At 68.7% G+C, this 53092-nt stretch carries 47 protein-coding genes and 1 pseudogene; 24 read left to right on the forward strand and 24 right to left on the reverse strand.

Going from position 1 to position 53092, the window contains the following annotated elements; translation table 11 throughout:
- The first annotated feature begins 379 nt into the window (after positions 1-379).
- The 9 genes from DFR50_RS27470 (at position 380) to truB (ending at position 10734) form a co-directional block, all read left to right on the forward strand.
- On the forward strand, positions 380-1375 hold the full coding sequence (locus tag DFR50_RS27470; RefSeq protein WP_113892852.1) for an NADP-dependent oxidoreductase: 996 nt from the start codon (positions 380-382) through the stop codon (positions 1373-1375).
- Positions 1376-1526: 151 nt separating this feature from the next.
- Positions 1527-2816 carry a 3,4-dihydroxy-2-butanone-4-phosphate synthase gene (gene ribB, locus DFR50_RS27475; RefSeq protein WP_113892854.1) on the forward strand — a complete coding sequence of 430 codons (1290 nt, stop codon included), beginning with the start codon at positions 1527-1529 and terminating at the stop codon, positions 2814-2816.
- A gap of 162 nt (positions 2817-2978) precedes the next feature.
- The gene (rimP, locus tag DFR50_RS27480) at positions 2979-3692 is read left to right on the forward strand and encodes a ribosome maturation factor RimP (RefSeq protein ID WP_113892856.1); all 714 of its coding nucleotides are present in this window, start codon (positions 2979-2981) and stop codon (positions 3690-3692) included.
- On the forward strand, positions 3682-5265 hold the full coding sequence (gene nusA / locus DFR50_RS27485; protein WP_113892858.1) for a transcription termination factor NusA: 1584 nt from the start codon (positions 3682-3684) through the stop codon (positions 5263-5265). Before rimP ends, nusA begins: the two co-directional genes overlap by 11 nt.
- Before the next feature lie 7 nt (positions 5266-5272).
- Entirely contained in the window at positions 5273-5998 is a 726-nt protein-coding gene (locus tag DFR50_RS27490; protein ID WP_113892860.1) for an RNA-binding protein, read from the forward strand.
- Between the two features lie 8 nt (positions 5999-6006).
- The gene (gene infB / locus DFR50_RS27495; protein WP_113892924.1) at positions 6007-8694 is read left to right on the forward strand and encodes a translation initiation factor IF-2; all 2688 of its coding nucleotides are present in this window, start codon (positions 6007-6009) and stop codon (positions 8692-8694) included.
- Between the two features lie 28 nt (positions 8695-8722).
- Entirely contained in the window at positions 8723-9289 is a 567-nt protein-coding gene (locus tag DFR50_RS27500; RefSeq protein WP_113892862.1) for a Uma2 family endonuclease, read from the forward strand.
- A 63-nt stretch (positions 9290-9352) separates the two neighbouring features.
- Positions 9353-9772: a 30S ribosome-binding factor RbfA gene (rbfA, locus tag DFR50_RS27505; RefSeq protein WP_113892864.1), complete on the forward strand. Its 420-nt coding sequence runs from the start codon at positions 9353-9355 to the stop codon at positions 9770-9772.
- Positions 9773-9783: 11 nt separating this feature from the next.
- The gene (gene truB, locus DFR50_RS27510) at positions 9784-10734 is read left to right on the forward strand and encodes a tRNA pseudouridine(55) synthase TruB (protein ID WP_113892926.1); all 951 of its coding nucleotides are present in this window, start codon (positions 9784-9786) and stop codon (positions 10732-10734) included.
- Between the two features lie 101 nt (positions 10735-10835).
- On the opposite strand, the gene DFR50_RS27515 is transcribed toward truB, so the two are convergent.
- On the reverse strand, positions 10836-11732 hold the full coding sequence (locus tag DFR50_RS27515; RefSeq protein WP_113892866.1) for a LysR family transcriptional regulator: 897 nt from the start codon (positions 11730-11732) through the stop codon (positions 10836-10838).
- A 212-nt stretch (positions 11733-11944) separates the two neighbouring features.
- Here DFR50_RS27515 and DFR50_RS27520 point away from each other — a divergent pair, with 212 nt between their 5' ends.
- The 5 genes and pseudogenes from DFR50_RS27520 (at position 11945) to DFR50_RS27540 (ending at position 15367) form a co-directional block, all read left to right on the forward strand.
- A complete protein-coding gene (locus tag DFR50_RS27520) occupies positions 11945-12187 on the forward strand; it encodes a hypothetical protein (protein ID WP_147262952.1) in 243 nt (80 codons plus the stop codon).
- Complete coding sequence (locus DFR50_RS27525) at positions 12184-13008, forward strand: alpha/beta fold hydrolase (RefSeq protein ID WP_113892870.1); 825 nt, start codon at positions 12184-12186, stop codon at positions 13006-13008. Before DFR50_RS27520 ends, DFR50_RS27525 begins: the two co-directional genes overlap by 4 nt.
- Before the next feature lie 100 nt (positions 13009-13108).
- The gene (locus DFR50_RS27530; RefSeq protein WP_113892872.1) at positions 13109-14098 is read left to right on the forward strand and encodes an alpha/beta fold hydrolase; all 990 of its coding nucleotides are present in this window, start codon (positions 13109-13111) and stop codon (positions 14096-14098) included.
- 33 nt (positions 14099-14131) lie between these two features.
- Positions 14132-14362: pseudogene (locus DFR50_RS27535) on the forward strand (DUF6130 family protein); the annotation flags it as partial.
- Positions 14363-14395: 33 nt separating this feature from the next.
- Positions 14396-15367 carry an MBL fold metallo-hydrolase gene (locus tag DFR50_RS27540; RefSeq protein ID WP_113892874.1) on the forward strand — a complete coding sequence of 324 codons (972 nt, stop codon included), beginning with the start codon at positions 14396-14398 and terminating at the stop codon, positions 15365-15367.
- Positions 15368-15433: 66 nt separating this feature from the next.
- On the opposite strand, the gene DFR50_RS27545 is transcribed toward DFR50_RS27540, so the two are convergent.
- Positions 15434-16711: an NAD(P)-dependent oxidoreductase gene (locus DFR50_RS27545; RefSeq protein ID WP_170153422.1), complete on the reverse strand. Its 1278-nt coding sequence runs from the start codon at positions 16709-16711 to the stop codon at positions 15434-15436.
- Positions 16712-17052: 341 nt separating this feature from the next.
- Here DFR50_RS27545 and DFR50_RS27550 point away from each other — a divergent pair, with 341 nt between their 5' ends.
- The gene (locus DFR50_RS27550) at positions 17053-17619 is read left to right on the forward strand and encodes a MarR family winged helix-turn-helix transcriptional regulator (protein ID WP_113892878.1); all 567 of its coding nucleotides are present in this window, start codon (positions 17053-17055) and stop codon (positions 17617-17619) included.
- Positions 17620-17734: 115 nt separating this feature from the next.
- On the opposite strand, the gene DFR50_RS27555 is transcribed toward DFR50_RS27550, so the two are convergent.
- The gene (locus DFR50_RS27555) at positions 17735-19411 is read right to left on the reverse strand and encodes a hypothetical protein (protein WP_113892880.1); all 1677 of its coding nucleotides are present in this window, start codon (positions 19409-19411) and stop codon (positions 17735-17737) included.
- A gap of 30 nt (positions 19412-19441) precedes the next feature.
- Complete coding sequence (locus DFR50_RS27560) at positions 19442-20737, reverse strand: adenylosuccinate synthase (protein ID WP_113892882.1); 1296 nt, start codon at positions 20735-20737, stop codon at positions 19442-19444.
- A 244-nt stretch (positions 20738-20981) separates the two neighbouring features.
- Between DFR50_RS27560 and DFR50_RS27565 the strand changes: the two genes are divergently transcribed.
- Positions 20982-21746, forward strand: a complete 765-nt coding sequence (locus DFR50_RS27565; protein WP_113892928.1) for a DUF2076 domain-containing protein — start codon at positions 20982-20984, stop codon at positions 21744-21746.
- 180 nt (positions 21747-21926) lie between these two features.
- Here DFR50_RS27565 and DFR50_RS27570 read toward each other — a convergent pair whose 3' ends face one another.
- The 5 genes from DFR50_RS27570 to DFR50_RS27590 all read right to left on the reverse strand — a co-directional run bounded on the left by DFR50_RS27570 (position 21927) and on the right by DFR50_RS27590 (position 24679).
- Complete coding sequence (locus DFR50_RS27570; protein ID WP_113892884.1) at positions 21927-22691, reverse strand: SDR family NAD(P)-dependent oxidoreductase; 765 nt, start codon at positions 22689-22691, stop codon at positions 21927-21929.
- Positions 22692-22785: 94 nt separating this feature from the next.
- Positions 22786-23763 carry an aldo/keto reductase gene (locus DFR50_RS27575; RefSeq protein WP_113892886.1) on the reverse strand — a complete coding sequence of 326 codons (978 nt, stop codon included), beginning with the start codon at positions 23761-23763 and terminating at the stop codon, positions 22786-22788.
- Between the two features lie 32 nt (positions 23764-23795).
- Entirely contained in the window at positions 23796-23978 is a 183-nt protein-coding gene (locus tag DFR50_RS27580) for a carboxymuconolactone decarboxylase family protein (protein WP_113892930.1), read from the reverse strand.
- Between the two features lie 165 nt (positions 23979-24143).
- Complete coding sequence (locus tag DFR50_RS27585; RefSeq protein ID WP_113892932.1) at positions 24144-24242, reverse strand: carboxymuconolactone decarboxylase family protein; 99 nt, start codon at positions 24240-24242, stop codon at positions 24144-24146.
- A gap of 41 nt (positions 24243-24283) precedes the next feature.
- The gene (locus DFR50_RS27590) at positions 24284-24679 is read right to left on the reverse strand and encodes a (R)-mandelonitrile lyase (RefSeq protein ID WP_113892888.1); all 396 of its coding nucleotides are present in this window, start codon (positions 24677-24679) and stop codon (positions 24284-24286) included.
- Positions 24680-24770: 91 nt separating this feature from the next.
- Between DFR50_RS27590 and DFR50_RS27595 the strand changes: the two genes are divergently transcribed.
- Positions 24771-25673 (forward strand): LysR family transcriptional regulator, encoded by a 903-nt coding sequence (locus tag DFR50_RS27595; protein WP_113892890.1) that lies wholly within the window; start codon positions 24771-24773, stop codon positions 25671-25673.
- A gap of 30 nt (positions 25674-25703) precedes the next feature.
- On the opposite strand, the gene DFR50_RS27600 is transcribed toward DFR50_RS27595, so the two are convergent.
- The 4 genes from DFR50_RS27600 to DFR50_RS27615 all read right to left on the reverse strand — a co-directional run bounded on the left by DFR50_RS27600 (position 25704) and on the right by DFR50_RS27615 (position 29406).
- Positions 25704-26516 (reverse strand): HesA/MoeB/ThiF family protein, encoded by an 813-nt coding sequence (locus DFR50_RS27600; protein WP_113892892.1) that lies wholly within the window; start codon positions 26514-26516, stop codon positions 25704-25706.
- Positions 26517-26538: 22 nt separating this feature from the next.
- Positions 26539-26946 (reverse strand): phage holin family protein, encoded by a 408-nt coding sequence (locus DFR50_RS27605; protein WP_113892894.1) that lies wholly within the window; start codon positions 26944-26946, stop codon positions 26539-26541.
- Between the two features lie 79 nt (positions 26947-27025).
- Positions 27026-27709, reverse strand: coding sequence for a biosynthetic peptidoglycan transglycosylase (locus DFR50_RS27610; protein WP_113892934.1), 684 nt, complete (start codon positions 27707-27709; stop codon positions 27026-27028).
- A 68-nt stretch (positions 27710-27777) separates the two neighbouring features.
- A complete protein-coding gene (locus tag DFR50_RS27615; RefSeq protein ID WP_113892936.1) occupies positions 27778-29406 on the reverse strand; it encodes a long-chain-fatty-acid--CoA ligase in 1629 nt (542 codons plus the stop codon).
- A gap of 154 nt (positions 29407-29560) precedes the next feature.
- Here DFR50_RS27615 and DFR50_RS27620 point away from each other — a divergent pair, with 154 nt between their 5' ends.
- Positions 29561-30040, forward strand: a complete 480-nt coding sequence (locus DFR50_RS27620; protein ID WP_245428181.1) for a MarR family winged helix-turn-helix transcriptional regulator — start codon at positions 29561-29563, stop codon at positions 30038-30040.
- A 314-nt stretch (positions 30041-30354) separates the two neighbouring features.
- A complete protein-coding gene (locus tag DFR50_RS27625; RefSeq protein ID WP_113892896.1) occupies positions 30355-31554 on the forward strand; it encodes an AraC family transcriptional regulator in 1200 nt (399 codons plus the stop codon).
- Positions 31555-32027: 473 nt separating this feature from the next.
- On the opposite strand, the gene DFR50_RS27630 is transcribed toward DFR50_RS27625, so the two are convergent.
- From DFR50_RS27630 to ispG, 4 genes are all read right to left on the reverse strand, one after another.
- A complete protein-coding gene (locus DFR50_RS27630; protein WP_113892898.1) occupies positions 32028-33521 on the reverse strand; it encodes an HlyD family type I secretion periplasmic adaptor subunit in 1494 nt (497 codons plus the stop codon).
- Positions 33518-35686, reverse strand: coding sequence for a peptidase domain-containing ABC transporter (locus tag DFR50_RS27635; RefSeq protein WP_113892900.1), 2169 nt, complete (start codon positions 35684-35686; stop codon positions 33518-33520). The genes DFR50_RS27630 and DFR50_RS27635 overlap by 4 nt, the downstream gene beginning before the upstream one ends.
- 565 nt (positions 35687-36251) lie before the next feature.
- On the reverse strand, positions 36252-36887 hold the full coding sequence (locus DFR50_RS27640) for an FMN-binding negative transcriptional regulator (RefSeq protein ID WP_113892902.1): 636 nt from the start codon (positions 36885-36887) through the stop codon (positions 36252-36254).
- Between the two features lie 19 nt (positions 36888-36906).
- A complete protein-coding gene (gene ispG / locus DFR50_RS27645; RefSeq protein WP_113892904.1) occupies positions 36907-38181 on the reverse strand; it encodes a flavodoxin-dependent (E)-4-hydroxy-3-methylbut-2-enyl-diphosphate synthase in 1275 nt (424 codons plus the stop codon).
- Positions 38182-38374: 193 nt separating this feature from the next.
- On the opposite strand from ispG, the gene DFR50_RS27650 reads away from it, so the two are divergent.
- A complete protein-coding gene (locus tag DFR50_RS27650) occupies positions 38375-39160 on the forward strand; it encodes a 3-hydroxybutyrate dehydrogenase (protein WP_113892905.1) in 786 nt (261 codons plus the stop codon).
- Positions 39157-40266: a patatin-like phospholipase family protein gene (locus DFR50_RS27655; RefSeq protein ID WP_113892907.1), complete on the forward strand. Its 1110-nt coding sequence runs from the start codon at positions 39157-39159 to the stop codon at positions 40264-40266. The genes DFR50_RS27650 and DFR50_RS27655 overlap by 4 nt, the downstream gene beginning before the upstream one ends.
- A 51-nt stretch (positions 40267-40317) precedes the next feature.
- Here the strand turns inward: DFR50_RS27655 and DFR50_RS27660 are convergent, their stop codons facing one another.
- From DFR50_RS27660 to DFR50_RS27690, 7 genes are all read right to left on the reverse strand, one after another.
- Complete coding sequence (locus tag DFR50_RS27660; RefSeq protein WP_281017683.1) at positions 40318-40956, reverse strand: nicotinate-nucleotide adenylyltransferase; 639 nt, start codon at positions 40954-40956, stop codon at positions 40318-40320.
- Positions 40953-42029 (reverse strand): peptide chain release factor 1, encoded by a 1077-nt coding sequence (gene prfA / locus DFR50_RS27665; RefSeq protein WP_113892911.1) that lies wholly within the window; start codon positions 42027-42029, stop codon positions 40953-40955. The genes DFR50_RS27660 and prfA overlap by 4 nt, the downstream gene beginning before the upstream one ends.
- 39 nt (positions 42030-42068) lie before the next feature.
- A complete protein-coding gene (ptsP, locus tag DFR50_RS27670; RefSeq protein WP_425376096.1) occupies positions 42069-44282 on the reverse strand; it encodes a phosphoenolpyruvate--protein phosphotransferase in 2214 nt (737 codons plus the stop codon).
- A gap of 216 nt (positions 44283-44498) precedes the next feature.
- Positions 44499-46094, reverse strand: coding sequence for an ABC transporter ATP-binding protein (locus DFR50_RS27675; RefSeq protein ID WP_113892940.1), 1596 nt, complete (start codon positions 46092-46094; stop codon positions 44499-44501).
- Positions 46095-46135: 41 nt separating this feature from the next.
- A complete protein-coding gene (locus DFR50_RS27680; protein WP_113892915.1) occupies positions 46136-46963 on the reverse strand; it encodes an ABC transporter permease in 828 nt (275 codons plus the stop codon).
- An 8-nt stretch (positions 46964-46971) separates the two neighbouring features.
- Entirely contained in the window at positions 46972-47919 is a 948-nt protein-coding gene (locus DFR50_RS27685; protein WP_113892918.1) for an ABC transporter permease, read from the reverse strand.
- 85 nt (positions 47920-48004) lie between these two features.
- Positions 48005-49588 (reverse strand): ABC transporter substrate-binding protein, encoded by a 1584-nt coding sequence (locus DFR50_RS27690; protein WP_113892920.1) that lies wholly within the window; start codon positions 49586-49588, stop codon positions 48005-48007.
- Between the two features lie 260 nt (positions 49589-49848).
- Between DFR50_RS27690 and DFR50_RS27695 the strand changes: the two genes are divergently transcribed.
- The 3 genes from DFR50_RS27695 (at position 49849) to DFR50_RS27705 (ending at position 52536) form a co-directional block, all read left to right on the forward strand.
- Positions 49849-50598 carry an electron transfer flavoprotein subunit beta/FixA family protein gene (locus DFR50_RS27695; protein ID WP_113892942.1) on the forward strand — a complete coding sequence of 250 codons (750 nt, stop codon included), beginning with the start codon at positions 49849-49851 and terminating at the stop codon, positions 50596-50598.
- A 2-nt stretch (positions 50599-50600) separates the two neighbouring features.
- On the forward strand, positions 50601-51545 hold the full coding sequence (locus DFR50_RS27700) for an electron transfer flavoprotein subunit alpha/FixB family protein (protein WP_113892922.1): 945 nt from the start codon (positions 50601-50603) through the stop codon (positions 51543-51545).
- Between the two features lie 109 nt (positions 51546-51654).
- Positions 51655-52536, forward strand: a complete 882-nt coding sequence (locus DFR50_RS27705) for a 3-hydroxybutyryl-CoA dehydrogenase (protein WP_113892944.1) — start codon at positions 51655-51657, stop codon at positions 52534-52536.
- Positions 52537-53092 lie beyond the last annotated feature (556 nt).

Raw genomic sequence — 53092 nt, forward strand, 5'->3', positions numbered from 1 at the left:
AGCCGAGCTCGTCGACGATCAGGAGCTTGGGTTTGGCGAAGAAGCCGAGCCGCTCGTCGAGTCGACCCTCCGCATGGGCCTTGGCGAGACCCGCGGCCCGCGCGTATGCGGGGATATCGGACATGGGCGTTCTCCATGGGCGTTCTCGATGTCGCAGGATTGGAACAAACATAGAACATATTCGGCAGGCGGGCAAGGAATTCCCGAGCGGTGCGGGCCGCCGGGCGTTGATCGCGAGGCCGATGCCCCGCGCCCGCCTCGCCCTGAAGCCCGAGTCTTCCTTGTCCGGCGGCGGCTTCGGCGCGTTGCCGCTCGCCGTCCGCAGCCTTAGGGTCGCGCCTCCGCCCGGCGCCGACGCCGGCCGACGAGGAGACGCCCCATGCCCACCAACCTTCAGATCCTCCTGGACCATCGCCCCACCGACAAGGTCTCCCCCGCCAATTTCCGCTTCGTCGAGACGCCCGTCCCCGCGCCCGGACCCGGCCAGGTTCTGGTGCGGCAGACCTTTGTGTCGCTCGATCCCTACATGCGCGGACGGCTCAGCGACGCCAAATCCTACGCCAGGCCGCAGGAGGTCGGCGCGGTGATGCAAGGCGGGGCGGTCGGAGTGGTCGAGGCCTCGAACAACCCGCGCTTCCAGCCGGGCGAGGCGGTGGTCGGCATGGGCGGCTGGCAGCGCTACTGGCTCAGCGACGGCGGCGACCTCAGGGTCGTGGACGCGCGCGCGATCCCGATCCAGGCCTATCTCGGCCCGGTCGGCATGCCGGGCGTCACCGCCTGGTACGGCCTGAACACAATCATCGCGCCGAAGGCGGGCGAGACGGTGCTGGTCTCGGCCGCGACCGGCGCGGTCGGCTCGGTCGTCGGCCAGCTCGCCCGGGCGGGCGGCGCACGGGCGGTCGGAATCGCCGGCGGCGCCGAGAAATGCGCCTTCGCCGTCGACGAACTCGGCTACGATGCCTGCGTCGATCACAAGTCGCCGACCTTCGCCGCGGATCTGAAGGCCGCAGTTCCCGATGGCGTCGACGGCGTGTTCGAGAACGTGGGCGGCGAGCCGTTCCAGCAGGCGCTTCGACGGCTGAACGATTTCGCCCGGCTCGCGATCTGCGGCCTGATCGCTTCTTATGAGGGGGCGCCGACCGCGCTGCCCGACATGCGCGTCTTCCTCGTCCGGCGCATCAAGATCGAGGGCTTCATCGTGTCGGACCACATGTCGCTGTGGCCGCAGGCGCTGACCGAGCTCGCCGGCCACGCCGCCGCCGGGCGGCTGAAGTGGCGCGAGACCATTCGCGAGGGTCTCGAGGCGGCCCCGCAGGCGCTGGTCGACCTGCTGCATGGCGAGAATTTCGGCAAGATGCTGGTCCGCGTCGATTGAGCAAAACTCAATTCGTCCACGCGATTTGAGCGCTATTGAAATTCCGATCGACCGCGGCTAGGTGTCCGCCGCGGACGCGGGGCGCCGGACATGCAGTCCGGCGCCCTCGCGCCCCGTGTCGGAGGTCATCCCTGGCCGCAAGGTCGCCCGCATGAAACTCGCCGACTGGCTCCGCCAGAACGCCGTCACCCGCGTGGAATTCGCCCGGCGCATCGGGGTGTCCCCGGGCGCGGTGACGCTGATCTGCCGCGACGACGGCGCCTGGCTTTCGCGCGAGACCGCCGAGCGTATCGTCGCCGAGACCCGGGGCGCGGTGACCCCCAACGATTTTCTTCTCCATCCGCCGACAGGGCGAAAGGGACACGACATGAACCACCCCGTTACGAAAGCGATCGAAGCGTTCGCGCGCGGAGCGATCGTGGTCGTCACGGACGACGACGACCGCGAGAACGAGGGCGACATGATCGTCGCCGCTTCGCTCTGCACCACCGAGGCGATGGCGTTCATCATCCGCAACGGCTGCGGCATCGTGTGCGCGCCGCTGACGGCGGACAATGCCCGCAGGTTGAACCTTCCTCCGATGGTGGCCGCCAACGATGCGCCGCTCGGCACCGCCTTCACCGTCTCGGTCGATGTGAAGCACGGCATGACCACCGGCATTTCGGCCGAGCAGCGCTGCAATACGGTTCGCGCGCTCGCCAACGGCAACATGGGGGCGAGCGACTTCGTCCGACCCGGCCACGTGTTTCCGCTGATCGCGAAAGAGGGCGGCGTGCTCATGCGCTCCGGCCACACCGAGGCCGCCATCGACCTGTGCAGGCTCGCCAAACTCCCCATGGTCGCGGTCATCTGCGAGCTCGCCAACGACGACGGCACCGTCATGGTCGGGCCGCAGATCGCGGCGTTCGCCGAAAAGCACGGCCTCGAGCGCATCTCGGTCGCCGACCTCATCGCCTACCGCGAGGGCCGTGAGAAACTGGTCGAGCGCTTCGCGACCTTTCCGGTCGAGACGCCGTTCGGCGAGCTCAAGGGCTACGCCTATCGGACGCCCTTCGACACCGTCACGCATTTCGCCTTCGTGCACGGATCGATCGGCGACGGCCGCGACATGCCGGCCCGGCTCCATCGCTGCGACATCATCAACGACGTGTTCGGCGGCGGCTCGATCCCCAAGGTTCTGCAGCAGTTCAAGGACGAAGGCCGGGGGGTCCTCGTCTACCTGCGCGACGGCTCGGCGGGCGTGCCGGCGAATTTCGGCGCGGAGGCGGCCGGATCCGATGGCGCGCGCGCCCAGCAGTGGCGCGAGGTCGGCCTCGGCGCCCAGATCCTGCGCGATCTCGGCGTCTCTTCGATCCGGCTGCGGACGAACCATCCGCGCACCTATGTCGGCCTCTCCGGTTTCGGCATCGAGATTGCGGCGGTCGAACCGATCGAAGGGTGAGCCACGCCGCCCGCAAGGCCGCGCTTTATGCCTTGCGCCGGCGGGACGCTTGGACTATATCGCGCTCCAACAACATCTCATAACCTTTCATCGACCGGATGGAAGGAACGGTTGAGAGTGGGCCCCGTCCGGGACCCGCTCTTTTTTATTTCCGCGAGGGTCATGGCCGAGGAACCACTCCAAACCGTCGACGCCGAAGCGCTCGACGAGCCGCGTCTGATCGAGGACGCGGGCGCGGCCCAGCGCATCGGCCGGATCGCCGCGCCGGCGCTGCGCGATCTCGGCCTCAGACTGGTGCGGGTGAAGATCTCGGCAGCCAGCGGCGCGACCGTGCAGGTGATGGCGGAACGCTCCGACGGCACGATGACGATCGACGACTGCGAACGCGCGAGCGAAGCCCTTTCGCCGGTTTTCGACGCCGAGGACATCATGACGCAGGCGTATCGGCTTGAACTTTCGTCCCCCGGCATCGACCGGCCGCTCGTGCGCCGCTCGGATTTCGAGCGCGCCGTCGGCCACGAGGCGAAGATCGAGATGGCGACGCCGGTCGATGGCCGCAAGCGCTTCCGCGGCCGCATCGAGGCGGTCGCTCCCGATTCCGCCGGCGCGACGGTCCGGCTCGTCGTCGTGGCCGACGACAAGAGCGAGACCGCCTTCGATCTTCCGGTCGCGGCGATGGGCGACGCCCGGCTCGTCCTCACCGACGATCTGATCCGCGCCGCGCTCCGGCGCGAGAAGGCCGCGCTGAAGGAGGCGAAGCGCCGACCGGGCGCGGCGCCTCCGGCGAAGGCCAAGGCCGACCCGAAACGAAAAGCCGCGGCCCGCGGCGCGGCGAAGCCGCACGGGCCTGACGAAGGAGACACTCATGGCCGTTAGCGCCAACCGACTCGAACTCCTGCAGATCGTCGACGCCGTCGCGCGCGAGAAATCGATCGACCGTTCGATCGTGCTCGCCTCGATGGAGGACGCGATGCAGAAGGCCGCGCGTTCGCGCTACGGCCAGGAGACCGAGGTGCGCGCGGAGATCAACCCGAAGACCGGCGAGATCCGCTTCTCGCGATTGTTGCTGGTGGTCGACGAGGTCGAGAACGACGCGACCCAGATGACGCTCGCCGACGCCCAGAAGAAGAATCCGTCGGCGCAGATCGGCGACTGGATCTCCGAATCGCTGCCGCCGTTCGACTACGGCCGCATTCCCGCGCAGGCCTCGAAACAGGTGCTGGTGCAGAAGATCCGCGAGGCCGAGCGCGACAAGCAGTACGAGGTGTTCAAGGACCGGATCGGCGAAATCATCAACGGCGCGGTCAAGCGGGTCGAATACGGCAACGTCGTCGTCGACCTCGGCGGCGCGGGCGGCGAAGCGGTGGTGCGGCGCGACGAGCTCGTTCCGCGCGAGATGTTCCGCCCCGGCGACCGCATCCGCGCCTATGTCTACGACGTGCGTCGCGAGGCGCGCGGACCGCAGATCTTCCTCAGCCGCACCCATCCGCAGTTCACCGCGAAACTGTTCGCCCAGGAGGTGCCGGAGATTTACGACGGCATCGTCGAGGTGAGGGCGGTGGCGCGCGATCCGGGCTCGCGCGCCAAGATCGCCGTGACGTCGAACGATTCCTCCATCGACCCCGTCGGGGCCTGCGTCGGCATGCGCGGCTCGCGCGTGCAGGCGGTGGTCAACGAGCTGCAGGGCGAAAAGATCGACATCATCCCCTGGTCGCCGGACGCAGCGACCTTCATCGTCAACGCGCTCCAGCCGGCCGAGGTGATGAAGGTCGTGCTCGACGAGGACTCGACCCGGATCGAGGTCGTCGTGCCCGACGATCAGCTGTCGCTGGCGATCGGCCGGCGCGGCCAGAACGTCCGTCTCGCTTCGCAGCTCACCGGCTGGGACATCGACATTCTGACCGAGGCCGAGGAATCGGAGCGTCGCCAGAAGGAATTCGCCGAGCGCACCGCCCAGTTCATGGCCGCGCTCGACGTCGACGAGACGGTCGCCCAGCTGCTCGCCTCCGAGGGCTTCCGCACAGTCGAGGAAATCGCCTACGTCGAGCTGCACGAACTGGCGACGATCGAAGGCTTCGACGAGGAGACGGCGGGAGAAATTCAAATGCGCGCACAGAACCACCTGGCCGCGATCGAGGCTGCGCTGGACGAGAAGCGGGTGGCGCTGGGCGTCGCCGACGAGCTGAAGGAGATCGACGGCCTGACCACCGCGATGCTGGTCAGGCTCGGCGAGAGCGGCGTCAGGACGCTCGAGGATCTGGCCGATTGCGCGAGCGACGATCTCGTCGGCTGGTCCGAGGGCGACCAGGCGAAGTCCGGCCATCTGGCCGGCTTCGACGTCACCCGGGCGCAGGCCGACGCCATGATCCTGGACGCGCGCGTCCGCGCCGGCTGGATCGAGGCGCCGGCGCCGGAGAGCGAGGGCGGCGAGGAAGGGGAGGCGGCCTGACGGGCCCATGAGCGACGGATTGCGGACCAGCGCGCGCGACGAAGAGGGCGGGTCGGAGCGGACCTGCATCGTAACGGGGGCGAAGGGGCCTCCGGAGGCGATGCTGCGCTTCGCCCTCGCCCCGGACGGCTCGGTCGTGCCCGACATTCGCCGCAAGCTCCCGGGCCGCGGCGTCTGGACGAGCCTCAGCGCCGAAGCGGTCCGGCGCGCCGCCGCCAAGGGCGCGTTCGCGCGCGGCTTCCGCGCGCCGGCGGCGGCGCCGCCCGATCTCGCCGACGCCGTGGACGGCCTGCTCGAACGCGACGCGTTGCAGTCGCTGTCGATGGCGGTGAAGGCCGGGCTCGTCGTCTCGGGCGCTTTCAAAGTCGACGCGGCGATCGCGGCGGGAGGCCTGGCGGCCCTGATCCAGGCGGCGGACGCGGCGGCCGACGGCGCAGCGAAGCGGGAACAGGCGCTCAGGAGCAGACTCGGCGAGGCCGCGGCGGCGGTCGCGCGAATCAAACTTTTCTCTTCCCGTCAATTGGATTTGGCATTGGGGAAGGCAAATGTGGTACATGCTGCGCTCAAATCCGGCGCGGCGGCATCGGCCTTTCTGGCGAGGGCTGAGCGGCTGCGCCGTTTTCGCGCGGGCGCTGCGGAACAGGATCCGAACGAGGGCGGCGGCGACGCGCTGGCCGCAAGTCCGGCGGCCAGCGGCCGATCGGACGAATTGGCTGAAAAGCCAACGAATTAGGAATGGGCATGAGCGAAACCAGCAATAGCGACAAGCCGACCGGCGCCGCGCCGCCGAAAGCGACCCTGCACCTGAAGCGTCCGGTCGAACAGGGCACCGTGCGCCAGAGCTTTTCGCATGGGCGCAGCAAGGCTGTCGTGGTCGAGAAGGTCAAGCGTCGGGTCGCCGGCCCGGGCGAGGTCCTGCCCCCGGCCGCCCCGAGCGCGCCGCCGCCGCCCAAGCCCGCAGCGACGGTCGCGCCGACGAAGGGCGCGCCGTCGCGGCCCAACGCTCCTCCGCCGCCCAAGACCGGAGTCGTCCTGCCGACGCTGAGCGCCGAGCAACGGGAAGCGCGCGCCCGGGCGCTGCTCGAGGCCCGCGCCCGGGAAGAGGAAGATCGCCGCCGTCAGGAGGCCGACGCAGAGGCGCGCCGCGAACGCGAGGCGCGCGAGCGCGCCGAACGCGAAGCGGCCGAAGCGCGCAAGCGCGAGGAAGAAACCCGCCGCACCCAGGAGGCCGCGTTCAAGCGCCAGGCCGAGGAAGAGGCGCGTCGCCGCCTCGCGGGCGGCGAACCCGCTCCCGCGCCGACCGCGGCTCAGCCCCGGCCCGCCACGGTCAGGCCGCCGGCGCAGGCCGAGGCGAGGCCTGCGGCGCCCGCGCCCCGCCCCCCCGCCGCCCCTGTCCCCGCCGCGGCCAAGCCCGCTCCCGCCGCCGCCAGGCCCGCGGGCGAGGAGACCCGTCCGGTCAAGCGCCCGACCCTCACCCCGATCCTGCCGCAGAAGGTCGCCGTGCCGACGCCGCGTCCGACGCGCGGCGGCGCGGAGCGAAACCGCGGCCGTCTGACGGTCGCGACCGCCACCTCGGCCGAGGAGGAGCGCACCCGTTCGGTCGCCTCCTTCCGCCGCCGCACCCAGCGCCTCAAGGGCGGCGGGATGCAGGACCACAAGGAGAAGATCGCGCGCGAGATCGTGCTTCCCGAAGCGATCACCATTCAGGAGCTCGCCGCCCGCATGTCGGAGCGGGCGGTCGACGTGATCAAGCTTCTCATGCGCCAGGGGCGCATGGTCACGCTCACCGACGTGCTCGACGCCGACACGGCCGAGCTGATCGCCGAGGAGATGGGACACACGGTCAAGCGCGTCGCCGATTCCGACGTCGAGGAAGGCCTGTTCGACAGTCCCGACGAGGAGGGCGCTTCGGTTCCGCGGCCGCCGATCGTGACCATCATGGGCCACGTCGACCACGGCAAGACCTCGCTGCTCGACGCCATCCGCCACGCCAACGTGGTGTCGGGCGAGGCCGGCGGCATCACCCAGCACATCGGCGCCTATCAGGTGATCGCGCCCGGCGGCGAGGCGATCACCTTCATCGACACGCCCGGCCACGCCGCCTTCACCGCCATGCGCGCCCGCGGCGCCAAGGTGACCGACATCGTCGTGCTGGTGGTGGCGGCCGACGACGGCGTGATGCCGCAGACGATCGAGGCGATCCGCCACGCCAAGGCGGCGGGGGCGCCGATCATCGTCGCCATCAACAAGATCGACAAGCCGGAAGCCGACCCCCAGCGCGTGACGCAGGAACTCCTCCAGCACGACGTGCAGGTCGAGGCGTTCGGCGGCGACACCCTGGCGGTCGAGGTTTCGGCGAAGAACCATACCAATCTCGACAAGCTGCTCGAGGCGATCGCCCTGCAAGCCGAACTTCTCGACCTGGTCGCCGATCCGGCGCGCAGCGCCGAGGGGACGGTGATCGAGGCCCGCCTCGATCGCGGCCGCGGGCCGGTCGCGACCGTGCTGGTTCAGCGCGGCACGCTCAGCGTCGGCGACCTCGTGGTCGCGGGCTCGAACTGGGGTCGCGTTCGCGCGCTCATCACCGACAAGGGGCAAGCCATCGACGAGGCTCCGCCGGCCATGCCGGTCGAGGTGCTCGGCTTCGACGGCGCGCCCGAGGCGGGCGATCGCGTGGCCGTGGTCGAATCGGAGGCCCGCGCGCGGGAGATCACCGAATATCGCGAGCGCATGAAGCGCGAAAAGGCGGTGGCGCGCGGCCCGGCGGTGCGCACCTCGCTCTCCGACATGATGAGCAACCTCAAGGCGGCAGGCCACAAGGAGCTCCCCATCGTCGTCAAGGGCGACGTGCAGGGCTCGGTCGAGGCGATCACCGCCGCGCTCGAGAAGCTCGGCAACGACGAGGTCGTGGCGCGCGTCATCCACGGCGCGGTCGGCGGCGTCACCGAATCCGACGTCACGCTCGCCACCGCCTCCAAGGCCGTCATCCTCGGCTTCAACGTGCGCGCCCACAAGGAGGCGCGCGAGCTCGCCGAGCAGTCGGGAATCGAGATCCGTTACTACAACATCATCTACAACCTGGTGGATGACGTGAAGGCGGCCCTCTCCGGCATGCTGGCGCCGACGATGCGCGAGACCATGCTCGGCAACGCCCAGATCCTCGAGATCTTCCACATCTCGAAGGTCGGCAACGTCGCGGGCTGCCGGGTCCTCGACGGCGTCGTCCAGCGCGGCGCCCATGTGCGGCTGATCCGCGACAACGTCGTCGTGCACGAGGGCAAGCTGTCGACGCTCAAGCGCTTCAAGGACGAAGTCGGCCAGGTGCAGGCCGGTCAGGAATGCGGCATGGCGTTCGAAAACTACCAGGACATGCGCGCCGGCGACATCATCGAGTGCTACAACGTCGAGGAAATCCGGCGCACGCTGTGAGGCGCGCGACGGACGGAGGCCATCGCTCATGAGAGGCCAGGTGACGCGCGCCGCCGAGGGTTTCGACCGCCGGGCTTTCACGGTGGCCGAGATCCTGCGCATGCAGGACGCCGGGATCATCGCGGAAGACGAAAACTTCGAGCTGATCGAAGGCGAGATCGTGCCGATGCAAGCGAAATCCCACGCTCACGAACTGATCAAGGTCGCGCTGAACATTGCGATCGTCCGCGCGCTGCCCGACCATCTGTGGATGGGGATCGAATCGACGCTGTACCTCGGCCCGAACACGTTCGTCGAACCCGACCTCACCGTCTATCCGAAAGGGCCGAAGCTCGAGGAGGTGAAGGGCCGGGACATCCTGCTCGCGATCGAGGTCGCCGCGACCAGCCTCGCCTACGACCGCGGCCTCAAGGCGCGGCTCTACGCCCGCTACGGCGTGAACGAGTTGTGGGTGATCGACGCCGCGCGCCGGACCACCTTGGTCTATCGGGGACCGGACGGAAGCGGATGGCGCGACATCGTCGAGCGCGCGCCCGAGGAGCCGCTCGCCTTCGCAGCCCTGCCCGGGTTTTCCATCCGGCTCGCGACCGTCTAGCCGGCCCGGCCCGCACCCGCATCTTTCCAGTTCTGTCGCGCCCAAGCGCGCGAGGCGAAATCAATGTCCAGACCCTCCCCGAAATCGAATACGCCCAGCCATCGCCTCGAACGGGTGGCCGAGCTGATCCGCCACGCGCTCGCCGAGATTCTCGCTCGCGGCGACATCCTCGACGACGCGCTCGGGCGCCATCCGGTGACGGTTCCGGTCGTGCGCATGTCGCCGGACCTCAAGCACGCGGCCGTCTCGGTGATGCCGCTCGGCGGGGTGGACGCGGCCGCCACCATCGACGCGCTGAACCGTCACAAGAAGGAGATCCGGACGCTGGTCGCGCACAGGATCAATCTCAAATTCGCGCCCGATCTGCGCTTTGCGCTCGATTCGAGCTTCGAGGATCAGGCGCGCATCGACGCGCTCCTGAAGTCGCCCGAGGTCGCGCGCGACCTCGGCCCGCGCGACGAAGCGGAAGGGGACGAACCGTGACCGACGACGCGATCGACGACCGGCGACCCGCCCCCGAGCGGCCGGCCAGGCGCGCAAGGCCTGCGCAGAAGCGCTCGACCCGGATCGAGGTCAACGGCTGGATCAACCTCGACAAGCCGGTCGGCGTCACCTCGACTCAGGCCGTGGGCCGGCTGAAGTTTCTGTTCAACGCCCGGAAAGCCGGGCACGCCGGCACGCTCGACCCGCTCGCCTCCGGCGTCCTGCCGGTGGCCTTCGGCGAGGCGACGAAAACCGTGCCGATCGTCCAGGACGGCGCCAAGGCCTACCGGTTCCGGGTGCGCTGGGGCGAGGAGAGCGCGACCGACGACGCCGAGGGCGCGATCGTGGCCCGCTCCGACCGTCGCCCGTCCCCGGCCGAGATCGAGGCGGCGCTGCCGCGTTTCGTCGGCCTGATCGAGCAGACGCCGCCGACGTTTTCCGCCATCAAGATCGACGGCGCGCGCGCCTACGACCTCGCCCGCGAAGGCGAGACGTTCGAAATCGCCGCCCGCCCGATTCACGTCTACCGGCTTGCGCTCGTCGAGGCCGGCGACGACACGGCGGTGCTCGAGGCGGAATGCGGCAAGGGGGCCTATGTGCGCGCGATCGCGCGCGATCTCGGCCGCGCGCTCGGCTGTTACGGCCACGTGATCGAGCTCAGGCGCACGCGGGTCGGGCCATTCTCAGCCGACACGGGAATCCCGCTCGACCGCCTGCCCGACGATACCGACCTGATGGCGCGCGCCATGCTGCCGCTCCAGGCCGGCCTCTCCGAACTCGCGGCGCTCCCGGTCGACCGTAACGGCGCGGCGACGCTGCGGCGCGGGCAGGCTCTGCTGGTGCGCGGCGCGACGGCGCCCGAAGGCCCCGCCTGGGCCTCCTGCTTCGGCGCGCCGATCGCGTTCGGCGCGATCGAGGGCGGCTATTTCGTGTCGACGCGGGTGTTCAATGTGAAGGGGTAGCCCGCACAAGGCGCCGTTCTCGCCGAAAGGGTCGTGTGAGCGACCAGGCGCAAAGTTGCCCTTTTCAACGCCCCGGACGGAGGCGAGCGCCGCTCGCCGATCTAGGGCGCGAGGCGGGCCTTGAGTCGCGGGGTGAACCAATTCAGAAATGCGCGGAGCTTGATCGGCATGGGCTTCCGCTCCGCGTAGACGAAGTGGACAGGCAGGGGCTCTTTCTCGAAGGCGTCCAGGATGATGACGAGGCGTCCCGAACGCCTTGCGGCCTCCATCTTGTACGACATGACGCGAGCGATCCCGGCGCCTGCCACCGCCGCCTCGACCGCGGCTTCCGACGTGTTCACGGTCAATCGCGTGCGAATGGGCGCAGCCATTTCGCTGTCGTCCTCTGCAAAACGCCAGACGCGGGGAACGCCCGACTCATCGACCGTAATGCAGTCGTGGTGTCTTAGGTCGTTCGGCGTCTCCGGACGCCCTCGGGCGGCGAGATAGTCGGGGCTGGCGCAGGCCACGACGCGAACCGACCCGAGCCGCGTCGCGATCATGCTGCTGTCGGGCAACGGCCCGATCCGAATGGCGAGATCGATTTTGTTCTCGACCGGACTCAAGACGCGATCGCTCAGCAACAGGCGCAAGGCGATCTCTGGGTAGGCGTTCTGGAACTCGCAGGACAGCGGCAGCAGGTGGAGATGGCCGAGCCCCCACGGGGCGGTCACGGTGAGATCGCCCGTCGGAGCGCGATACTCGCCCGAGGCCTCTCGCTCGGCGTCGTCGACCTGCTCGAGAATGCGTTTGCAGGCCTCGATATAACCCCGCCCGGCGTCGGTGAGCGACAAGTGTCGGGACGATCTCTGAAACAATTGCGCCTTCAGGCGGGATTCGAGTTCCGAGAGCTTGCGACTGACCGTCGCGACCGGCATGCCGAGCTGCCGCGAAGCCGCGGACAGACTGCCGGCCTCCGCGATCGTGACGATCACGCTCATCGACTCGATCCGGTCCATGAGGACGGCTTTCCGAATTCTGAAAAGCTCTTTCCCAAATATACCGGCTACACGGGCGCATGGCAATCGCCTACCCTGTTGCTGCGCTCCGGTGGATCGAGTGTGTGAAACATTAAATACAATTGTGTTTTCACAACTTGCGCCTTCGTCGATCAAGTAGCGGTCAGGAAATCCGAGTTTCGATCCAATCGCTTATTCCAAGGAATGCCTAAATGCCTTCCCGCGAGACCGAAACACGGCAAGACTTCGTCCTTGTGGGCGCCGCGGCGACAGTTTCGCTCGCCGGTCGGCCGTCTCCCTCGGCCGCGGCGCAGGCGGTGACCGTCGGCGGCGTAGGGGCCGGCTCCATCGAAGGAAATCGCAAGACCAGCACGATCGCGACCCGGGGTCCGTGGTTGGCGATCGTCCTCACTGTGCAGCCAGAGCGGCGCCACATCAAGGAGTTCTCGCCATGAGCACGATCGAGACGAAGGACGGCGTGGAAATCTTCTACAAGGATTGGGGCGCGGGTCAGCCCATTGTCTTCAGTCACGGCTGGCCGCTTTCGGCCGACGACTGGGACGCGCAGCTGCTGTTCTTCCTCAATCACGGCTATCGGGTCATCGCACATGACCGCCGAGGCCACGGACGCTCGACGCAGACTGACCGCGGCCACGACATGGACCACTACGCCGACGACCTCGCGGCGGTGATCGAGCATCTCGATCTCGACAACGTGATCCACGTTGGCCATTCCACCGGCGGTGGCGAGGTGGTGCGCTACCTGGCGCGGCACGGCGAGAGCCGGGTGGCGAAGGCGGCGATCATCAGCGCGGTTCCGCCGCTGATGGTCAAGACAGCGTCCAATCCGAACGGGACGCCCAAGGAAGTGTTCGACGGGTTCCAGGCGGCGCTCGCGGCCAACCGCTCGCAGTTCTACCTCGAGGTCGCCGCGGGTCCGTTTTACGGCTTCAACCGTCCGGGCGTGAAACCGCTGGAATCCGCGGTCCGGAATTGGTGGCGCCAGGGCATGATGGGCGGGGCGAAGGCCCACTACGACGGCATCGTCGCCTTTTCGCAGACCGACTTCACCGAGGACCTCCAGAAGATCACTGCGCCTGTGCTGGTGATGCACAGCGAGGACGATCAGATCGTGCCTTACGTCGCCGCCGGGCCCCTGTCGGCGAAACTGTTGAAGAACGGAACTCTGAAAACCTACAAGGATTTTCCCCACGGGATGCCGACGACGCAGGCCGAGACGATCAACGCGGACCTGCTGGCGTTCTTCAAGGCCTGAACGGCCGCGGCTCTATCCACCGTCATCCGTGAGACGCCGGCGCGGTCGTGGTCCAGGAGGACCATCCCGCCCGGCTCGATCGCAGCCCCCGGAGACAGACATGCCGACCTGTTCCCTCCGCCCGACCGTCCTGGCGCTCGTGGCAGCGCTGCTATCCTCCGCGGCGCCCGTTCATGCGGTCGCCGAAGGCGCGCGGGTCTGCGCCGGGAATCCAGCGTCGATACCGGTCGTTCACTACCGCACCGTGAAGATCGACGGCGTCGATGTCTTCTATCGCGAAGCCGGTCCCGCCGATGCGCCGATCGTCCTGCTGCTGCACGGATTCCCGACGTCGTCGCACATGTTCCGCAACCTGATCCCGGCGCTCGCCGATCGCTACCGTGTGATCGCGCCGGACTATCCGGGTTTCGGAGAGAGCGGCGCGCCCGATCACAAGGCGTTCGCCTATACGTTCAGCCATTACGCCGACATCGTCGACAGCCTCGTCACCCAACTCGGCGCCAGGAGCTACGCGATCTACCTCATGGACTATGGCGCGCCGGTCGGCTACCGGCTCGCGCTCAAGCATCCCGAGCGTGTGAGCGCCCTCATCGTTCAGAACGGCAACGCTTACGAGGAAGGCCTCAAGGCGTTCTGGGATCCGATCAAGGCCTATTGGGCCGACGGATCGGCGGCGAATCGCGCGGCGATCGGCGTCCTCGTCGCGCCGGAGACCACCAAATTCCAGTACACCGACGGGGTCGCCGACGTTTCCAGGATCGACCCGGACAATTGGGGTCACGACCAGCCGCTGCTCGATCGTCCGGGAAACAAGGACATCCAGCTCGATCTCTTCCTCGATTATGGGACCAACGTTCCGCTCTATCCGAAATTTCAGGCCTTTTTCCGCGAGCGCAGGCCGCCCACGCTGATCGTATGGGGCAAGAACGACAAGATCTTTCCCGCCGCCGGGGCAACGCCCTATCTCCGCGATCTGCCCGACGCCGAACTGAATCTAATCGACACGGGCCACTTCGCGCTCGAAGACAAGGCGGATGTGATGATCCCCCTGATCCGCGATTTCCTTTGCCGCAAGCTCGCGTCCGGTTGACGCCGGACAGCCGGGCCGCCCCGCGCCCATTTCCTTCGCATCGTGCCGGTCTTCGGACCGGGCGCGCTCGACGTGTCGCCGCGCATCGGACACATCCACGTCACGGTCGACGACGCGCCCTGGCGCTGGGCCGACGCCAGCGGCGAGCCGCTGATCATTCAGAGCCTGCCGCCCGGATCGCACAAGGTGCTGATCCAGCTCGCCGACCCGACGCATCGGGCGATCGATCAGGGGGTCGTCGAGCTGGTGATCGCGGAAAAGTAGGTGTTCGAGCCCGTCTCGAGAAGGGAGAGCGCAATGACGACGGCGCATGTTTCCGCACTATCCCGTCGAGGCTTCTGCCTCTGCTGCCTCGGGTCGGCGGGCTTCGCGGCGAGCCGGGGCTGGCTCTCGCCGCGCCAGGCGTTCGCGGAGGCGCGCGGAATCGTGAGCCTCATCAAGGACAGCGCCGCAGCGTCGCCGATCGTCACGCACAGGTTGCGCAACAACATCAGCGTGCTCGAAGGGTCCGGCGGCAACGTCGCGGTGCTCACCGGCGCGGACGGCAAGCTGTTGATCGACGCCGGCATCGGCGTGTCGCGGCGGCAGATGACCGATGCGCTCGCCCGCCTCGGCCCCGACCCGATCACGCATCTGGTCAATACCCATTGGCACTTCGACCATACCGACGGAAACGTCTGGCTGAATGCCATGGGCGCGAAGATCATCGCGCAGGAGAAGACCGCGAAATATCTCTCGCAGGTCCAGCGGGTCGAGGAATGGGACTATAACTTCCTGGCCTTGCCGCCCAACGGGATTCCGACCGAAGTGTTCGCCAGCGAGCGCGCGCTGAAGCTCAACGGCGCCTCGATCGCCTTGAAAGCTTACGGCCCCGCTCATACCGACAGCGACATCTCCGTCACCTTCGGCGAAGCCGATGTGGTGCACGTCGCGGATACGTTCTGGAACGGAATCTATCCGTTCATCGACTATTCGACGGGCGGCAGCATCGACGGCATGATCGCGGCCTGCGACGCGAACCTCGCCGCGACGACCGACAAGACCATCATCATCCCAGGACACGGCAAGCCGGTCAGCAACAGGGCGGAGCTCGCGGAATTCCGCGATATGCTCGCAACGGTCCGCGAGAATGTCGCGACGCTCAAGAAGAAAGGCATGACGCGGGACGAGGCGGTCGCGGCCGGGCCGACCGCCGCCTTCGACGCCAGGTTCGGCAATTTCGTCATCGATCCCGGATTTTTCACGAGGCTGGTCTACGAAGGCGTTTGACGGCTTCGGAGGCCCGGGCCGATTGCGGCGGCCCGGATCGCCCGGTCCTTTGCAGGCCCTCGGGATTCAGGCGGCGAGGCCCGCCTCCGCGCGCGTCACTTCATAGACCACGCTCCAGTCTTTCTCGCCGAGCCCCATCTCCAGAGCGCGGGCAAGCTTTCGTTGCGTCGTTTCGACGAAGTCCCAGCGGACATGCGCCGCCTGCGCCGCCTCGAGAATCAGCGTGGCGTCCTTGAGGCCGCCGCGAACGTCGAAGCCCAGGTCTTCGAAGTCGCGACGCCAGATGCGCGTTGCGTAGCCCTGCATGCCGGGTTGGGCCCACAGCATCCGGAACATCGTGTGCAGCGCGGCCAACGGAATCCCGGTCTTCTCGCCGAAGGCGTAGACCTGACCCATCAGGTCGATCAGGGTCGCCGCCGTGTAGTTGATGGCGAGCTTGGCGGCGAGCGCCGTTGCGGGATCCTCGCCGAGGTATTGGGTCTGTCGCGTGTAGGCGGAGATCACGTCGCGGCTGGCGTCGAAGACGGATCGATCGCCGCTGACGAGCCCCATGAGGTCTCCGGCCGCCGCGGCGTCGGGTCTTCCGACGACGGGGGCCGCGAGGTAGGCGCAGCCGCGTTCGGCATGCAGGGCGACCAGGCGCCGCGTGGCGCCCGCCGAGATTGTCGAAGCCCCGATATGAACGCTGCTGCGTCCGAGGCCGGCGAGAAGCCCCTGCGGTCCTTCGACGACGGCCAGGACCGACGCATCGCCCATCAACGAGGTGATCACGAACTTGGCCGAAGCCGCCGCCGCGGCCGGGGTTTCCGCGGCTTTCGCCCCGGCCGCCACGAGCGGACGCGTCTTCTCGGCCGTTCGATTGTAGACCGTCAGCGGAAAGCCGGCCCTGAGAAGGCTCAGGGCGATGCCGGAACCCATGCGTCCGAGGCCGATGACCGCGACGGCGGGCTTCGCCGCGGACAAGTCCTTCGCGCCTTTCGCCCCGCGTCGCGCGATGCGCGCCAGATCGCCGAACCATCCGGCGACATCGCCGTCGCCGACGATCGTGAGCGACTGGTCGGCGAGCGCGTTCGCAACGGCCTCTGGGTCGGCGCTGCGGAGCCTCCGGACCGCCGTCTCGGCGTCCCGCCAGACGAAGGAGACCTCGGCGGTCGGGAGCGCGCCCCGTCGAGAGAAGACAGCCCCTCCGGCGAACACGAAGCTCCTGGCGACCTTGTCGTCCCGGGTCTTGATCTGGACGACCCGCCTGCGGTCGCGCAGCATGGCCGCGACATCGGGCCGCTTGGCTTCGCGGCGCAGGATGGCGGCCAGCCCGAACAGCATCAATTCGAGGGTGAGTTTCATGATGGTTGCTCCTGAACAAGTCGGCGCCGCCCGCCAATCGACAGAGCGGCGCATTCCCGCAGTCGGCGACCGGGCGTTCGAGTACGCCCGCCGATCGCGATGTCGTTCATTTACGTGTATTATGCACGCATATTGGCAGGTCCACGCCCGGATGTAAAGGTGTAAAATGCACGCAACATCGCGCCTGATGTCGCGGCCGCCGGGGTCCGGCGCGCGCCTCCGATACGGCGAACCGATCCGGGCGCCTCGGCCCAAGGATCCGCGGCGACCGTGACGTTCGGGTTGGCTCTCGCGTCGAACCTCGGATATACGTGCGTCTTACACAGATGATGAGGAGACCGATGTCGTCGAGGAAGCCATCCGGCACAGCGCTTTTGCAGGGTCAGCTCCGGCGGCTGCACGGCGCGATGGTCGACATCGTCGGACTCATGAACCGGCCGCAGCTCGATGGCGCGCTGATCGAGGAAGCGGCCATTCCGCTCGACCGGGCGCTGTTTCCGCTCCTCGTGGGAATCGAGCGGTTCGGACCGATCGGGATCGTCGATCTGGCCGACCGGGTGGGGCGCGATCACACCACCGTCAGCCGGCAGGTCGCCAAGCTCGAAAGTCTCGGTCTGGCGGCGCGGCAAAACAGCGCGGCGGACCGACGCGTGCGTCAGGCCGTCATGACCGAGAAGGGCAAGGCGATGACCGATCGCGTCGACGCAGCGCGCGACCGGATCGGCCAGGCGCTGTTCGAAGGCTGGGACGAGCGCGACATCCATGAACTGGTGCGGCTCATGCTGAAATTCGCCGACACGCTGAAATCGGGAACGAACCCTCTGGTCGAGAGCGAAAACGACCAGGGCAAGAGAACGCGGCGAGCGCCGGGGCGGCGCCCGCGCCGACCGTCAGTCGAGGCCGTGTGACAAAGCAGCGAAGCCGTTATTGTCCCTCCGCCACGTAAGGCGGTCTGGTCTGGCGAAACGCGCGTGTCGCCGCGACCGCCTGCCCGGCCGCCGGGCGCGCGACTTGCCCGCCCCGCTACTTCCAGGCGTCGAACGCCTTCTGCAGCATCGCCTGGCCGTCGGCCGACTTCTGGAACACCAGCTTGGCGATACGGTTGTCGTTCAAGAGCAGCGGGAAATCGAACCAGGCCCGGCTCTGCATCAGGTCGAGGTTGCGGGCGGAGTCCTGATCGCCCTTGGCCAGCGCGAACAGGAAGTAGTCGTCGCCGATCTTGACCTTGACGCTGTTGAGCGCTTCGGAGGCGGTCGAATCGAGCTTGCGCATCTGCGGCAGACCGACGTCTTTGAAGCCGGTGAACGGCGCCCCGTCCTGGAAGGTGAACTTGAGGTCGATGGTGTGGGTCGCCTGCAGCGTCGGGTCGGTGTTCTTCCGCAAGATCATCGAGGCGTGCATCTTGAGGTCGGGGATGTCGGCGTCGGCCTCGACCGCCCCGCCGCCCGGCTGGCCCTGCGGCGCCGGAATCGCCGACCACACGGTCGATCCCAGATTGACCACCGGCTTCTGCGGGTTGTCGGGGGACGCGACCAGCATCGCCGCGCGCCCTGCGCTCGGCAACTGGCCTTCGGCCTGAGGCGGCTGCTGCGGGCTGGCCGGCGCGGCCCCCGCTGCGGCGCCCTGCGCCGCTTCCTGGCCGGCGTTCGCGCCCGAGCCGGCGCCGTCGGGCGAGGCTTGCGCGCGCTGGGCGATCTTCGACGGCGTCTGGACGGCTTCCGGCGCCGGCGCCGGGGGGGCGATCGCGAGGTCCTGAGGCTTCTGCCGCATCAGGATCGCGACCACGGCGACCGAGAGCACGATTCCGAGCACCACGGCGAGCGCCGCCCACGGCCAGGTTCGCCGCCGCTCCTCCGGGACGGACGGCGCAACCGGCCGCAACGCTTCCGCTTCCGGACGGCCCGCGAGGGTCCGTTCGCCGTCGAGCGGCGCGAGCGCCGGCGCCGCGGCGCCGGCGTCGTCGTCCCCCCGGCTCGCGACGACCGGCGGCGCGTCGGACGCCTCGACCGCGCGCTCCTGATCGCTCGGCACGACGGCGGCGAGATTGTCGGGCGCGGCCTCGGACGCGCCTGACGGCGCCGCGACCACCGGCGGCGCGGCGCCGCCGCCCTCGGCGGTCGGCGGCTGGACGCGGATCGGCGGAGGCTTCGGCGCGGCGGCGCCGGGAGCGGGGGAAGGCCGCGCCGTCACCGCCGGCGCCGGGGGGCGCGGCGCGGCGGGCGGGGCGGCCGGCCTGAGGGGCGGCGGCGTCTGGGGCGGACGGGGTCCGGGAGCGGCGGGACGCTCCGGCGCGGCGGGCCGGGGGGGAGGGGCGACGGCCCCGGACGCCGCAGCGGGCCGGGGAAGCGGGGCGGCGGCGGGGGCCTGCGGCGCCGCAGCGGTCGGGGCCGGCTTCGCGGCGGCCGGCGGCGGCTCTGGGCTGTGCGGCGTCGGCGTCGGCGTCGGGGCCTCGGTCGGCGGCGACGCCGCCTTCTGCGCTTCGGCCTTCTCGACCGCTTCCGCCTCGACCGCCGCGATCGCCCTGTCGAGCGCGGTCTCCTCGCGCGCGATGTCGCTTTCCGGCAGGGGCGGACGCAGCGACCTCAGCTGTGTCACCAGGGCCTTGCGCGCGCGCTCGTAGATCGCCTGGCGGGCCGCGGCGGTGCTGGACGCCGGCAGATTGGCGACGGCGCGGGTGAGCAGCGATTGATAGTCAGCCATACGGTATTCGCTCGATCGGCCCCCGCGGGGTCAATCCTGGAAGGGGTCGTGAACGAGAATCGTATCGTCCCGCTCGGGACTTGTAGACAGGAGCGCGACGGGAACGCCAACCAATTCTTCGATCCGCCGGACGTATTTTATCGCCTGCGCCGGCAGCTCCGCCCACGAGCGCGCCTTGCCGGTCACGCCCTTCCACCCTTGGATCGTCTCGTAGATCGGCTCGATCCGCGCCTGCGCCGACTGCGAGGCGGGGAGGTAGTCGATCTCCTTGCCGTCCAGCCGGTAGCCGGTCGCCACCTTGATCTCCTCGAAACCGTCCAGAATATCGAGTTTGGTCAGTGCGATCCCGTTGATCCCGCAGATCCGCGCCGCCTGCCGGGCGAGGACGGCGTCGAACCAGCCGCAACGCCGCGGGCGCCCGGTGTTGGTGCCGAATTCATTGCCGCGCTGGCCGATCAGCCGGCCGATGTCGTTGTCCTGCTCGGTCGGGAATGGACCCGCGCCGACGCGGGTGACGTAGGCTTTGGCGATGCCGAGCACGTAGCCGATGGCGCTCGGCCCCATGCCCGAGCCGGTCGCCGCGTTCGCGGCCACTGTGTTGGAAGACGTCACGAACGGATAGGTTCCGTGGTCGACATCGAGCAGCGCCCCCTGGGCGCCCTCGAACAGGATCCGCTTGCCGGCGCGCCGCTCGCGGTCGAGCAGATCGAAGGTCGGCGCCATGAAAGGCAGGATTTTCGGCGCGATCGTCAAAAGTTCGGCGCGGATCGCGCTCGCGCTCGGGGCCGGCAGGCCGAGGCCGCGGCAGAGCGGATCGTGGTGGGCGAGCAGGCGCTCGATCTTGTCGTCGAGCGTGTCCGGCTCGGCCAGGTCCATCAGGCGGATCGCCCGCCGGGCGACCTTGTCCTCGTAGGCCGGACCGATGCCGCGCTTGGTCGTGCCGATCTTCGTTCCGCGCGCCGACGCCGATTCGCGGTGCGCGTCGAGCTCGCGGTGAAGCGACAGGATCAGCGGGACGTTCTCGGCGATCTTGAGCGTGTCGGGCTCGACTGCGACGCCCTGGCCGCGGATCTTTTCGATCTCGTCGACGAGATGATACGGGTCGAGCACGACGCCGTTGCCGATGATCGACAGCTTGCCCGGACGGACGATGCCGGACGGCAGCAGCGCCAGCTTGAACACCTTGCCGTCGATCACCAGGGTATGGCCGGCGTTGTGGCCGCCCTGGAAGCGGACGACGACATCGGCGCCGAGCGACAGCCAGTCGACGATCTTGCCTTTTCCCTCGTCGCCCCACTGGGCGCCGACCACAACCACATTGGCCACTGGCGCTCGCCCTCCAGGCTGCTGGTCGAACACGTGAAACCCCGGCGCCAGACAATAAGCTGCTGGGGCCGGGGCCTATTGCAGACTTGGCGTAGACGATCGGGTGAGCCGAGTAAAGGCGCCCGCGCGCCGCAGGCGCATCGGGCAAGGGCTTGCGAAAATCGGCGCGTCCGTCTTGGATTGGCGGCGGGCAATGTCCATATGCCCGCCGCGGGCGGCTCGAAGCCCGCAATCGGAGACGATGATGACCCCCGAAGAACGTCAGATGCTCGCCGGTCTGTTCGACCGCGTCAACGCGGTCGGCGCGACCTCGCGCGATCCGCAGGCCGAGGCCTTCATCAACGACGCGATTCGCGCGGCGCCGTTCGCGCCCTACGTGCTGGCCCAGACCGTGCTCGTCCAGCAGCACGCGATCGAGGCGGCCTCGCAGCGCATCGCGGAGCTCGAGGCGGCCGCGGCTCACGCCGCGCAGGCTCCCGAGCAGGGCGGGTTCCTCTGCAATCTCAGCCGCTCGATCTTCGGCGGTCCGCCGCCGGCGGCCCAGCCGCCGCGCGCCGAACAGGGCTATCCGCAGCCGGGCTATGCGCAGCAGCCCCCGCAAGGCTACCCGCAGCAGCAGCCTCCGCAGGGCTACGCCCCGCCGCCGGCCTCCGGCTACGCGCCGCAGCGGCCCGGCCCGTGGGGCGCCCCCCAGGGCGGCGCGCCGCAGACCGGCGGAGGCGGCGGCTTCCTGCAGAACGCCGCCTCGACGGCGGCGGGCGTCGCCGGCGGCGTCGTTCTCGGCAACATGCTCGGCGGTCTGTTCGGCGGCCATGCGGGCGGCGGCGGCCTGTTCGGCGGCGGCGCGCAGCCGGCCGCCGGCGCCGAGACGGTCAACATCTTCGAACAGACGCCCGGCAAGGACGATCAGGGCCAGTTCGACCCCAGCATGCCCGACGACGCCGGCTTCATCGACGATTCCTCGTTCGACGACGGCTCGGGCGGCGGCGGCGGCTTCGACGACGTGTGAGCGCGACCGCCGCGGCCCCGACCCGGCCGCGCCGGATGATGGGACTGGCGAAGCGCCGGGCGCCGGTTGCGCCGCGGGCGCTTCGCCTCCCCCGGCGGCGGCGGGTCGCCGCGATATTTCGCCCCGCGGGCGAAGTCGCGCAGGCCTCGACCGGCTCGAAGGCGCGCGAGGCTCGCCCGCTCAGCGCACGACCAGACCGCCGTCCACGGAAACGGCCTGACCGGTGACGTAGCTGGCGGCGGCGCTGCACAGCCAGAGGACCACGTTCGCGACCTCCTCGGGGCGGCCGACCCTCTCCATCGGGATGCTTTTTTCCATCGCCTCGAGCGCCTCGCCCTGCCCCGCCGCGACCATCCGGTCGACCATCGGCGTCCAGATCAGCCCCGGGCAGACGGCGTTGATGCGAACGCCGCGGGCCGCATATTCGAGCGCCGCGCTCTTGGTGAACCCGAGCACGCCGTGCTTCGTGGCCTGATAGGTCCCGCGGCCCGGCGCCCCCTTGAGGCCCCCGATCGAGGAGCAGTTGACGATGGCGCCGCTGGCTTGCCTGCGCATCTGGCGCAGCTCGAACCTCATTGAACTCCACACGCCGCGGAGATTGACGGCGACCACCCGGTCGAAATCGTCCGGCGTGGCGTCGGCGGTCTCGGCGACCACGTTCTGGACGCCGGCGTTGTTGTAGGCGACGTCCAGTCTGCCGAAGGTCGCGACCGTCCGCTCGACCATGGCCTCGACCTGATCGTCGTCCGTCACGTCGCAGCCGATCGCGAGCGCCTTCAGACCCAGCGCGGTCAGGGCGTCCGCTTCAGACCGCGCGCCGCTCTCGTTGGAGTCGGCCAGCGCGACGGACGCTCCCGACTCCGCAAAGGCTTTCGCCGTCGCGAGGCCCAATCCCGACGCCGCGCCCGTCACGAGCGCGACCTTGCCTTCGAAAGAAATGTTCATGGCGATGTGTCCTTTCGCTTGCCGAAGCGCGCGCTCCCTTTGAACGCGGTCGTCGACGGCGCCGTCCGCAATCAGCGGACTTGCGCGATCCGCCTTATCGTCGCGCCAGCCGTTCCACCTCCGGAGGGTAGCGGTCGCCTTGCACGGCAATTTTTGACGCGGCTTCCTCGATGCGCTCGAGGTCGTCGGGCGTCAGCGCGAGGGAGGCGGCGGCGATGTTCTCTTCGAAATGGTCAAGCCGGGTGGCGCCGGGGATCGGGACGATCCACGGCTTCTTCGCCAGGAGCCACCCGAGCGCGACCTGCGCGGCGGTGGCGCCCTTCAGGGCGCCCATCGCCGCGAGCAGGTCGACCATGGGGCGGTTCGCCTTGCGCGCTTCGGGCGTGAAGCGCGGCAGGTCGACGCGATTGTCGTTGCCGCCGAAGGTCGTCGTCTCGTCGATCGCGCCGGTGAGGTAGCCCCGGCCCAGCGGGCTGAAGGGGACGAAGCCGATCCCGAGGGACTCGCAGGCCGGCAACACGTCCGCCTCGGGCGCGCGCCACCAGAGCGAGTACTCGCTCTGGACGGCCGCGACCGGCTGAACGCGATGCGCGCGGCGGATGGTCTCGGCGCTGGGCTCCGACAGGCCGAAATGCTTGACCTTGCCGGCGGCGATCAGCTCCCCGACCGCCCCCGCGACGTCCTCGATCGGCACGTTCGGGTCAACCCGATGCTGGTAGTAGAGATCGACAGCCTCGACCCGAAGCCGCTTCAGCGAGCCTTCGACCGACCGCCGGATGTGTTCGGGGCGGCTGTCGAGGCCGCCGGTGGCGAGGTCGTGGCCGAACTTGGTGGCGATGACGACGTCCTTTCGGAACGGCGCCAGCGCCTCGCCGACCAACTCCTCGTTGGTGAAGGGCCCATAGACCTCGGCGGTGTCGAAGAAGGTGACGCCGCGCGCCACCGCCGCGCCGATCAGGGCGACCATCGCGCTGCGGTCCGGCGCCGGGCCGCGGTGATAACTCATGCCCATGCAGCCGAGGCCGATGGCCGAAACTTTCAGGCCGCTTTTTCCAAGCTCGCGGGTCTGCATTGAGGCGCTCCTTGCTGGCGGCGGCGCAGAAGTCAGGCGCCGGCCTCTTCGAAGACCTTGCGGGCGATCTGAAGCGCGGTCATCGCGGGCGGCCGGCCGGCGTAGAAGGCCAGATGGGTGATCGCGGCGACGATCTCCTCGCGGGTGACGCCGTTTTCGAGCGCCCATGAGCTTCCTGTCCCACCGCTAGTGCAGGATGAATTGAGGTCCATCATTGCGAGCGAAGCGAAGCAATCCAAGCCGGGGACGCGGCAACGCCATGGATTGCGTCGCTTCGCTCGCAATGACGGCGGTGTTTCCACTTGATTTCACCATGCTCTAAAATGGGCCCGCTGTTCGAACACGCCCTTGGCGATCGGCAGCGCGGTGAACACGTTCGGTCACCCGGCATAGAAGGCGAGCTGGGTCAGGACCTCGGCGGCCTCGGCCTGGGTCAGGCCGTTGTTCATCGCGCGATTGAGGTGCGAGGCGAGCTCGATCGGCCCGAAGCCGTTTGACGATCACGTGGGGCATGGACGCCTCAGGCCGCGTATTGTTCGTCGGAGACTTTTTCCAACCAGTCGACGGCTTTGCCGTCGAGCCTTTCCTGGATGGCGATGTGGGTCATGGCGGTGGTGGGGGACGCGCCGTGCCAGTGCTTCTCGCCGGGCGGAAACCAGATGACGTCGCCCGGCCGGATCTCCTCGATCGGGCCGCCCTCCCGCTGGACCCGGCCGCACCCCGATGTGACGATCAGGATCTGCCCGAGGGGATGGGTGTGCCACGCGGTGCGCGCGCCAGGCTCGAAGGTGACGTGCGCGCCGGTTGCGCGCGCGGGGTCGGGCGGACTGAACAGCGGGTCGACCCGCACCGTCCCGGTGAACCAGTCGGCTGGACCCTTGCCGGACGGTTGTGAGCCGCTTCGCTTGATCTCCATCGCCTTGCTCCTTCCTTCCGCAAAGATAGCGCGCAGTCGGGCAAGCGATTAGACGGGATTATCCGCATGTGCTTATAAGTGAGGCTTATGAATGCCGGCCGAGGACCTCAACGATCTCGCCGCTTTCCTCGCGGTGGCGCGCGAATGCAGCTTCACCCGCGCGGCCGCGAAGCTCGGCGTGTCGCAGTCGGCGCTGAGCCAGACCGTCCGGGCTCTCGAGGCCCGCTTCGGCGTGCGCCTCCTGACGCGCACCACGCGCAGCGTCGCGCCGACCGAGGCGGGCGAACGTCTCCTCAGAACTGTCGGGCCGCGCATCGAGGAAATCCAGGCCGAGATCGAGTCTCTGAGCGAGCTCCGCGAAAAACCCGCCGGGACCATCCGGATCACCGCCGGAGACCACGCCGTCCACTCGGTTCTCTGGCCGAAGCTGGCGAAGTTCCTGCCCAATTATCCGGACATCAAGGTCGAGCTCTTCATCGACAACGGCCTGACCGACATCGTGGCGGGGCGCTACGACGCCGGGGTCCGCTTTGGCGAACAGGTCGCAAGAGACATGATCGCGGTTCGGATCGGCCCGGACGTTCGCTTCGCCGTGGTCGGCGCGAAATCCTATTTCGCCCGGCGGCCGCCGCCCCTGACGCCGCACGACCTCGTCGGTCACAATTGCGTCGGCCTGCGTCTGCCGACGTCCGGCGGTCTCTATGCCTGGGAGTTCGAGAAGGACGGCCGCGAAGTGAGGGTGCGCGTCGAAGGTCAGCTCGTCTTCAACGGGGTCCTTCCGATCGTCGAGGCGGCGCGCGCCGGTCTCGGGCTCGCCCATGTGCCGGAGGATCTCGCCGAGCCCTATCTCGCCGGCGGAGATCTCGTTCGCGTGCTCGAGGACTGGTGCGCGCCCTGGTCCGGCTACCGGCTCTACTACCCGAGCCGGCGGCAATCCTCGCCGGCCTTCGCTTTGCTGGTCGATGCGCTGCGCCACCGGGGCGCCGCAAATTGAGCCGAACCCGGTGATTGGGCGCGCCGGAGATTAACCGACCGGCAGCCGCGACTCGCGCGCTCCCGTCCCGGTGAGCGGGTTCGTCTCGTCCCAGCGGTAGCGCACCGTCTCGAAGCGCATCCCCTTGAGGTCGAGCATCAGCAGTTTTCCGACGAGGCCCTCGTCGCCGTCGCCGAAGCCGCCGACGAGGACGCGGATCGCTTCGAGCGCCATCAGCGACCCCAGAACTCCGCCGATCGCGCCGAGCACCCCGGCCTCGGCGCAGGTCGGGATCGTTCCGGGCTCGGGCGGATCGGGAAACAGGCAGCGGTAGGTTGGGTTCGGTCCGCCGTCCGGCCCGGTCTCGTAGGGCTTGAGCACCGTCAGCGAGCCGTCGAACTCGCCGAGCGCCGCGGCCACCAGCGGCTTTCGCTCGAGGTAGCAGGCGTCTGACAAGGCGTAGCGGGTGGCGAAATTGTCCGAGCCGTCGAGCACGACGTCATACGGCCGGACCAGCGCGCGGGCGTTGGCCGCGTCCAGGCGCACGCCGATCGGCTCGACCGTCACGTGCGGGTTGAGCCGGCGGATGGCGTCGGTCGCGCTCGCGACCTTCGGCCGGCCGACGTCGTCCGTCCCGTGCAGGATCTGGCGGTGCAGGTTCGACAGCGCCACGACGTCGTCGTCGACGATCCCGAGCGCGCCGACCCCGGCGCCGGCCAGATATTGCAGCGCCGGCGAGCCGAGGCCGCCGGCGCCCACGACGAGCGCGCGCGCCCCCTTCAGCCGGTTCTGCCCCGGCCCGCCGACGCCGCGCAGCACGATCTGGCGCGCGTAGCGCTCGACTTCTCCGCTCGAAAGGCTCATCGCGCGCCCCTCGGCAGCGCGCCTATTCCCACCGGTTCGGCCCCGTCTGCTTCATCGTGATCACGTCGATGCGGCCCTTGTTCTGCGGCCCGCCGACCCAGCCGGACATCACCCAGCTCGTCAGCCCGACCACGATGGCGGCGAAGAAGGCCGGCCAGAAGCCGGTCACGACAAAGGCATTCCCGAGGAACCAGGACACCAGCTCGATCATCAGGCCGTTGATGACCAGCAGGAACAGACCCAGCGTCAGGAGCGTGATCGGGAGGGTGAGGATGATCAGGATCGGCCGCACGACGGCGTTGACGATCCCGAGCAGCAGCGCCGCGGCGATCAGCGCGCCGGTCGACCGGAACTCGACGCCGGGCACGATCATCGAGGCGAGCCACAGCCCGATCCCGACGACGACGGCGCGAATGAGAAAACTTTCCATGACGGAACCTCGACTTTCGCGGGGAATGTAGGACCTTGCACGGCGTCGCGCCAGATCCGCCGTTCGCGGCGACCGCGGCTCACAGGCAGGCCAGGGCGCCGGAATTGCGCGCCGCCCGCGCCAGCACCTCGGCCGCGCGTCGGCGCTGGAGCGGCTTCGGACGGGCAGGGTCGCGCTCGCGCGGATTGGGCAGCGCGGTCGCGAGCAGCGCGCCCTCGCGGGCGTCGAGGTCCGCAGCGCTCTTGTGGAAGGCGCGCCGCGCCGCAGCCTCGATCCCGAACACGCCGTCGCCCCATTCGGCGATGTTGAGGTAGACCTCGATCACCCGCCGTTTCGGCCAGAGTTTTCCGATCACGAGCGCCATCGGGATCTCGACGCCCTTGCGGACGACCGATCGGCCGGGCCAGAGGAACAGGTTCTTCACCGTCTGCATGGTCAGCGTCGAAGCGCCGCGGGCTGGTCCGCGTTCGCCGGCGGCCGCGAGCACGCCGCGCAGCGCGCCCCAGTCGACGCCGTCGTTCGAACAGAAGGTCGCATCCTCGGAGGCGACCACGGCCGCGATCGCGGCGGGCGAGACGTCGGCGAGCCGCACGGCGGTCCGTTCGTACGGCTTTCCCTGGAGCAAGCGGGCGACCATCAGCGTCGAAACCGGATCGACGAAGGCATAGAGCGCGATCAACGCGAAGAAGGCGGCCGCGAGCGCGGCCACGCCCCAGAGCGCGCCGCGCGCGACGGCGCGAAACGAGGGAAACGGGCGCGCCATGGCGGAAACCCTGGCCGAATCCGGGGCGCCCGGCAAGGCCTTCGGCCCCGCCGGGACCTCGGGCCCCGTCACTCCGTCGGCAGCTTGTAACCCTTGAAGCTCTCGCGCAGCTTCAGCTTGTTGATCTTGCCGGTCGCGGTGTGCGGGATCTCGCGCACGACCTGCATGTCGTCCGGCATCCACCACTTGGCGATCTTGGGCTTGAGGAACGCCAGCACCTCTTCGGTCTTGGGTTCGCAGCCCTCCTTCGGCACGATGACGAGCAGGGGCCGCTCGTCCCACTTGGCGTGGTGAACGCCGATGACGGCGGCCTCCGCCACGTCCGGGTGGCCGACGGCGAGGTTCTCGATGTCGATCGTCGAGATCCACTCGCCGCCCGACTTGATGACGTCCTTGGCCCGGTCGGTGATCTGCATGAAGCCGTTCGGGTCGATGGTGGCGACGTCGCCGGTGTCGAAGAAGCCGTTGTCGTCGAGGATCTTGCCGCCCTCGTCGCGGAAATAGGTCTCGACCACCGCGAAGCCTCGCACCTTCAGCCGGCCGAACCGCTTGCCGTCCCAGGGCAGCGCGTTGTCCTCGTCGTCGACGATCTTCATCTCGACGCCGAACGGCGCCCAACCCTGCTTGGCCTGGATGGCGAGCTTCTCCTGATGCGACAGCCCCATCTGGCTCGGTTTGAGCGCGCCGGCCGAACCGATCGGGCTCATCTCGGTCATGCCCCAGGCGTGCCGAACCTCGATCCCATAGTCCTCCTCGAAGGCGCGGATCATCTCGGGCGGGCAGGCCGACCCGCCGATGCCGACGAACTTGAGCGTCGTCAGCCGCTTGTTTTCCTTGCGCAGGTAGTGCAGCAGGCCCAGCCACACCGTCGGCACGGCCGCGGTCATCGTGACCTTTTCGGTCTCGAGAATGTCGTAGACGGAGGCGCCGTCGAGCTTGGCGCCCGGCATCACCATGCGGCAGCCGCGCATCAGGCAGGAGAGCGCCAGCCCCCAGGAATTGGCGTGGAACATCGGCACGACCGGCAGGACCGAGTCGTAGGCGTTCACCGTCAGAACTTCCGGCCCGACCGCCATCATCGAATGGAGGATGTTCGAGCGGTGCGAATAGAGCACCCCCTTGGGGTTTCCGGTCGTGCCCGACGTGTAGCAGAGGCCGGCCGCGGTGCGCTCGTCGAACTCGGCCCAGCGGAAGTCGCTGTCGGCCTCGGCGAGCCAGTCCTCGTAGGCGACGGCGTTCTTGAGCTTGGTCGCGGGCATGTGCGCGGCGTCGGTGAGCACGATGTAGCGTTCGACGCTCGGCAGATGGCCGGCGAGCGCCTCGAGCAGCGGCACGAAGGTCAGATCGGTCATGACGATCCGATCCTCGGCGTGGTTGATGATCCACGCGATCTGTTCAGGGAAAAGACGCGGATTGACGGTATGATAGACGGCGCCGACGCCGGTGATGCCGTACCATGCCTCCAGATGGCGGAAGCCGTTCCAAGCGAGCGTCGCCACGCGGTCGCCGAGCTTGATTCCGTCGCGCTCGAGCCGCTTGGCGACCTTGAGCGAGCGCTCGCGGATCTCGCCGTAATTCGTCCGGTGCATCGGCCCCTCGACCATCCGCGAGGCCACTTCCTGCTGCGGAAACTGGATCCCCGCGAAGTCGATGATCTTGTGCATCAGCAGGGGCCAGTCCTGCATCCGTCCCAACATCTCTTCATCCTCCCGATATCGCGCGGGCGCCGGCTTGATCGTGGCGCGCAGATTGTTCATGTCTATACCGTGACGCGCCGGAATCGCCAGAACAATCGTTGATCGTTGGAGCGCGCCCGATCCCGCGGGCCGCCGGCCTGGAAAGAGAACCCCGATGCAGAACCGCACGAACCCAGAGCGCGCGATGCGGGTCTGGCTGCGTCTCATTCGCCTCGAGGCGCGCATGCAGTCGGCCGTCGGCGACCGGCTGCGGATGATCGGCGTCTCGATTCCGCAGTGCGACGTCCTGACCACGCTGAGCGAGCAGGAAGGGGTCAATCAGCAGGAGCTCGCCAAGCGTCTCTACGTGACCAAGGGCAACATCTCCGGGCTTCTCGACCGGCTCGAGGCGGCCGGATTCGTGGAGCGCCGATCGCTCGCCTCGGACCGGCGCCAATATTCGATCCACCTCACCGAGAGCGGCCGGGCGATGGCGGACAAGGCGATCGCGGTGCAGCAGCGGTGGCTGGCCTCGACGCTCGGCCGTCTCGACGACGCCGAACTCGACGCGCTCGAGGCGCACCTGCTTCGGCTGCGCGACATCATGCGCGAGCAGGAGACGCCGCGGACCGCGCGCGCCGCAGGCGCGCCGTAGGCGCCGCCGCCGACCAGATCACCGACGGCGCGGCCGCGCGCCGCGACGGCTCCGCGGCGTCCGCCGCCCCGGGCGCGCCGGCGGAATCGGCGACCTCCCCTCATCGACCCCCGGCGTCCTCCCGGCAGGTCGCCAACCCTACGAGGCCATTGTCATGTCAGGTTTTTCCCGACAGCGAGCAGGCGTTTTCCCGACGAGGAACACGTGTGACCCCGACCTGCGTTCGCTCAGATTTACGCTATATTATTCATGTAAACAAGGCGGGCCGGACGACGCAGACGAAGGGTTCGGGAGCACGAATTAAGAGGGTCTTCATGAGCGAGCTTGGCGCGAGATCGGAAAGCCGGAAGAGCGGATCGAACGGCAGTGACGCGCCCCTCGTCATCCGCCAGTCCGCCGAACCGTCGCCGCGGCGCGCGCCGCGATCGATCCCGAACGCGCCCTGGCGCGGCCATGCGTGCCCAACGACCATCGGCCTGTGCGCGCGCCAGGTCGTCGCGTCGCTCAAGGAGAAGCGGATCGACCCTGCCCCCCTGCTGGCGCGCGCCGGACTAGAAAGCATGGCTCTCGACAGCCGCGGCGCGCGCGTTTCCGCAGCCGCCGAAGCGAATTTGATCGAGTTCGCCGCCGAAGCCGCCGCCGATCCGACATTCGGTCTCAACCTCGGCGCCTCGGAAAGCTCCGATCAGGCCGGGCTGGTTTCCCTCGTCCTCTCCACCACCTCGTGCGTGAGGGAAACCATCCGGCTGCTGCCGCGATACGGCCGGATCGTCGACGAAAGCGCTCGCTTTTCCGTCGCCTTTCCGTCCTCGCAAAACGCAGTCATCGAGCTTCGCTATTCCGGACAGCTCCGGCGCAACCTGAAGCATGCGGCCGAGTATCAGGTCGCGGCGTTCGTCCGCGCCCTGCGCGACTTCACCGGCCACGACTTCAGTCCGGTCCGGGTGTCGTTCGCGCACATGAGGCGGGACGACGCCCGGGCGTTCGAGCGGTTCTTCCGATGCCCGGTGGAGTTCGGCTGTGAAGTGGATCAGCTGGTCCTCTCGAAGGACACCCTCGACCTGCCCAACCGTCGCGCAGACCGCTATCTCTTGCAGACTCTCCAGCCGTTTGCCGACGAGGAGACGGCGGCGCGAGAGCTTCCATCGCAGTCCTTCTGCGAGGCGGTGGACAACCAGGTGTTCCGGACGCTGGCGCGCGGCGAACCGACCGTCGAGATTGTGTCGCAGGCGCTCGCCGTTTCGCCGAGGACGCTGTCGCGCCGGCTGGCGGAGGAGGGAACGACGTTTCCCGAACTGCTGACCAATCTCAGGCGCAGCCTCGCCCTCCAGTACATCCAGGAACCCGGCCTGAGCATCGACCAGATCGCCCTGTTGCTCGGATACAGCGAAGTGGCTTCGTTCAGCCACGCCTTCCGACGGTGGTTCGGCCACTCGCCGTCCGCCGCCCGGCGCGCGCCAGCGCCCGTGCGCGTCGAACAGGATCGCCCGAGCCGAGTGATTTTGCTGAACTGAAGCGGGCCGAGACGCTGGGGACCGCGCGCGCCGTCCCGGTCAGGGAGGCGCGCTGCGGATCACGGCGCGCCGAGCCAGCGCCGGACACGCCGGGCCACAGCCGTCCCGGCGGCGCATCGAGCATCCCCGCCATCGCCGCGTTGGACGTGCGCAGCCTCGCGTCCGGGCCGAAGACGGCGATGCCCTCGCCGATATTTTCTAGAATCGTTTCGATGAAATGGTCGTCTCCGCCTGCTTTGCTTCGGACGCGGCCCGCTCGGTGACGTCGCGAAAGGCCACCCGGCCTCCGCCGCCCGGTATGGATCTGAAACGGCTTTCGATCGTCGCGCCGTTCGACGCGCGTCGCGTCATCGACCCGGACTGTCCGTCACCGAGCCGCGCGATCCGGGAGGCGACGAAGGGCTCGCGACCTAAATTAGGCTCGCGGCCCCCCGACGATGGCGGCCCGCGAGCAATCGTTGCGGGGCGGCCTCTCACCGCTCGCGCAGCGCGCGCGAGGCGACCTCGACGACCGGGGAGAACAGGTAGTCGAGCAGTCGGCGCGAACCGGTCTTGATCTCCGCGGTCGCCGCCATGCCGGAGGTCAACGGCCGGTCGATGCCGTCGACGAGGATCGTCGAGGCCTCCGGCGCGAGTTCGACCGCGAACACGAGGTTCTGCGTGCGCTCGCCGCCGGCGAAGCCGGATGCGTTCGAGGCGCGGCTGGGGTCGCCCTCGATGGCGCTCGCGTCGGGCGACGGGATCGCGTCCTTGGCGATGCGGGTCACGTGGGCCTTGACCGAGCCGTAGCGCGTGAACGGGAACGATTCGACCTTGACCACCGCCTCCTGGCCGATGCGGACGAAGCCGATGTCGCGGTTGAGAACATAGGCCTCGATCTCCACCCGCGAGTCCTGCGGGACCACGCGCATGATCTCCTGCCCGCTGGTGACGACCTGGCCGATGTTGGTGATGATCGACGACTGGACGCGGCCGTCGAGCGGCGCGCGGAGCGTCAGATGGTCGACCATGGCCTCGGCCTTGGCGACCTTCTGGCGGTCCTCCTCGACCTTTCGCTCGGCGTCGTCGAGCTTCCCGGCCTGGTCGGAGACGAACGACTGAACCGCCTTCTCCGAATCGCGGGCGATGACGTCGAGCCCGGTCGTGGCCGAAGCGAGCTGACCTTCCTGCATGGCGAGCTGGGTCTGCTGGTACTGGAGGCTCTCGGTCGCGTCGATGACGGCCGACTTGGCGCCGGACTGCATGTCGACCAGCTTGGTGCGCATGTCGACGCGCTGCTGAAGCGTCGCGACCAGGTTGCGTTGCGTCGCGATGGTCTGCTTGAGCGTGTCGCGCTCGGCCGCCTTCTGCGTCTTCTGGGCCTCGAACGAGGCGATGGTCGCGGCGAGCTGCCCGAGGTCGGCCGCCAGCACCCGTTCTTCTCGCGCCCGCAGCGCCGGGCTGACGCCCTCCGGCCAGGCGATGGCCGGCGCCGGCGCGAGCGTCGCCCCACGCGCGGCCGTCAGCGCCGCATGGCGGCGCAGGATCTCGGCCTCGGCCGAGGCGAGGTCGGCCCGCGCCGACCGCGCGTCGGCGTCCGCGGCGGAAGGGTCGAGCTCGACCAGAACGTCGCCCGCCTTCACCGCGCTGTCGTTGCCGACGCGGATGGCGACGACGCGGCCGGTCTCCACGGACTCGATCACCTTGACGCGGCCGGTCGGCTGGAACTTGCCCTGGGCGGACGCAATGATGTCGATGCGGCCAAACCAGGAGAGGCCGAGGCCGACGACGACCAGCAGGCAGATGATCCACAGGAACGCCACCTGCACGGGCGAGGCGGGCGTCTCAAGGATTTCCAGCACCGGCGCGAGAAACTCGCGGTCGGACGCGGCGTTGCGCCAGACGACGTCGCGCGGCGCAATCGCGCGTCCGGTCGGAGGCCGGGGCGCCGGAACGGCGGGAGCGATGGTTCGGACGACGTCATTCATGCTGCGACCTCGACAGGGCTGCTCTGGAGACCCCAGAGGTAGGCGTAGAGGCCCCCCGGCCGGCGGATCAGCTCCTCGTGGGGACCCACTTCGACGATGCGTCCGTCCGCCATGCCGACGATGCGGTCGCAGCTGCGCACCGCGTTGAGCCGGTGGGCGACGATGATCACGGTCCGATCCTTGACGATGCGGCGCATGTTGCGCTGGATGATGCGCTCGCTTTCGTAGTCGAGCGCCGACGTCGCCTCGTCGAGGATGAGAATGCGCGGGTTGGTGGCGAGCGCGCGGGCGATGGCGAGGCGCTGGCGCTGGCCGCCGGACAGGTTGGCCCCGCGCTCCTCGATCATCGTGTCATAGCCCTCCGAGAGCTTGTCGATGAACTCGTCGGCGCCGGCCAGGCGGGCGATCTCGATCACCCGCGCCCTCGGCATGGCCGGATCGGCGAAGGCGATGTTCTCGTGGATCGTGCGGTTGAACAGCAGGTTTTCCTGCAGCACCACGCCGATGTGGCTGCGCAGCCACGCCGGATCGACCTGGCTCAGGTCCGCGCCGTCGAGGAACACCTGTCCCTCGCTCGGCATGTAGAGCCGCTGGACGAGTTTCGTCAGCGTCGACTTGCCGGATCCGGACGGGCCGACGACGCCGATCGTCTCGCCGGGCGCGATCTTCAGCGAGACCTGCTTGAGAATGTCCTGCGTCCCCGGGCGGTAGTGGAAGCTGACGTTGCGGAACTCGATCGCCCCGCGCGGCGTCGGCGGCGCGAGCCGCATCATCGGGGCCGGCTCCGGCGCCGCGTTGAGAATGTCGCCCAGCCGGTCGATCGAGATCTGGACCTGCTGGAAGTCCTGCCAGATCTGCGACAGCCGCAGGATCGGCTGCACCGCCTGCGAGGCGATCATGTTGAAGGCGACGAGCGCGCCGACGCTGAGCTCGCCGTCGATCACCGCCTTCGCCCCGAACAGCAGGATCGCTGCGGTCGTCAGCTTGCTGACGTACTGGATGCCGAGCTGGCCGCCGGTCCCGAGCATCGTCGCCGAGAAGCTGGTCTTCACATAGGCGGCGAGCTTTTCCTCCCACTGGGCGCGCATGATCGGCTCGACCGCCGCAGACTTGATCGTGCCGACCCCGACCACGGTCTCGACCAGGAACTGCTGGCTCGCCGCGCCGCGGTTGAATTTCTCGTTGATCAGGTCGCGCAGCGCCGGCCGCACCGCGAAGCCGATCAGAATGTAGACCGGCAGGCCGATCAACACGATCAGGGTCAGCGAAACGGAATAGGCGAACATCACCGCGATGAAGACGAAGGTGAAGACGAAATCGATCGCCGAGAACAGCCCCTGCCCGGTGAGGAACGACCGAATGGTCTCGAGTTCGCGCACCCGGGCGACGGTCTGTCCCGCCGAGCGCGTCTCGAAGTAGCTCATCGGCAGGCGCAACAGATGGGCGAACAGGCGCTGCCCGAGCTCGACGTCGATTCTGTTGGTGGTGTGCGACAGGGCGTAGGTGCGCAGATATTGCAGCGCCGTGTCGAACAGGCCGACGATGACGAGGCCGGCGATCATCACGAACAGCGTCTCGTAGCCGCGGTGGGTCAGGACCTTGTCGACGATGACCTGGAAGATCAGCGGCGTGGTCAGCGCGAACACCTGCACGAACAGGGACGCGGCGAGGACGTGCCCGAGCGGCTTGCGATAGCGCCACAGCGTCGGCAGGAACCAGCGCAACCCGAACATCTTCGGGCTGACCCCGGCGCCGCCGACCCGGCGCGCGACCAGCAGGGCGCGGCCTTCCGTCTCGGTCGTCAACTCCCCGAGGGTGACGTCGGTCGCCGCGTGGCTGATCGGGTCGACCAGGCGGCACAAGCCTGAGGGACCCCGTCCGCCGTAGACGTATAGCGCGCCGTTGCGCAGGCGAACGATCGCGGGGGTCGGAAGCTTGGCCATCCGCCGCTCGTCGGCCCCGGTGACCAGGCGCGCCTTCAGTCCGATGATCTGGGCGGCGCGGACGAGATCGAATTCGTCCGCCGAGCGGTCCCCGAGCGCGAGTTCGCGGCGAAGCTGGGTCGGATCGGCGCCGATTCGATAATAGGCGGCGATCCCGCTCAGGGCGCGCAAGCCGGGGTCGAGCGGCTTGGCGTCGCCGGAGGGGGGGGCTGATTGTTGCATAAGCGGGACTCTCTCGCGACGTTGGGGGGGCGCTTCGACAGCGCCCGCGGCAGGACGTTCGGGGACTTGCACGATCAGCCCCCCAATCGCGCAAGCAAAACCAATATGCGGAGACCGATGAGGAAATCAACTGCGACAAGTTAACGCAATGACGTAGATATTACTTTGCAAAAGACTTTGACTACGACGATATCGCGGCTAACATTGTGATGTGCGCATGGAATCACATCATTGAAACTCACTTCGACTTGAAAGAATTATGATCGGGAATTTACGTCGCAATCAAAGAGCGAGAACACTGTTACCCTCGACCGTCGCGTCGCCGACTTTCGACCCATCCGGCGCGCGGGCGGACTTCGCCCGGCGCGCGGCGTCGGCGGTCCGGGGCCCCGCGACGGCGACAGCGGTCGCCTCGCGCGGCGTGTCGAAGGGCAGGAATGCGACAGGATGTCGCGCCGGGCGGACACATTCGCCCCGACGGCCTTTGCGCCTTACCCGAAGGCGGACGGCGGTTTTCTTGCACGGGCGGACGCCGTATGACCCTGCGAAACGCCTCGTCGCGCGGTCAGCGCCCCGTCTCCCGCACGATCGCCGCCATGGCGCGCGCCTCCTCGTCGCCGAGCGCCTCGAGGCCCGCGACCACGCCCGCCCGATCGGCGGCGCTGCGGTTCTGGCTGGTCTTCCACTTGCCGCGGATGTCGGCGATCTCGATCTCGATCCCGACGATCGCCTTGCGCTGCAGCGCGATGAAATCCGCCGGCGCGTCCTCGACCGCCCACGGCGTTTCGCGCGCCGCTTCCCGGCTGGCCGTCATCGCCGCGATCTGACGGCCGAGCCACGCGTCGTCCTCGATCACCCTCGCCGTTCCGCGCGCCTGCACCATGACGTAGTTCCACGTCGGCACGACCTTGTGGGTCTCCTGCTTGGTCGCGTACCAGGACGGCGAGACGTAATGGTCCGCGCCCTGGAACACGACGAGCGCTTCGCCGCCTGCGGCGAGATCGCGCCATTGCGGGTTGGCGCGCGCCAGGTGCGTCTGCAGCGTCCCCAGTTTCGACGCGGCCGCGTCGAGCAGGAACGGCGCGGCGTTCGCCGCGAGCCCCTGCGGCCCGTGACTGATCAGGAGCCCGAGCGGGCGCGCCCGGATCAGGGCGTGCTGCCTTTCGAGATCGTCCTCGCGGTGAAGCGGGGGCTCGTACATGCGCGCTGTTCCCCGGACGCTATTCCGCAGCGCGGCCGACGCCGCCGAACCGACCGACGATATAGGCCTCGACCATCGCCTTGAACTCCTCGGCGATGTGCGGGCCCCTCAGCGTCGCCGTCTTCGCGCCGTCGACGAATACCGGGGCCGCCGGGGTCTCGCCCGTGCCGGGCAGGGAAATGCCGATGTCGGCGTGCTTGCTCTCGCCGGGCCCGTTGACGATGCAGCCCATCACCGCGACGTTGAGCCGCTCGACGCCCGGATAGCGCGCCCGCCACTCGGGCATGGAGGCCGCGAGATGCGCCTGGATGTCGCGCGCCAACTCCTGGAACACCACCGAGGTCGTCCGCCCGCAGCCGGGACAGGCCGCCACCTGCGGGGCGAAGATCCGGAACCCCATCGTCTGCAAGAGTTCCTGCGCCACCCGCACCTCCTGCGAGCGGTCGCCGCCCGGCTCGGGGGTGAGCGAACAGCGGATCGTGTCGCCGATCCCCTCCTGCAGCAACACGCCGAGGGCCGCCGACGACGCCACGACGCCCTTCGAGCCCATGCCGGCCTCGGTCAGGCCGAGGTGCAGCGCGTGGTCCGATCGCGCGGCCAGCATGCGATAGACCGTGATCAGGTCCTGCACCGCGGAAACCTTGGCCGACAGCACGATGCGCGAGCGCGGCAGCCCGAGGTCCTCGGCGCGCCGGGCCGACAGCAGCGCGGACTGAACCAGCGCCTCGCGCGTCACCGCCCGCGTGTCGAGCGGAACGGCGGCGGCCGCGTTCTCGTCCATCAGATGCGTCAGCAGCTCCTGGTCGAGCGAGCCCCAGTTGGCGCCGATCCGCACCGCCTTGCCGTTGCGGATGGCGATCTCGACGATCTGGCTGAACTGCAGATCGCGCTTGTTGCGGAAGCCGACGTTGCCCGGATTGATGCGGTACTTGTCCAGCGCCTCGGCGCAGGCCGGATGCTCGGCGAGCAGCTTGTGGCCGATGTAGTGGAAGTCGCCGATCAGCGGGACCGAGACGCCCATCGCCGCGAGCCGGTCGCGAATCCGCGGCACCGCCGCCGCCGCTTCCTCGCGATCGACGGTCAGGCGCACGAGTTCCGAGCCCGCCCGGGCGAGCGCCGCGATCTGGCGCGCCGTCGCCTCGACGTCCGCGGTGTCGGTATTGGTCATCGACTGGACGACGACCGGCGCGCCGCCGCCGACGGTGACGGCTGCGGCCCCCTCGCCGATCGTGACCGCGACGGTGGCGTGGCGGCCCATCGGCCCGAACGCCTGTTCAGCGGGTAAACCGTTCATCGAATCTGTCCCTTGCAAGCGGCGCGCTCGAGGGCGCCGTCGCCCGTCCCGGAATTTTAGGCCGCCTCGGCGTCCTTGTCATCCGCGACGCTTCGCCCTCTCGCAAGCTTCATCGCAATGCCATATGAGCTACGTACGCAAAACCGCATCCGCCATGCGTCGTCGCGCGGCGGGAATCTGGGAGAACCGCCTCATGTCGCTCGCCAATCATCACGCCGTCGTCACCGGCTCGACCAGCGGCATCGGCCTCGCCATCGCACGCGCGTTCGCCAGGGAGGGCGCGGACGTGATGATCAACGGCTTCGGCGACCCGAAGGCGATCGAGGAGGAGCGCTCCAGGATCGAGAGCGAGTTCAAGGTCAGGTGCGTCTACAACGGCGCCGACATGTCCAAGGGCGACGAAGTCGAAGCGATGATCAGGGACGCGGCCGAGAAACTCGGAACCGTCGACATCCTGGTCAACAACGCCGGCATCCAGTTCGTCTCGCCGATCGAGGATTTTCCCGGCGAGAAATGGAACGCCATCATCGCCATCAACCTCACCTCGGCCTTCCATTCCATCAAGGCGGCCGTTCCGGGGATGAAGGCGCAGAAATGGGGCCGGATCATCAACACGGCCTCCGCCCACTCGCTGACCGCCTCGCCCTTCAAGGCGGCCTATGTCTCGGCCAAGCACGGGATCGCCGGCCTCACCAAGACGGTCGCGCTCGAACTCGCGACCTTCGGGGTCACCTGCAACTGCATCTCCCCCGGCTATGTCTGGACGCCGCTGGTCGCCAACCAGATCCCCGACACGATGAAGGCGCGCAACATGTCGCGCGAGCAGGTGATCAACGAGGTCATGCTGGAGAGGCAGCCGACCAAGCAGTTCGTCACCGTCGAGCAGATCGCCGACACGGCCGTGTTCCTCTGCTCCGACGCCGCGACCCAGATCACCGGAACGAACATCTCGGTCGACGGCGGCTGGACGGCGCAGTGAACGATTCCCGGAGGCGGGACGAGGACGAGGGCAAGGCGGTCAACGTCGCCCTGCAGGGCGGCGGATCGCACGGGGCCTACGCCTGGGGCGTGCTCGACGCGCTGCTCGACGACGAAAGGATCGAGATCGGCGCGATCAGCGGCGCGAGCGCGGGCGCCTTCAACGCCGTGGTCTACGCCGCGGGCCTCGCCGAGGGGGGGCGCACGGGCGCGCGGGAGAAGCTGGAGCGGTTCTGGCGCTCGGTTTCGACGGAGGGGTCGCTGTGGCCGGCCCAGCGCCTGCTCGTCGACGCCTGGCTCGGACCGTGGGGCGCGGTCTGGCCGGGGACCGGCTTCGTCGCCGCCTGGGCGGAGGCGCTGACCCAGTTCATCAGCCCCTATGCGTTCAACCCGTTCAACATCAATCCGCTTTGCGACCATCTGATCGCCGAGGTCGACTTCGACCGGCTGCGCGCCTACGTCACGCCAAAACTGTTCATCGCCGCAACCAACGTGAAGACCGGTCGCGGCGAGGTCTTTCGCCGCGACGTCCTGACCGCCGACCACGTCATGGCGTCTGGCTGCCTGCCGCAACTCTTCCAGGCGGTGCGGATCGGCGAGGATTATTTCTGGGACGGCGGCTACGCCGGCAATCCTCCGCTGTGGCCGCTGTTCTACGAGACTGCGTGCCGGGACGTGATCATCGTCCAGATCAATCCGATCGAGCGCGCCGCGGTGCCCAGGACGCCGGAAGAGATCATGAACCGGCTGAACGAGATCACCTTCAACGCGCCCCTGCTCGGCGAATTGCGCGCCGCCGACTTCGTCGCCCGGTTGATCCGCTCGGGCGTGCTGACGAGCGAGAGCTACCGGCTCGAGCGGCTGCACCGCATCGGCGGCGCCGGCAAGCTCGAGCGCTTCCCCGCCTCAACCAAGTTCGACGTGTCGTGGCCCTTTCTCCTGCGCCTGCGCGACTTCGGCCGGGCGGACGCCGCGGCCTGGCTCGCGAGCCACTACGATTCGATCGGCGTCGAGGGCACGCTCGATATCGACGAGACGCTGAAGCGCGCGCCGGCGCGGCCGCCGGTCGAGCCCGCGGCGGAGACCGGCGCGGCGCCGTCCCGCTGAAGGCTCGCGCGGCGACCCGAGTTCGCGGATCGCCGGTGGAAGCCGCCAGGCTCAGAGCGGGATGGCGGCCGGCGAAGCGTCCTGCTCCACGGCCGCAGCGCCCCTCAGGACGGTCGAGGACAGGTTCGAACGCGGTCCGTGCAGGAACAGCGCCGCCGGCGGCGCGAGGTCGGCGAGCCGGCGAGCGTCGCGCTCGGGAACTCGCCACGGCGCGAGCGCGACCGCGGCGCGGCTCGACGTCGCGCGCAGCGTCGATCCCGGCCGGTCCACGATCGCGATCGGGACCAGGTCGGCGATCTGTCGCCAGTGCCGCCAGAGGTGGAACTGGCGCAGATTGTCCGCGCCCATCAGCCATACGAAGCGCGCCCCCGGCGCGCGGCGGACGAGCCAGGCGAGCGTGTCGTAGGTGTAGCGCGCGCCGATTTGCGCCTCGATGTCGGTGATCGCCACCCGCGGGCCAGCGACCAGCCGGCGCGCCGCCTCGACGCGGTCGTTCAGCGCAGCGAGTTCGGCGACCGATTTCAGCGGGTTGCCGGGCGTCACCAGCCACCAGACGCGGTCGAGGCCGAGCCGCGTCAGCGCCAGTTGCGTCACCAGCGCGTGCCCCTCGTGCGGCGGGTTGAACGAGCCGCCGAGCAGGCCGATCCGCATGCCCGGCTGGTATGGCGGCAGGCGCGGAACGGCCCTCACGCCGCCCCCTGCTGCGCCAGGCGCTCGGCCTGACGCTCCTCCGTCAGCCGGTCGACGATGTCGTCGAGCCCCTCGCCCTCCATGATCCGGTCGAGCGAATAGAGGGTCAGGTTGACCCGGTGGTCGGTCACCCGCCCCTGCGGGAAATTGTAGGTGCGGATGCGCTGCGACCGGTCGCCGGAGCCGACCTGCGAGCGGCGCTCCTCGGCCCGCTCGGCGTCGAGCTTCTGGTTGCGGGCGTCGAGGATGCGCGAGCGCAGGAGCGCCATCGCCTTGGCGCGGTTGCGATGCTGCGAGCGCTCCTCCTGCATCGCGACCACCACCCCCGAGGGGAGATGGGTGATGCGGATCGCCGATTCCGTCTTGTTGACGTGCTGGCCGCCAGCGCCGCTCGAGCGCATGGTGTCGATCTTGAGGTCGCCCTCGTTGATGACGAGGTCGGCCTCCTGGGCGAGCGGCAGGACCGCGACGGTCGCGGCGGAGGTGTGGATGCGACCCTGAGTCTCGGTGGCGGGCACCCGCTGCACGCGATGGACGCCGCTCTCGAACTTGAGCCGCGCGAACACGCCGCGCCCGGAGATCTGGGCCACGATTTCCTTGTACCCCCCGGCGGTTCCTTCGCTCATCGACAGCGTCTCGACAGTCCACCGCTTCGCTTCGGCGTATTTGACGTACATGCGGAACAGGTCGCCGGCGAACAGCGCGGCCTCGTCGCCCCCCGTCCCCGCCCGCACTTCGAGGATCGCGTCGCCGTCGTCGGCGGCGTCCCTGGGCAGGAGCGCGATCCGGATCGCCTGCGCCATCTCGGCCGCCGCCGCCTCCGCCGCCGCCAGCTCCTCGGCGGCGAACGCGCGCATCTCGGCGTCGAGGTTCGGGTCGGCGAGGAGGGCTGCGAGGTCCGCCCGCTCCCTCTCCTTGTCGCGGAACGCCTGGATCGCCGCGACCACCGGCTCGAGATCGCTGAGTTCGCGCGACAGCGCCGAATACTCGGCGCCGGCGACCCCCTCGGTCAGCCGGGCGCCGATTTCCCGATGGCGTCTCAGGATGAGATCGAAATTGTCGTTGGCGGCCATGTTGCAAAAACCAGCTGTCGGGAGCGGGGCGCCTGGGCGCTAGAGACGGATGGCGAGGCGGCCGGCGAGCGCCTCGAGCGGCTCGCGCAGCGAGGCGTCGTCCCGACCTTCCGCCAGCATCGATTCGACCGCGCGCGTCGCCTCCGCGACGTTCATGGTCAGGATCATCGCCTTGACCGGGCCGATCGCCGTCGCCGACATGGAAAGCTGGCGATAGCCGATCGCCAAGAGCGCCATCGCCTCGAGCGGCCGCCCGCCGATCTCGCCGCACAGGGTGAGCGGCGTTCCGGAGCGAACGGAGGCCGCCGCGATCGAGCGCAGGGCGCGCAGGAAGCCGACGCTCAGCGGATCGAACCGGTTGGCGACGCGCCGATTGTCGCGGTCGACGGCATACAGGTACTGCATCAGGTCGTTCGAGCCGACCGAAAGAAAATCGGCCGCGGCTGTGATCTCTTCGAGTTGAAACAACAGCGACGGCACCTCGACCATGACCCCGAGCTTGGCCGAAAGCGGGGGAGCGTAGCCGTGGCTGGCGCACCAGGCGACCTCGCGGTCGAACAGGGCCCGGGTGCGCTTGTACTCGTCCACGGTCGAGACCATGGGAACCATGATCCTCAGCTCCCGTCCGCCGCCGGCGCGAATGAAGGCGCGCAGCTGCATCCGCAGCAGCGCCGGCCGGTCGAGGCCGATGCGCAGCGCGCGCCACCCCAGCGCGGGGTTTTCTTCCTCGAAGCCCTTCATGTAGGGCAGCAGCTTGTCGCCGCCGATGTCCAGGGTGCGGAAGGTCACCGGACGGTCGCCGGCGGCCTCGAGGATCGCGCGGTAGAGTTGCTCCTGCACCCCCGGCCGGGGAAACCGCGGCGCCAGCATGAATTGCAGCTCGGTTCGGAACAGGCCGATCGACTCCGCGCCCGTCTCGGCCAGATGCGGCATGTCGACCAGGAGGCCGGCGTTCATGTGCAGCCCGATCGGCACGCCGTCGAGGCTGACGGTCGGCACGTCGCGCAGCGCGCGGTACTGCGCCTGCTTGCGCGCCCGCATCCGCGCCCGTTCGGCGTAGGCCGCCTCCACGTCGGGCGGCGGACGCAGGTAGACTTCGCCGGAATCGCCGTCGACGATGATCGCGTCGCCATGCTCGACGATCTCGGTGACGTTGGTGACGTCGCTCACCGCCGGTATGGCGAGCGCCCGGGCGACGATCGCGACGTGGCTGGAGGCGCCCGCCTCCTCGAGCACCAGGCCGCGCAGACGCGACCGGTCGTAGTCGAGCAGCGCCGCCGGGCTCATCGAGCGCGCGACCAGGATCGCGTTCTCCGGCAGTTCCTCGGGCAGCAGCACCAGGCTCTGGCCGGCGAGCTGATGCAGAAGGCGATTGGCGATGTCGGTCAGGTCATGAAGCCGATCGCGCAGATAGGGATCGGTCTGGCGCTGCAGCTTGGCGCGGGCGTCGTTCTGCACCCGCTCGACCGCGGCTTCGGCCGTCAGGCCCGAACTGACCGCCTCGCGCAGGCGGCGCAGCCAGCCGCGGTCGTGCGCGATCATCCGGAACGCTTCCAGGACGTCGCGGTGCTCGCCCGACTGGCCGTCGTCGGTGCGGTCGATCAGCTCGTCGACCGAGGCGCGCATGGCGCTGATCGCCGTCTCGAGCCGAAGCAGCTCCGAATCGACGTCGTCGGCGACGATCTTCGACACCGCCACGCGCGGCTGGTGCATCACGACGTGGCCGAGCCCGAGCCCGTCGGCGATGCCGAGCCCGCGCATCGCCAGGGGATTGCGGACGGCGATCTGGCCGCCCTTGGCGACAATCGCCTGCAGTTCGCCCGAGGCGATCATCTCGGCGAGCAGCATCGCGGTGGTCTGGAGGGCCTCGACCTCTTCTTCCGAATAGGTGCGGCGCGCCCGGTTCTGGACCACCAGGACGCCGATCGTGGCGCCGCCGCGAAGCACGGGCACGCCGAGGAACGACTGATAGATTTCCTCGCCCGTCTCCGGCTTGTACGAGAACGCCGGGTGGTGCTGCGCGTCGGAAAGCGCCAGCGGCTCCGCGCTCGAGGCGATCAGCCCGACCAGGCCCTCGCCGGGCTCCATGGTGGTCAGGTGGACGGCCTCGCGGTTGAGGCCCTCGGTCGCAAACAGCTCCATGACGCCGTCCGAGCGGACCACGTACAAGGAGCAGACTTCCGCCACCATGTTCGAGGCGATGAGAACGACGATCCGGTCGAGGCGCGCCTGCGCCGTGACGGGCTCCGCCATGACCTCGCGAAGCCGCCGCAGCAACAGACGGGGTCCGCCCGGCGCGCGCATTCAGGATCGTCCTCTTCTTTCGCCCGACGAAAGCTCGTCAGCGGCCATGCAATGAACAGGCCGGACGCGAGCCCTCAGCCCGTCCGCGCGCACGAGCCTATTCATCGCCCGGCGTCGCGGCCGTATAGAAACGATTTGCCGGCCCGGCAAGGCGCCCATTCCTTCTCACGCGGTCGTGATGGCGGCGCGGCGGGCGAGCACCCCGTCGAGCCAGTCGGGGCGCATTTCCGGGACCGAGGACAAGAGCAGCTCGGTGTAGGGATGGTAGGGGGGCGCGAACACCGACGCGGTGTCGCCGCTCGCGACCGTCCGGCCGCGCAGCATCACCACCACCTTGTTGGCGATCCGCTTCACGGTGCCGAGATCATGGGTGATGAAGAGGTAGGCGACGCCCAGCTCGTCTTGCAGGCGTTTGAGAAGACGCAAGATTTCCTCGCCGACCAGTTGGTCCAGCGCCGAGGTGACCTCGTCGCAGATGATCAGGTCCGGTTCGGCCGCGAGCGCCCGCGCAATCGACACGCGCTGCTTCTGGCCGCCGGACAGCTCGGAGGTCTTCCGGTCGACGAAATGCTCCGGCAGATCCATTTGCCTCAGGAGCTCCTGAACCCGGGCGCGAACCTCAGCCCGGCTGCGCCTGAAATAAAAGGACACCGGTCGGCCGATGACGTCGAGCAGCGTCTGCTGCGGGTTGAGCGCCACGTCGGGCATCTGGTAGATCATCTGGATGCGGCGAAGCTGGTCGCGCGAGCGGTCCTTCAGTCGGGGCGGCAGACTGGCGCCGTGGAACCGCACGTCGCCGGCGGCGCGCGGCAAAAGGCCGGTCACGACCCGCGCCAGGGTCGACTTCCCCGAGCCCGATTCTCCGACCACCGCCACGGTGTCGCCCCGGAAGACCTCGAGGCTGACGTCGTCGATGACGTTCGGCCTGCCCGTATAATGAGCGGTGACGCGCTCCACCGCGAGCAGCGGCGCCGCGCCCTCGGGCCGCGCGACGAACGTGCTTCCGGCGATCCTTTCCCGGACCAGGCGGCGGGTATACTCCTCCTGCGGATCCTGGAGAATCTGGCGAGCGTCTCCGACCTCCACCGTTTTTCCGCGCCTTAGCACCATGATGCGATCGGCGATCTGCGCCACGACGGCGAGATCGTGGGTTATGTAGAGGGCGGCCGCGCGGTGCACCCGCACCAGACGCCGGAACGCCGCCAGGCACTCGACCTGGGTCGTCACGTCGAGCGCCGTCGTCGGCTCGTCGAAGACGATGATTTCGGGCCGTCCGATCATCGCCATGGCGGCCATGACCCGCTGCAACTGGCCGCCGGACACCTGATGCGGATAGCGCAGGCCGATCGTTTCCGGGTTCGGCAGATCGAGCTCGCGGAAGAGCTGGACCGCCGCCGCCTTCGCTTCCGCCCGCCCCATCACGCCATGGCGGACCGGCGCCTCGCAGACCTGATCCATCAGCGTCATCGCCGGATTGAAGGACGCGGCGGCGCTCTGGGCGATATAGGCGAGCTTCAGCCCGCGCAGCGCGCGCCGCTGGTCGGCCGTCATGACGCGCAGATCGGCGCCGGCGAACAGGATCTGACCGCCGACGATGAAGCAGTTGCGCCGGGTGTAGCCCATCGAGGCGAGACCGATCGTCGATTTGCCGGCGCCGGATTCGCCGATCAGGCCGATCACTTCGCCGCGCCGCAACGCGAGCGAGACGTCGTCGACGAGCACGGGACCGTCGCCGTGGTCGGTGCGCACCGCGACCCGCATGGCGCGGACGTCGAGCACGATCGGGTTGTCGGGGGCGGCGGTCACGCCCCTTCCCCCTGCCCGCGCGAATGGATCGACAACATCCAGTCGACGACGAAATTGACGCCGATCGTCAGGATCGCGATCGCCGCGGCCGGGTAGATCGGCGCGGCGGAGCCGAAGTTGATCATGTCGCGATAGTCCTTGACCATGCTCCCCCAGTCGGCGGCCGGCGGCTGAACGCCGAGGCCGAGGAAGCTCAGCGCGGCGATGAACAGAAAGGTGAAGCAGAACCTCAGGCCGAACTCCGCGGTCAGCGGCGGAATGGCGTTGGGCAGGATCTCGCGGGTGATGATCCACCACCAGCCTTCGCCGCGCAAGCGCGCCGCCTCGACGAATTCCAGGCTGACGAGCCCGACCGCGACCGAGCGGGCGAGCCGAAACACTTTCGTCGAATCGAGCACGGCGATGGTGACGATGAGCACCGGCAGCCCCGACCCCAGGACCGACAGAATGACGAAGGCGAAGATCAGGGTCGGCATCGACAGCAGGAGATCGACGAACCGCGACAGGGCCTGGTCGACCCAGCCGCCGGCGACCGCCGCGGCGAATCCGGTGACGATGCCGATGAAGAACGACAGGGCCGTGATCACCAGCGACAGGCCGATCGACATGCGCGCGCCGAAGATCAGCCGGCTGAGGAGATCGCGGCCGAGGTTGTCGAGGCCGAGCCAGTGCTGCCAGTCCGCGTCGGCCCACGCGTCGCCGAGCACCGCCGTCTGGTCGTAGGGCGCGACCAGGGGCGCGAAAATCGCCAGAAACAGATTGAGGGCGACGATCGCCAGTCCGATCTGGGCGAGGAGACTGAGCTTGTGTCCGAAAAGCCGCATTGGCCGCCCTACCGCAGTCGCCGCAGGCGCGGGTTGGAGAGGATCGACAGAATGTCCGCGACCATGTTGAGCACGATGAAGGTCGCAGCGAAGATCAAGCCGCAAGCCTGGACCACCGGAACGTCATGCTTGGAGACCTCGTCGACCATCAACTGCCCGAGGCCGGGATAGACGAACACCGTCTCGACCACGACCACGCCGACGATCAGGTAGGCGAGGTTCAGCGCCACCACCGAGATGATCGGCGCCAGCGCGTTCGGCAGGGCGTGGCGCAGCACGATGCGGGTCTTGGTCAGCCCTTTCAGGATCGCCATCTCGATGTACGGGCTCGCCATCACGGCGAGCACCGAAGCGCGCGTCATGCGCATCATGTGCGCGACGATCACCAGCACCAGCGTCACCATGGGCAGGAACGCATAGTACAGGCGATCGAAGAACGGCGTGTCGGACGACACGTTGGCCAGCGACGGAAACCAGCCGAGCTCGACCGCGACGTATTTGATCAGGAGATAAGCGAGAAAGTACTCCGGCACCGAAATGGTCATCAGGGTGAGGATGTTGACCGTCCGGTCGAAGGCGCCGCCCTGGCGAATCGCGGCGGCGAGCCCGAGCCCGACGGCGAGCGGCACCGCGACGACGGCGGCGTAGGCGGCCAGGAACATCGTGTTGGCGAAGCGGGGGACGATCTCCTCGAGGACGTCGCGACCGTTGGCGAGCGAGTGACCGAAGTCGCCGCGCAAGGCGCCGAACAGCCATTCGACGTAGCGCAAGATCGCGGGCTTATCGAGGCCGAGGTCCAGCCGGAGCTTGGCCAGATTCTCCGGCGTCGCCTGGTTCTGCAGGATGGCCGAGGCGAGATCGCCCGGGAGGACCTCGGTGCCGATGAAGATCAGCGCGGACGCGGCCAACAGCGTCAGAAGCCCGAGAATCGATCGCTGAAGAATCAGCTTTCCCAATCTGAACCCGCCTCCCTCGCCCGCGGCGAAAGTCGCGCCGGACCGTCTTCGTCCGGCGCGCCGCCTGATCAGCCGGAAACGGCCGTCACGACTTCAGCCAAGCCTTATCGAGAATCATGCCGTTGTCCATGTCGAACCCGCCGTGGGGCGTGTGGCCGCCGACTTTGTCGTTGTGGGCGTCGAGCCAGTCGCGGAACGCCGGGATGAGCGCGCCGCCGTCGTTGCTGAGCATCGCCTGCATCTCCCAGATGTAGGCCTTCCGCTTGGGCTCGTCGGTCTCCGCGCGCGCGTCGGCGAGCAGCTTCTCGAAGGTCCCGTTGTTCCAGTGCGACTCGTTCCACGGGGCGTTCGCCGCGAAGGCGACCCCGAGCATCTGCGTCGCCGCCGCGCGACCGCCCCAGTAGCTTTCAACGAAGGGGCCCTTGAGCCAGACGTTGTCCCAGAAGCCGTCCGCCGGCTCCTTCTTCACGTCCATCTTGATCCCGGCCTTGGCCGCGTCGGCCTGAAGCAGGGTCGCCATGTCGACCGCGCCGTTGAACGCGGCGTCGGACGCCTGCAGGACGATCTTGGGATCGGACAGGCCGGCTTTCTTGAAGTGGTAGGCGGCCTTTTCCGGATCGTGCTTGCGCTGCGGCAGTTCGCTGTTGAAGTACGGATCGGTGCGCGGGATCGGATGGTCGTTGCCGAGGGTTCCGTAGCCGCTGAACAGCGCCTTCAGGATCTGCTCGCGGTCCGCCGCGTACTTGAGCGCGAGGCGGATGTCCGGGTTGGTGTACGGATCCTTGTCGACCTCCATCGCCAGCACCGTGTGCCAGCCGCCCGGCGCGCGCACGACCTGGATCTTCGGCGACTTGGAGAGCAGCCCGACCGCCCTGTGGTCGACCCGGTTGATGGCGTCGACCTGGCCCGAGATCAGCGCATTCAGGCGCGCCGAACTGTCGTTGATGACGGTGACGTCGGCGCCGTCGAGCCAGCCGCGGCCCTCTTTCCAGTAGTCGGGGCGCTTCTTCAGGACGATGCGGACGCCGGGGTCGAACTTCTCCAGCGCGAAGGCGCCGGTTCCGACCGGCTTCGCCCAGTCCTTGAATCCCTCCGGCACCATCAGGAGATGATAGTCGGTGAGCGAATAGGGCAGGTCGGCGTCGGGGGCGGCGAGCGACAGCTGGATCTGGTACTTGTCGAGCTTCTTGACGTCGGTCACCGGCTTCATCGACGCGGCGCCGCCGGACTTGGTGTCGCCACGGTGGAGATTGAGCGAGTAGACGGCGTCGTCGGCGGTGAATTCCTGGCCGTTCGAGAACTTGACGCCCTTGCGCAGGGTGAAGACCCAGTCCTGGGCCCCTTTCTTCGGCTCGAAACTCTCGGCCAGTTCCGGGACGGGCTTGCCGTCCTGCGCCCACTCGACGAGGCCGTTGAACAGGCCGTGCGAGACGTCGATCATGACCGAATCGTTATAGGAGGTGATGTCGGCGCTGTCGGTCGTGCTGCCGCCGGCGAGGCCGAGCCGCAGGACGCCGCCCTTCTTCGGGGTCTCGGCGGCCTGCGCCGTCCCCAGCATGGTCGAGATCGCGAGGCTCGACGCGCCGAGCGCGGACGCGCGCGCCATGAATTCGCGGCGCGAGACCGCGCCCTTGATGAGACGCGCGCTCAAGTCATCCAATTCGCTCATTTGCGTTTCTCCCGTGAACGATCCAGCGTCGATCCACGTCGCGGGCGCGGCCGTAGCGGCGACCCTGATCGCCCTTCCGAGTCATTGTTCTGTCTGCGATTGAGCTCTGTCAATCGAGATCGACGGCGACAGGCCGGCGGCGCTCGGGTCGGGCGACGTGCGCCGTCCGGCCCGCGTTGACTCGCAAAGCCGCCAAGATTAGGGCTTTCGGCCGCAAATTGCCGAGCGAAGCGCTCGAGCTTTCAGGGATGGCCCCGCTCATGAAAATTCTCGTGCCCGTGAAACGGGTGGTGGATTACAACATCAAGATCCGGATCAAGTCGGACGGGTCGGGCGTCGAGCTCGCCAACGTCAAGATGTCGATGAACCCGTTCGACGAGATCGCCGTCGAGGAAGCGCTGCGTCAGAAGGAGGCCGGCAAGGCCACCGAGGTGGTGGTGGTGTCGATCGGGCCGCAGCAGGCGACCGAGACGCTACGCACCGCGCTGGCCATGGGCGCCGACCGCGGCATTCTGGTCAAGACGGACGGGCCGGTCGAACCGCTCGCGGTGGCGAAGATCCTCAAGGGCGTCGTCGCCGAGGAGGGCCCCGGCCTGGTGATCCTCGGCAAGCAGGCGATCGACGACGATTCGAACCAGACCGGCCAGATGCTGGCGGCGCTGACCGGCGCCGGGCAGGGGACGTTCGCCTCCAAGGTCGTCGTCGGCGACGGCTCGGTCGAGGTCACCCGCGAGGTCGACGGCGGCCTGCAGACGGTCAGGCTGAAGCTTCCGGCGATCGTCACCGCCGATCTGCGCCTGAACGAGCCGCGCTACGCCTCGCTTCCCAACATCATGAAGGCCAAGAAGAAGCCGATCGCCGAGAAGACCCCGGCCGACTACGGCGTCGATGTCGCGCCGCGCCTCAAGGTTCTCAAGACGACAGAGCCCGGCGGCCGCAAGGCGGGGGTGAAGGTGAAGTCGGTTTCGGAGCTCGTCCAGAAGCTCCATGACGAAGCGGGAGTGATCTGACCATGGCGACCCTTCTACTCGCCGAAGTCGCAGGCGGCGTTCTCAGCGACATGACCGCCCGCGCGCTGACCGCGGCGCTCGAGATCGGGCAGCCGGTCGACGTGCTCGTCGCCGGACAGGGCGTCGCCGCCGCGGCGTCGGCTGCGGCCCAGCTTTCGGGCGTCGGCAAGGTGCTGGTCGCGGACGACGCGGCCTACGCCCATGGCCTCGCCGAGCCGCTCGCGGCGCTGATCGTCGCGCTCAGCCCCGCCTACGACGCCGTGGTCGGACCCTCCACCGCCGCCGCCAAGAACGTGCTGCCGCGCGCGGCCGCCCTGCTCGACGTGATGCAGGTTTCCGACATCACCAAAGTCCTCGGGCCCAAGACCTTCGAGCGGCCGATCTACGCCGGCAACGCGATCCAGACCGTCGAATCGAGCGACCCGAAAATCGTCGCGACCGTCCGGACGGCGTCGTTCGGCGCGACCGCAACCGGCGGCGCGGCGCCGATCGAGGCGATCGCCGCCGCGGCCGATCCCGCCGTGTCGTCGTTCGTCGGCGACGCCCTCGCCAAGTCTGACCGTCCCGAACTCACCTCCGCCAAGATCATCATCTCGGGCGGCCGGGCGATGCAGAAGGCGGAGAACTTCAAGACCTACATCGAGCCGGTGGCCGACAAGCTCGGGGCCGCGATGGGCGCCTCGCGCGCCGCGGTCGACGCCGGCTATGCGCCCAACGACTGGCAGGTCGGCCAGACCGGCAAGGTGGTCGCCCCGGACCTGTACATCGCCGTCGGCATCTCGGGGGCGATCCAGCACCTCGCCGGCATGAAGGACTCGAAGGTCATCGTCGCGATCAACAAGGACGAGGAAGCCCCGATCTTTCAGGTGGCCGACTACGGCCTCGTCGCCGACCTCTACCAGGCCCTGCCGGAACTGAACGACGAACTCGCCAAGCTCGCGCGCTAGAGATTGCCGCCGAGGTCGGCTAAAAAGCCCGGGCGCCCAGACTGGACGCCCGGCCTTTCTCGTCTATGATCCCGGCCCGAACTGGGGCGGCTCGACAGGTCACTTGAACATGGCTCTGAACATCGAAACGGTCGGCGTCATCGGCGCGGGGCAGATGGGCGCGGGCATCGCCCAGGTGGCGGCCCAGGCCGGAATTCCGGTGTACCTGAACGACGTGACGGAGGACCGGGTCAACGCGGCCTTGGCGACGATCAACGGCCTCTTGTCGCGCCGGGTGGCGCGCGGCGAGATCGACGAGGACGGGCGCAAGGCCATCCTCGCCCGCATCCACTACACCCCGACCGTCGACAAGCTCGGCGACTGCGACCTCGTGGTGGAGGCCGCCTCCGAGAACGAGGACGTCAAGCGCAAGATCTTCACCTCGCTCCGCCCGTTCATGAAGGCGGACGCGATTCTCGCCTCGAACACCTCGTCGATCTCGATCACGCGCCTCGCCTCGGTGACGGTCAATCCCGAGCGCTTCATCGGCATGCACTTCATGAACCCGGTGCCGCGCATGCAACTGGTGGAGATCATCCGCGGCATCGCCACCAAGGACGACACCTACGAGGCGGCGCGGGCGTTCGTCGCGCGCCTCGGCAAGACCTCGACGATGTCGGAGGATTTTCCGGCCTTCATCGTCAACCGCATCCTGCTGCCGATGATCAACGAGGCGGTCTACACGCTGTACGAGGGCGTCGGCTCGGTCGAATCGATCGACACCGCCATGCGGCTCGGCGCCAACCATCCGATGGGGCCGCTGCAACTCGCCGACTTCATCGGCCTCGACACGTGCCTGGCGATCATGCAGGTCCTGCACGACGGCCTCGCGGATTCGAAATACCGCCCGTGCCCGCTTTTGGTGAAATACGTCGAGGCCGGCTGGCTCGGGCGCAAGACCCAGCGCGGTTTCTACGACTATCGCGGCGAGAATCCGGTCCCGACCCGCTGAGGATGTCCCCCAGCCCGGGACCCGTGACGGGTCTTGGCGCCGCGCGGCTCGAAGCCTTGGCCGGCGGATTTCCAATCGCGGTAACCTCCAGGGCGGCGGGCGGCAGCGCTCTTGCGTCGTAACTCCCAACCCCGTCATTGCGAGGAGCAAAGCGACGAAGCAATCCATGCCGCCGCTTGCTTCCTGCGGAAGAAATTGCTCGCAAGGAAGGGCGGCGGGACGACCAGAGGGCGCGACAGCGGCCCAGCGGCCCTGGATCGCTTCGCTTCGCTCGCGATGACGGCGCTATTCGCTGCCGGCTTGGGAGTTACCTTGCGTCGTCATCGCGAGGAGCCCGGAGGGCGACGCGGCGATCCAGGGGCCGTCTGGACGAGTGGTGAAGAGCGCCGCCGCCCCGCATTCGGCAGACATTGGCCCTGCCCCTGGATCGCCGCGCCCCCCCGGATCCAAGTCCCAGGGGCGCTCCTCGCGATGATGGGGTGGATGGCCCCCTCGCGGCATTTGTGTGCCAAAGTTGGGTTGTCGAAACCAACTGCAGCGGAGCCATCCATGAGAG

This window comes from Roseiarcus fermentans (genome assembly GCF_003315135.1).
In the GTDB taxonomy this organism is placed as follows: Bacteria; Pseudomonadota; Alphaproteobacteria; order Rhizobiales; family Beijerinckiaceae; genus Roseiarcus; species Roseiarcus fermentans.

Bases quoted from the DNA above. Each gene is read 5' to 3' on its own strand.
- DFR50_RS27635 (WP_113892900.1), bottom strand. From the start codon at position 35,686: ATGCAACAATCAGCCCCCCCCTCCGGCGACGCCAAGCCGCTCGACCCC.
- DFR50_RS27705 (WP_113892944.1), top strand. From the start codon at position 51,655: ATGGCTCTGAACATCGAAACGGTCGGCGTCATCGGCGCGGGGCAGATG.
- DFR50_RS27680 (WP_113892915.1), bottom strand. From the start codon at position 46,963: ATGCGGCTTTTCGGACACAAGCTCAGTCTCCTCGCCCAGATCGGACTG.
- infB (WP_113892924.1), top strand. From the start codon at position 6,007: ATGAGCGAAACCAGCAATAGCGACAAGCCGACCGGCGCCGCGCCGCCG.
- DFR50_RS27565 (WP_113892928.1), top strand. From the start codon at position 20,982: ATGACCCCCGAAGAACGTCAGATGCTCGCCGGTCTGTTCGACCGCGTC.
- DFR50_RS27690 (WP_113892920.1), bottom strand. From the start codon at position 49,588: ATGAGCGAATTGGATGACTTGAGCGCGCGTCTCATCAAGGGCGCGGTC.
- DFR50_RS27515 (WP_113892866.1), bottom strand. From the start codon at position 11,732: ATGGACCGGATCGAGTCGATGAGCGTGATCGTCACGATCGCGGAGGCC.
- DFR50_RS27630 (WP_113892898.1), bottom strand. From the start codon at position 33,521: ATGAATGACGTCGTCCGAACCATCGCTCCCGCCGTTCCGGCGCCCCGG.
- nusA (WP_113892858.1), top strand. From the start codon at position 3,682: ATGGCCGTTAGCGCCAACCGACTCGAACTCCTGCAGATCGTCGACGCC.
- rimP (WP_113892856.1), top strand. From the start codon at position 2,979: ATGGCCGAGGAACCACTCCAAACCGTCGACGCCGAAGCGCTCGACGAG.
- DFR50_RS27610 (WP_113892934.1), bottom strand. From the start codon at position 27,709: ATGGCGCGCCCGTTTCCCTCGTTTCGCGCCGTCGCGCGCGGCGCGCTC.
- DFR50_RS27555 (WP_113892880.1), bottom strand. From the start codon at position 19,411: ATGGCTGACTATCAATCGCTGCTCACCCGCGCCGTCGCCAATCTGCCG.
- DFR50_RS27675 (WP_113892940.1), bottom strand. From the start codon at position 46,094: ATGCGGGTCGCGGTGCGCACCGACCACGGCGACGGTCCCGTGCTCGTC.
- DFR50_RS27595 (WP_113892890.1), top strand. From the start codon at position 24,771: ATGCCGGCCGAGGACCTCAACGATCTCGCCGCTTTCCTCGCGGTGGCG.
- DFR50_RS27640 (WP_113892902.1), bottom strand. From the start codon at position 36,887: ATGTACGAGCCCCCGCTTCACCGCGAGGACGATCTCGAAAGGCAGCAC.
- DFR50_RS27550 (WP_113892878.1), top strand. From the start codon at position 17,053: ATGTCGTCGAGGAAGCCATCCGGCACAGCGCTTTTGCAGGGTCAGCTC.
- DFR50_RS27600 (WP_113892892.1), bottom strand. From the start codon at position 26,516: ATGAGCCTTTCGAGCGGAGAAGTCGAGCGCTACGCGCGCCAGATCGTG.
- ptsP (WP_425376096.1), bottom strand. From the start codon at position 44,282: ATGGCGGAGCCCGTCACGGCGCAGGCGCGCCTCGACCGGATCGTCGTT.
- DFR50_RS27525 (WP_113892870.1), top strand. From the start codon at position 12,184: ATGAGCACGATCGAGACGAAGGACGGCGTGGAAATCTTCTACAAGGAT.
- ribB (WP_113892854.1), top strand. From the start codon at position 1,527: ATGAAACTCGCCGACTGGCTCCGCCAGAACGCCGTCACCCGCGTGGAA.
- prfA (WP_113892911.1), bottom strand. From the start codon at position 42,029: ATGGCCGCCAACGACAATTTCGATCTCATCCTGAGACGCCATCGGGAA.
- DFR50_RS27580 (WP_113892930.1), bottom strand. From the start codon at position 23,978: ATGATGGACCTCAATTCATCCTGCACTAGCGGTGGGACAGGAAGCTCA.
- DFR50_RS27590 (WP_113892888.1), bottom strand. From the start codon at position 24,679: ATGGAGATCAAGCGAAGCGGCTCACAACCGTCCGGCAAGGGTCCAGCC.
- DFR50_RS27470 (WP_113892852.1), top strand. From the start codon at position 380: ATGCCCACCAACCTTCAGATCCTCCTGGACCATCGCCCCACCGACAAG.
- DFR50_RS27615 (WP_113892936.1), bottom strand. From the start codon at position 29,406: ATGTTGGGACGGATGCAGGACTGGCCCCTGCTGATGCACAAGATCATC.
- DFR50_RS27520 (WP_147262952.1), top strand. From the start codon at position 11,945: ATGCCTTCCCGCGAGACCGAAACACGGCAAGACTTCGTCCTTGTGGGC.
- DFR50_RS27575 (WP_113892886.1), bottom strand. From the start codon at position 23,763: ATGCAGACCCGCGAGCTTGGAAAAAGCGGCCTGAAAGTTTCGGCCATC.
- ispG (WP_113892904.1), bottom strand. From the start codon at position 38,181: ATGAACGGTTTACCCGCTGAACAGGCGTTCGGGCCGATGGGCCGCCAC.
- DFR50_RS27625 (WP_113892896.1), top strand. From the start codon at position 30,355: ATGAGCGAGCTTGGCGCGAGATCGGAAAGCCGGAAGAGCGGATCGAAC.
- DFR50_RS27650 (WP_113892905.1), top strand. From the start codon at position 38,375: ATGTCGCTCGCCAATCATCACGCCGTCGTCACCGGCTCGACCAGCGGC.
- DFR50_RS27500 (WP_113892862.1), top strand. From the start codon at position 8,723: ATGAGAGGCCAGGTGACGCGCGCCGCCGAGGGTTTCGACCGCCGGGCT.
- DFR50_RS27530 (WP_113892872.1), top strand. From the start codon at position 13,109: ATGCCGACCTGTTCCCTCCGCCCGACCGTCCTGGCGCTCGTGGCAGCG.
- DFR50_RS27620 (WP_245428181.1), top strand. From the start codon at position 29,561: ATGCAGAACCGCACGAACCCAGAGCGCGCGATGCGGGTCTGGCTGCGT.
- rbfA (WP_113892864.1), top strand. From the start codon at position 9,353: ATGTCCAGACCCTCCCCGAAATCGAATACGCCCAGCCATCGCCTCGAA.
- DFR50_RS27545 (WP_170153422.1), bottom strand. From the start codon at position 16,711: ATGAAACTCACCCTCGAATTGATGCTGTTCGGGCTGGCCGCCATCCTG.
- DFR50_RS27570 (WP_113892884.1), bottom strand. From the start codon at position 22,691: ATGAACATTTCTTTCGAAGGCAAGGTCGCGCTCGTGACGGGCGCGGCG.
- DFR50_RS27540 (WP_113892874.1), top strand. From the start codon at position 14,396: ATGACGACGGCGCATGTTTCCGCACTATCCCGTCGAGGCTTCTGCCTC.
- DFR50_RS27490 (WP_113892860.1), top strand. From the start codon at position 5,273: ATGAGCGACGGATTGCGGACCAGCGCGCGCGACGAAGAGGGCGGGTCG.
- DFR50_RS27700 (WP_113892922.1), top strand. From the start codon at position 50,601: ATGGCGACCCTTCTACTCGCCGAAGTCGCAGGCGGCGTTCTCAGCGAC.
- DFR50_RS27695 (WP_113892942.1), top strand. From the start codon at position 49,849: ATGAAAATTCTCGTGCCCGTGAAACGGGTGGTGGATTACAACATCAAG.
- DFR50_RS27605 (WP_113892894.1), bottom strand. From the start codon at position 26,946: ATGGAAAGTTTTCTCATTCGCGCCGTCGTCGTCGGGATCGGGCTGTGG.